The organism is Streptomyces sp. NPDC045287 (genome assembly GCF_056432325.1).
In genome coordinates, this window is the sequence record NZ_JBWKJG010000004.1 from 286,286 (window position 1) to 341,844 (window position 55,559).

Consider the following 55,559-nt stretch of genomic DNA (forward strand, 5'->3'; position numbering starts at 1 on the left):
GGCGGACGTGTACCCGGTGGTCGTCTGGGAGCGGGGGGAGTCCCTGGAGTACGTGACGGCCTACTACGAGGCGCTGGTCCCGTTCTTCGGCGCCGCCGCCCGCGACGGGGACGCCGTGCTCATGTGGCTGGACTGAGCCGCTCCTCGCAGCTCGCCGGGACCGTGTCGCCCGCGTCCGCCTCGACGGCGTCCGCGCCCGTACCGCAGGAGGCGACGCGGTCGCCGGGCGCGCCGTCGCTGAGGGTGATCCGGTCGCCGCCGCCGTGCGTGGTGACGTCGTCGGCGCCGGCCCCGGGGTCGACGGCCGCGTCGAACGGCGCCGCGACGTACACCCGGTCGTCCAGGTCCCGCGTCTGGACGACGACCCGGGCGACCCCGGCGGCCGGGCCGCAGGTGACGAGGACGTCGCTGCGCCGGAGGCACCCGGGCCCCGCCGCGACCCCGGCCTCGTCCTGGATCGCCAGCTCGCCGAGGAGGACGCCGACGGTCACGTCGTTCTCGACCCCGGGGTTCGCGTCGTAGACGACGATGCCGCCGAGGCGGGCGGCCGTGCCGCCCTTGGCCGCGGCGGCGGCCGGTGCGGCCAGGGCGAGGGGCACGGCCAGGCCGAGGCCCAGCGCGCCGACCACCGCGGACGCGGCCACGCGGCGCGACGGGCCGCCACCGGTTGTGGGGTTTCGCATGATCAGGTTCTCCCTTCGTACGCCCCCCTCGCCACCGAAACAGAGAGTCACCCGAGTCGCACCATTTGTTACACCGTGGCGTCGCCCCACCCGTTCGTGTGTAATGGCCCCATGCGCAATGCAGATATTACAGCGGCGTGGGTCCGGGGCTGGGCCGTCTCCCGCGGCACCCCGCCGCCCGCCGAGGAGCCGTGGGGCTACCGCATCGACGTGGGCCTGGGCCGCCACGTCTTCCGGCACGTCGTGCCCGAGCCCGACGAGCCGACCGTCCGCAAGCTCTGCGAGACCGTGACGCAGCCGTACGCCTGGCTGAAGGTCCTCGCCGAGCCCGAGGACGTCGAGGGCTGGATCACCCCCGGCTGGACCGTCCCCGACGACCCGGGCTTCATGATGTACACCGACCTGCGCCCCGCCCCCGCCCCGGCGCTGCCCGCCGGGTACGCCCTGCACACCGAGGTCCACGAGGGCGTCCACCTCCTGCGCGTCCTCGCCGGGGACGGCTCGCTCGCCGCGCGCGGCCAGGTGGCCCCCACGGGCCGCACGGCCGTGTTCGACCAGATCGAGACGTACGAGGCCCACCGGCGGCGCGGCCTCGGCGGCACCGTCATGCGCCTCCTCCACAACGCCGCCGCCGAGGCCGGGGCCACCACCGGCGTCCTGGGCGCCACCGTCCAGGGACGCGCCCTCTACACGTCGCTGGGGTGGCGGTACCAGGGCCCGCTCACCGGGGTCGTGCGCGACGGCGGAACGGACGGTGCCGACTGACCGTCAGGCCCCGAACGGCGCCGCCCCGCACCCGCCTTGCATAAGGTGGGGCGCATGCCCGTGACGCTCGACCGACGTGAAGGCCCGTACGGTGAAGTCGTGCTGCGGCGGCGCGACGACCACTTCGAGATCATCGCCAACGGCACCTTCCTCATGGACACCTCCGACGGCCGCTCCGAGCGGCTCCTCGTCGACGCCGCCCTGCGCGCCCTCGGGGACACCCGGCCCGCCCGCCCCTCCGTCCTCATCGGCGGGCTCGGCGTCGGCTTCTCGCTCGCCCACGCCGCGGCCGACCCCGCGTGGGGCCGCATCGCCGTCGTCGAACGCGAGCGGGCCATCATCGACTGGCACCGCGAGGGCCCCCTCGCCGCCCTCTCCGGCCCCGCCCTCGCCGACCCGCGCACCGCCCTGGTCCACGCCGACCTCGTCGCGTACGTCCACGACCCGGACGTCACCGACACGTACGACGCGCTCTGCCTCGACATCGACAACGGACCGGACTGGACGGTGACGGAAGGCAACGACAGCCTGTACTCGCCGTCCGGCCTGGCGGCCTGCGCGCGCCGCCTCAACCCCGGTGGCGTACTGGCCGTTTGGTCGGCCCGACCGTCCGCCGATTTCGAAGAGACCTTGCGGAATGCCGGATTCAGCGGGGTACGGTCGGAAGAGGTCCCCGTTGCCCGGGGCGTACCGGACGTGGTCCACCTCGGGGTTCGCCCCGCGTAGCCGCGACCCGGTTCCTGCCTTTATGTTGTTGGCGGAAACGCACGGAACTACAGCTCGCGCAGGACGCGACAGGGGCGGGGCATGGAGCACGCACACACCAGCCACACCGGCAACGCGGTCACGCCGGGTACCCAGCGCCGGGTCCTGGTCGTCGAGGACGACACGACCATCGTGGAGGCCGTCTCCGCGCGCCTGCGGGCCGAGGGGTTCCTCGTGCAGACCGCGTCGGACGGGCCCGCGGCGGTCGACGCCGCGGAGGCGTGGCAGCCGGACCTGATGGTCCTGGACGTCATGCTGCCGGGCTTCGACGGGCTGGAGGTCTGCCGCCGCGTCCAGGCGCAGCGGCCGGTGCCGGTCCTGATGCTCACCGCGCGGGACGACGAGACGGACATGCTCGTCGGGCTCGGCGTCGGCGCCGACGACTACATGACCAAGCCGTTCTCGATGCGGGAGCTGGTGGCCCGGGTCCACGTGCTGCTGCGGCGCGTCGAGCGGGCCGCTCTGGCGGCGGTCACGCCCCGCAGCGGCATCCTGCGCCTCGGCGAACTGGAGATCGACCACGCGCAGCGCCGCGTCCGCGTCCGGAACGACGACGTGCACCTGACGCCGACCGAGTTCGACCTGCTCGTCTGCCTGGCCAACACGCCGCGCGCGGTGCTCTCCCGCGAACAGTTGCTCGCCGAGGTGTGGGACTGGGCCGACGCCTCGGGCACGCGGACCGTGGACAGCCACATCAAGGCGCTGCGCCGGAAGATCGGCGCCGAGCGGATCCGTACCGTGCACGGTGTGGGGTACGCCCTGGAGACCCCGGCGCCGTGAGCCGCGGGCGCTCCGGGACCCGCGACGGCACCCGCGGGGCGGGCCACGGCGGCGCCGAGGCGGCGGGCGGCGGGCGGCCCGACCGCCCGTGCCCGGCGGCGGGCCGCGGGCGCCGGGCCGCGGGGGACGGCGCGGGCCGCCGGAGACGCGGCCTGCGCGGAAGGCTCCGCTCCGTCACCATCTCGATCAAGACGAAGCTCGGCACCCTCGTCGTCGTCTCCGTCTTCATCACCACCGGACTGCTCCTGGTCGCCCTGCGGACGGAGACCGAACTCCGGTTCATCACGGTCTTCTCCGTGATCGCGACCCTGCTGCTCACCCAGTTCGTCGCGCACGGCCTCACCGCCCCGCTCGACGAGATGAACAAGGTCGCGAAGGGCATCTCGCACGGCGACTACACCCGCCGCGTCCGCGGCGCCGACCGCCGCGACGAGCTCGGCGACCTCGCCTCCACGATCAACCGCATGGCGGACGACCTGGAGGCCGTCGACCGGAACCGCAAGGAGCTGGTCGCCAACGTCTCCCACGAGCTGCGCACCCCGATCGCGGCGCTCCGGGCCGTCCTGGAGAACGTCGTGGACGGCGTCTCGGCCGCCGACCCGGAGACGATGCGCACGGCGCTGGCCCAGACCGAGCGGCTGGGCCGCCTGGTGGAGACGCTGCTCGACCTGTCGCGGCTGGACAACGGCGTCGTACCGCTGCGGTCGCGCCGCTTCGAGGTGTGGCCGTACCTGTCGGGCGTCCTGAAGGAGGCCGGCCTGGCCGCCTCCCGGCGCCCCGTCGGCTCCGGGTCGGGCCCCCACACGCGTACGGACGTGCACCTGCACCTGGACGTGTCGCCGCCCGAACTGACCGCGCACGCGGACGTGGAGCGGCTCCACCAGGTGGTGGCGAACCTCGTCGACAACGCCGTGAAGCACTCGCCGCCGCACGGCCGCGTCACGGTACGGGCCCGGCGCGGCCCGTTCCCGGAGTCGCTGGTCCTGGAGGTCGTGGACGAGGGCCCCGGCATCCCCGAGTCGGAGCGGCACAAGGTCTTCGAGCGGTTCAACCGGGGCCGCGTCCCCGCGCCGCACGGACCGGGCAGCGACGGCGGCACGGGGCTGGGCCTGGCCATCGCCCGCTGGGCCGTGGACCTCCACGGCGGCCGGATAGGCGTGGCCGAATCCGCGCGGGGCTGCCGCATCCTCGTCACCCTTCCGGGGATTCCGCAGCAGCGCGGTTGACATAGGGTTCGAACCGGAACCGCCCGGGGTCCGTGTATGTGTACGGCGTACCCGTCCGGACGTGGGGCGGAGCCGCTCAGGGGTGCGGAGTGCGGAAGCCGCAGCTCAGCCCACGGCTACCCGTTCACCGCCGAACCACGCTTGTTTCCCGTCGTTTCTCGCCGTGAAACCCACCGTTCGATGTGATGTACGCGACGATGGCACGCCCGGCCTGCACCTTCCGCTCGTAGAGGCGTAGCCTTTATTTCCGCTGTCCATCACCTTGTGAAGCGGAAGAGGGCGGTTGCCGCCGTGTCGTCTCAGTCCCCCAGTAACTCGAGCATCTCGTCCGACCAAGACGGCCGGGGCCAGAGCCCCGCGGCCGCCTTCGGCGCCAATGAGTGGCTCGTCGACGAGATCTACCAGCAGTACCTCCAGGACCCCAACTCGGTCGACCGCGCCTGGTGGGACTTCTTCGCCGACTACAAGCCGGGTGCCTCCGGCTCGGCGGACAAGCCCGCAGGCGAGGCTCCCGCGGCCTCGGGGGCCGCGGGCACCGTGACGCAGCCGGCCCCGGCCGCGGAGGCGCCCACCGCACAGGCCCCCGCCCCGGCCCAGGCCGCGCCCGCCCAGCAGGCCGCCGCGCCCGCCGCCCCGGCGAAGGCCCAGCCCGCCGCCCCCGCGCAGCCCGCCGCCGCTCCCGCGCAGGCCCCCGCCGCCCCGGCGAAGGCGGCCCCCGCCGCCAAGCCGGCCGCCGCGAAGCCCGCCGCCAAGTCCGCCCCGGCGGCCGAGGCCCCGGCCGGTCCGGAGTTCGTGACGCTGCGCGGCCCGGCCGGCGCCGTCGCGAAGAACATGGACGCCTCGCTGGAGATGCCGACCGCCACCTCGGTCCGCGCCGTCCCGGTGAAGCTGCTGTTCGACAACCGCATCGTCATCAACAACCACCTGAAGCGGGCCCGCGGCGGGAAGATCTCCTTCACGCACATCATCGGCTACGCGATGGTGCAGGCCATCAAGGCGATGCCCTCCATGAACTGGTCGTACCAGATCAAGGACGGCAAGCCGACCCTGGTGAAGCCGGAGCACGTCAACCTCGGCCTCGCCATCGACCTGGTGAAGCCGAACGGCGACCGCCAGCTCGTCGTCGCCGCCATCAAGAAGGCCGAGACGCTGGGCTTCTTCGAGTTCTGGCAGGCGTACGAGGACATCGTCCGCCGCGCCCGCGCGAACAAGCTCACGATGGACGACTTCACCGGCGTCACGGTCTCCCTGACCAACCCGGGCGGCCTCGGCACGGTCCACTCCGTGCCGCGCCTCATGCCCGGCCAGTCGGTGATCATGGGTGTCGGCTCGATGGACTACCCGGCCGAGTTCCAGGGCACGTCGCAGGACACCCTGAACAAGCTGGGCATCTCCAAGGTGATGACCCTCACCTCGACGTACGACCACCGCGTCATCCAGGGCGCCGCGTCCGGCGAGTTCCTGCGGATCGTCGCGAACCTCCTCCTCGGCGAGGACGGCTTCTACGACGACGTCTTCAAGTCGCTGCGCATCCCCTACGAGCCGGTCCGCTGGCTCAAGGACATCGACGCGTCGCACGACGACGACGTCACCAAGGCCGCGCGCGTCTTCGAGCTGATCCACTCCTACCGGGTCCGCGGCCACGTCATGGCCGACACCGACCCGCTGGAGTACCGCCAGCGCAAGCACCCCGACCTGGACATCACCGAGCACGGCCTCACCCTGTGGGACCTGGAGCGCGAGTTCGCGGTCGGCGGCTTCGGCGGCAAGTCGATGATGAAGCTGCGCGACATCCTCGGCGTCCTGCGCGACTCGTACTGCCGCACCACCGGCATCGAGTTCATGCACATCCAGGACCCGAAGCAGCGCAAGTGGATCCAGGACCGCGTCGAGCGCGCGCACTCCAAGCCGGAGCGCGAGGAGCAGCTGCGCATCCTGCGCCGGCTGAACGCGGCGGAGGCGTTCGAGACCTTCCTGCAGACGAAGTACGTCGGTCAGAAGCGGTTCAGCCTGGAGGGCGGCGAGTCCGTCATCCCGCTGCTCGACGCGGTGATCGACTCGGCCGCCGAGTCCCGCCTCGACGAGGTCGTCATCGGCATGGCCCACCGCGGCCGCCTGAACGTCCTGGCGAACATCGTCGGCAAGTCGTACGCGCAGATCTTCCGCGAGTTCGAGGGCAACCTCGACCCGAAGTCGATGCACGGCTCCGGCGACGTCAAGTACCACCTGGGCGCCGAGGGGACCTTCACCGGCCTCGACGGCGAGCAGATCAAGGTCAGCCTGGTCGCGAACCCGTCCCACCTGGAGGCCGTCGACCCGGTCCTGGAGGGTGTCGTCCGCGCCAAGCAGGACATCATCGGCAAGGCCGGCACGGACTTCACCGTCCTGCCCGTCGCCCTGCACGGCGACGCGGCCTTCGCCGGCCAGGGCGTCGTCGCCGAGACGCTGAACATGTCGCAGCTGCGCGGCTACCGCACGGGCGGCACGGTCCACATCGTCATCAACAACCAGGTCGGCTTCACCGCCGCCCCGGAGTCCTCGCGCTCCTCGATGTACGCCACGGACGTGGCCCGCATGATCGAGGCGCCGATCTTCCACGTGAACGGCGACGACCCGGAGGCGTGCGTCCGCGTGGCGCGGCTCGCCTTCGAGTTCCGCCAGACGTTCAACAAGGACGTCGTGATCGACCTCATCTGCTACCGCCGCCGCGGTCACAACGAGGGCGACAACCCGCAGTTCACCAACCCGGCGATGGTCTCGCTGATCGACAAGAAGCGCTCGGTGCGCAAGCTGTACACCGAGTCGCTGATCGGCCGCGGCGACATCACCCTGGAGGAGGCGGAGCAGGCGCTCCAGGACTTCCAGGGCCAGCTGGAGAAGGTCTTCACCGAGGTCCGCGAGGCCACGGCGCAGCCCAGCCCGGTGCCCGGCGTCGACCCGCAGGCGGGCTTCCCGGCGGAGGACGTGAACACGGCCGTCCCGCAGGAGGTCATCAAGCGGATCGCCGAGTCGCAGGTCAACATCCCCGACCACATCACGGTGCACCCGCGTCTGATGCCGCAGCTCCAGCGCCGCGCGGCGTCCATCGAGGACGGCACGATCGACTGGGGCATGGGCGAGACCCTCGCCATCGGCTCGCTGCTGATGGAGGGCGTCCCGGTCCGGCTCGCCGGCCAGGACTCCCGCCGCGGCACGTTCGGCCAGCGCCACGCGGTGCTGGTGGACCAGGAGACCAACGAGGACTACACCCCGCTGCTCTACCTGTCCGAGGACCAGGCCCGGTACAACATCTACGACTCGCTGCTCAGCGAGTACGCGGCGATGGGCTTCGAGTACGGCTACTCGCTGGCCCGCCCGGACGCGCTGGTCATGTGGGAGGCCCAGTTCGGCGACTTCGTCAACGGCGCGCAGACCGTCGTCGACGAGTTCATCTCCTCCGCCGAGCAGAAGTGGGGCCAGACCTCCGGCGTCACGCTGCTGCTGCCCCACGGCTACGAGGGCCAGGGCCCGGACCACTCGTCCGCCCGCCCGGAGCGCTTCCTCCAGCTGTGCGCGCAGAACAACATGACGGTCGCCATGCCGACGCTCCCGTCGAACTACTTCCACCTCCTGCGGTGGCAGGTGCACAACCCGCACCACAAGCCGCTGGTCGTCTTCACGCCGAAGTCGATGCTGCGCCTGAAGGCCGCCGCGTCGAAGGTGGAGGAGTTCACGACCGGCGCGTTCCGCCCGGTCATCGGCGACGCGTCGGCGGAGCCGTCCGCCGTCCGCAAGGTCGTCTTCTGCTCCGGCAAGGTCTACTACGACCTGGAGGCCGAGCGGCAGAAGCGCGGGGTCACGGACACGGCGATCATCCGCCTGGAGCGGCTGTACCCGCTGCCGGGCGCCCAGCTCCAGGCCGAGATCGCCAAGTACCCGAACGCCGAGAAGTACATCTGGGCGCAGGAGGAGCCGGCGAACCAGGGCGCGTGGCCGTTCATCGCGCTGAACCTGATCGACCACCTGGACCTGGCGGTCGGCGCGGACATCCCGCAGGGCGAGCGCCTGCGCCGCATCTCGCGGCCGCACAGCTCGTCCCCGGCGGTCGGTTCGGCCAAGCGCCACCAGGCCGAGCAGGCGCAGCTGGTCAACGAGGTCTTCGAGGCCTGACCGGCGACCGTACGCGCGAGTGGGAGGGCCCGGCACCCGAGGGGGTGCCGGGCCCTCCGGCGCGCCGGCCGCCCTACCCTGGGAGGGACCACCCGGGGAGCGCCCCGGCAGGATTCAGGAGACGTGTCTTGTACTTCACCGATCGCGGCATCGAGGAGCTGGAGAAGCGGCGTGGCGAGGAGGAGGTCACCTTCGAGTGGCTCGCCGAGCAGCTGCGGACGTTCGTGGACCTGAACCCGGACTTCGAGGTGCCGGTCGAGCGGCTGGCGACGTGGCTGGCGCGGCTGGACGACGAGGACGACGAGTAGCCGCTACGGCGCGGGGCACCGCTCCCGGGCGTGCGTCCGGCCGCAGGCGAGGCCCAGCGCGCCCTGGAGGGCGAGCAGCGCCCCGGTGGCCGCCCAGCCGGGACTGGGGGTGCGCCGGGCGAGGGCCCAGGCGAGGAGCGGCAGGCCGACGGCGAGCTGGACGCCGGCGACGGCACGCGGCACGCGGGCCAGGGGGCCGAGCCCGCCCTGGTCGGCGGCGCTCAGTTCGGCGCGCACGGCGTCGCGCCAGCCGTGGCCCTCGATGTCGCGCGCGCCGGGGCGGGCCCGGGCGGCGGCGCGCAGGCGCGGGGTGGTTTCGCCGGGCTGCACGCCGGGCGGCGGCTCCAGTCCGAGGCGGGCGAGCACGGCGACGAGGCCGAGGAGGCGGGCGCGGGCGTCGGCGTCCGGGTCGGGGCGGGTGAGGGCCTGGAGGTCCTGCACGTCGAGGACCGGGTCGAGGCCGAGGCGCTCGGCGAAAGTGATCATGGCCTCGTCCTCGCCGACGGGGGTGCCGTCCGCGAGCCAGGTGTAGTCGACGGGCCTGCGGAACCCGTACGCGAGGGTGTGGCCGGCCCGTTCGCCGTCCCACCACAGGGCGACGACCGGCCAGGGCGCGCCGACGGCGAGGGCGGTGGCCCAGCCGGTGGCGATCCGTTCGACCGGTTCGGAGCCGTCGAGCCAGGGGCGGCCCTCGGGGACGAGGATGCTCCAGCCCGCGCCCGCCGGGGCCAGGACCACGTGCTCGCGCAGCAGGCGGGCCGGGGCGGCGACCGCGTCGGGTGCGGCCCGGCAGAGCAGCAGCGCGCCGCTCGATGTCGCGTCCATGAGCCATACGCTAGGGCAATTTGTCCGTTGATGACGGTCTTGACTTGTCTCGTCCGCGATATATCGTGCAGGGAAACGCAGACGCGATATGCCGTGTCCTGGCGGGGCGGGAGCGCCGGGCCGGGAAGCCGAGGAGGGCAGCACCATGCCGGAGTGGTCCGTCACCGGGTCGGCGGGGCGCGCCCCCGACGCCCCCGCGACCGCGCTCGGCGGGCGCGGGGCGGACGGCCCGCGCCCGGCCGCCGGCCGGCACGGCGGGGCGCCGGCCGCCGCGTACCGGGACGGCCGGGCCGGCGCTCCCCTCGCCGCCCCGGCCGGGGCGGGTGCCGTGGGTGTCCCCGGGGCCGGCGCGGCCGGGGACGGCTCCTGCGGAAGGGCGCGGTGACATGCCCCCCGTGTTCGCCCACGGCCGTCTGCGGCTGTACCTGCTGAAGCTGCTCGACGAGGCCCCCCGCCACGGCTACGAGGTGATCCGGCTCCTGGAGGAGCGCTTCCAGGGCCGGTACGCGCCCTCCGCGGGCACCGTCTACCCGAGGCTCGCCAAGCTGGAGGCCGAGGGGCTGGTCCGGCACACGACGGAGGGCGGTCGCAAGGTCTACGCGATCACCGACGCCGGCCGTGCGGAGCTGGCGGCGCGCAGGGGCGAGCTGGCCGACCTGGAGCAGGAGATCCGCGAGTCGGTGTCCGAGCTGGCCGCCGAGGCCCTCGACGAAGCGCGGGGCGCGGCGGGCCGGCCGGGCGGCGGGCCGGACTGGGAGGCGTGGCGCGCCGCGAAGGAGGAGTTGCGGCGGGCCGGGCAGGAGTGGCGCGAGCAGGCCCGGCGGGCCAAGGACGAGGCGCGCCGCGCCCGCGAGGAGGCGCGGAAGGCGCGCCGCCAGGCCGAGGAGGCCCGGGACCTGGCCGGCCAGGAGGTGCGGAAGGTCGTCCGGCAGGTTCAGGAGCACCTGGCGCAGGGCGACTGGCCCCCCGGGGTGCGGGAGGGGCTGGCGGACCTGACGGGCCGCCTGGGCAGCCTCTTCGGCGGCCCTGGGGGCGGCTCCTGCCCCCCGTACGCACAGACCGGCCCCGGACCCGCCCCGGACCGGGGCGCGGAGACCGGGACCTCCGGCGATCCGGCCCGGGACCTGGAGCGGCTGCTCGACCGCTTCCGCGACGAGGTCCGGGACGCCGCCCGCGACCACGGCGTCACGTCCGAGCAGGTGTCGGAGGCCCGCCGCCACCTGGCGGCGGCGGCGTCCCGCATCACTTCCCTGCTCCGCCCGGACGGGGACCGGCGGGGCGGTTGAGGCCCGTGCCTCAGCGCCGGGTGACGTGGAGGGTGACCGTCGCGCCCGGGACCGCCCGTACCTCCACCCGCGCCGCCCGCCCGCTCGCCGGCACCCGCGCCGGGCGGGGCCGGGCGCGGCCCTCGGCCTCGACGCGCCAGCCGCGCGGGGAGGGCGGGAGGGACAGCTCCGTGGTGCCGGGACGGGCGGTGTACGTGACGCGGTACGCGTCCGGGGCGTGGGCCTCCCCGCGCACCGCTCCCGCCACCGCCGTGGCGTACGGCGCGGCCGTCAGGCCCTTGTGGGGGCGGAACCGGCCCTCCGCGTCCAGGGCGCAGTACCCGCCGCCGTAGCACCACACGTAGCCCGCCCAGCCGGAGGCGTAGCGGTTCAGCGAGGCGAGCGCGTCGCGGTAGAAGCGCCCCGTGTTCGGCAGGGAGTTGTCCAGCGGGCCCCACTCCCCCACGACGACCGGCACCCGGTGCGTCCGGGCGTACTCCACGACCGCCGCCTCGTACGCCTCGATCCAGCCGGCCGCCGGATCGTAGTCGGCGCCCGCCTCCATCGCCGTGTTGTAGAAGTGCGGGGCGTACACGACCTTCGGGTCGTCGATCCGGCCGAGCCCGGTCGGCACGCCCTCGCCGACGATCGGCGTCGGTTCGACGAACAGCCAGCCGTCCCGGTCCGCGGAGCGCACGGCCGCCGCGAGCCGCCGGTACATCGGCGTCAGCTGCTCGGCCTCGATGCGGCGGGCCGCCGCGGCGAGGTCCTCGCCGTCGCGCCGCTCCCCCATCGGCTCGTTGATCAGGTCGTACCCGAGGACCGCCGGGTGGTCCCCGAACCGGTCGGCGAGGACCCGCCACATCGCGGCCTGTGCCGCGCGCAGGTCCTCGTCCTCGTAGAGGTGGGTGAACGCCCGCTGCACGGCCGGTTCGAAGTACTCGGCGAACCAGTCGTCGGGGTGCGGCGTGAACGGCAGCCCGTCGGTGCGGGTCGCCCACTCCGGTACGCCGCGGTGGCCGAAGGCCGGGCCGAAGACGTCCTGGTGGGCGTCGATGACGACGTGGACGCGGTACGCGCGGGCCCAGTCCAGGACGCGCTCGATCTTCCGCAGGTACGCCTCGCTGTACCGGCCGCGGACCGGCTCCAGGTCGTCCCAGAAGACCAGGAGGCGGGCGAAGTCGAAGCCGTGCGCGGCGAGGTCGCGGAAGTGGCGCTCGGTGATGGCGGACAGGGCGGCGTCGCCGCGGTGGGCCTTGTCCTCGACGTTCCAGCCGCGCAGGGTGAGGACGCGGCCGCGGTCGTCGGTGAGGGCGGGGACGCCGGACGCGGCGGGCGCTCCGGGGGGTGCGGGGGCCGCCCCGGCCGCGGGGCAGGCCCCGGCGAGCAGGACGGCGAGGGCGACGGCGCTGACGGTGGTACGCATGGTGAACCTCCGGCATGGCGTGACGTGACGCTCGTACGCGACGCGATGCCGGAGATCCCACCAGCAGACCTGACGGGCCCTCAAGGGCGCGTCAGGACAAGGGCGTCAGGAAGCCGGCGTCAGCACGACCTTCCCGAACAGGTCGCCGGACTCCATCTTGGCGAAGCCCTCCCGCGCCCGGTCCAGCGGCAGCACCTCGTCGATCACCGGCCGGACCCCGGTCGCGGCGCAGAAGGACAGCAGGTCCTCCAGCTCCTCCTTGGAGCCCATCGTCGAGCCGACGACCTTCAGCTCCAGGAAGAAGATCCGGGTCAGCTCGGCGTGCGAGGGCCGGTCGCCGCTCGTCGCGCCGGAGATGACCAGGGTGCCGCCCGGCTTCAGGGACTTGACCGAGTGGGACCAGGTGGCGGCGCCGACCGTCTCGATGACGGCGTCCACCCGCTGCGGCAGCCGCGCGCCCGGCTCGAACGCGTCGACGGCGCCCAGATCGACGGCGCGCTTGCGCTTGGCCTCGTCGCGGCTGGTGGCGAAGACCCGCAGCCCGGCGGCCTTCCCCAGCACGATCGCGGCGGTCGCGACGCCGCCGCCCGCGCCCTGGACGAGCACGGAGTCGCCGGGGCGGACCCCGGCGTTGGTGAACAGCATCCGGTACGCGGTGAGCCAGGCGGTGGGGAGGCAGGCGGCCTCCTCGAAGCTCAGCTCCCGGGGCTTGGGCAGCACGTTCCACACGGGCACGGCGACCCGCTCGGCGAACGTGCCCTGGTAGCGCTCGGTCAGGATGGAGCGGGGCTCACGGGGGCCGACCCCGTGTCCGGTCTGGCCGATGACGGAGTGGATGACGACCTCGTTGCCGTCCTCGTCGACGCCGGCGGCGTCGCAGCCGAGGATCATCGGCAGCTTGTCCTCGGGCAGGCCGACCCCGCGCAGGGACCACAGGTCGTGGTGGTTGAGGGAGGCGGCCTTGACGGTGACGGTGGTCCAGCCCGGCCGTGCCTCGGGCTCAGGGCGGTCGCCCAGCTCAAGGCCGTTGAGGGGCTGATCGCGGTCGATACGTGCGGCATAGGCAGCGAACATGGCCCTGAGACTAGGGGCGCACGGTACGCGACGGAACCACGCCCCCGTGTGACACGCGTCCCTCCACCCGCTTCCGCCCCGGCACCGGCCCGTCCGGCGGATCCCGCGCCGGGGGCGCGGGGCGCGGGAGCCCAAGGCGCGGAGGGCCCGGAGTACGGGGGCCCAAGGCGCGGGGGCTCGGGGCCCGGGGCGCGGGGCTCGGGGCCCGGGGGCTGAGGAGCCCGAAGCGCGGGTGGCTCAGGGCACGAGGAACCCGAGACACAGAGCCCCCAGGCGCAGAGAGCCCAAGACACAGGGGCCGCAGGCACAGGGAGCCCAAGACACAGGGCCCGGGGGAACCCGCCCCGGCACGCCGAAGGGCCGTGCGGCCCACCCCCGCACGGGGTGGCCGCACGGCCCTCCGGGTGGATCAGCGGCGGGCGACGCCCTCCGCGCGGGCGGCCGCCGCGACGGCCGCGGTGACCGCCGGGGCGACGCGCTCGTCGAACGGCGACGGGATCACGTAGTCGGCGGCGAGCTCGTCGCCGACGACGTCCGCCAGCGCGTTGGCCGCCGCGATCTTCATGCCCTCCGTGATGCGGGAGGCCCGCACCTGGAGCGCGCCCGCGAAGATCCCGGGGAAGGCCAGCACGTTGTTGATCTGGTTCGGGAAGTCCGACCGGCCGGTGGCCACGACCGCCGCGTACTTGTGCGCGACGTCGGGGTGGACCTCCGGGTTCGGGTTGGCCATGGCGAACACGAACGAGTTCGGCGCCATCGACGCGACCGCGGGCTCCGGCACCGTACCGCCGGAGACGCCGATGAAGACGTCCGCGCCGGCGAGGGCCGACTCCAGCGAGCCGGACAGGCCCGCCTTGTTGGTGAGCTCGGCGATCTCCCGCTTGACCGGCGTCAGGTCGTCCCGGTCCCGGCTGACGACGCCCTTGCGGTCGGTGACCGCGACATCGCCGAGGCCGGCCTCCAGCAGGAACTTCGCGATCGCCACACCGGCCGCACCCGCGCCGGAGATCACGGCGCGCAGGTCGCCGAGACCGCGCCCGGTGAGCTTGGCCGCGTTGCGCAGGGCCGCGAGGGTGACGACGGCCGTGCCGTGCTGGTCGTCGTGGAAGACCGGGATGTCGAGGCGCTCCTGGAGCTTCCGCTCGATCTCGAAGCACCGGGGCGCCGAGATGTCCTCCAGGTTCACCCCGCCGAAGGAGGGGGCGAGCCGGACGACGGTCTCGACGATCTCGTCGGCGTCGGTCGTGGCGAGCGCGACGGGCACCGCGTCCACGCCGCCGAACTGCTTGAACAGGATGGCCTTGCCCTCCATCACGGGGAGCGAGGCCTCGGGCCCGATGTCGCCGAGGCCCAGGACGGCCGTACCGTCCGTGACGACGGCGACGACCTGGGACTTCCAGGTGTAGTCGTGGACGAGTTCGGGACGCTCGGCGATGGCGCTGCACACCTTCGCCACGCCGGGCGTGTACGCGAGGGACAGGTCGTCCTTGTCGCGGATCGGGACGGTGGCCTGCACGGCCATCTTTCCGCCCCGGTGGAGGGCGAATGCCGGATCGAAGGGTTCGTCCGAAGCGCTCTGCGCACCGCCTGCGGTGTCGCTGTCGCTACGAGGGTTGACGATCTCCGCTGCCATGTGGGTTTACCCCTTAATTCTTCATGTTCGAGGGTTGCCACTCCTGGTTGAGGAGGGGTGGGCGGGCACCGCGTCCGTGCCTCGCGTCAGGCGGTTGGCCCGCCCCCGCGGGGACTGGTACGGACGCGCGGGCGCGCCGCACAACGCGCCCTGAGCCCCGGATGAGGGGTGTAAGGATCCTTCTTACCTGACGGAGGCCCCGCCGGACGAGTCCGATTCCCGCGGGCCGGCCACCGGGCCCCCGCGGCGCCCCGGCCGGAACGGTCGGGCCGCCCCGCCGGGCGGTCCGCCGCGCCGGACCGCCGGGGCGGCACATCCGGCCATTCGCCCCGGAGTGCTCCGCGCCTCGGTGACATGACTCATAGGCGAATGTCTGGACACGTCCTCTCCGGCTCCGGATTGCAACCGCAATCCCGTCCGGATACCGAGATCGGCAGGAGATTTTCCGGCGCGGTACCGAGAGGTCCGCAGAAGGTCCGGCCGCGATGGGCCGGGGCGTTGAGGTTCAGGGGTCACCCGTTATCCGATTTTGACATGCGGAGCCCCTTGTGGGGGGTGGTCCGAATGGCAAGATGCCGTAATCACACGAGGTCGCGACACTCGAAGGCGCGTGCCCGACCCCTTGGCATTCCCTTCACCCGCCGGAGGAACCCGACCATGACCGCAAGCACCACCCGCCGCTCGACCGCCGCGAAGACCTGGACGCCGCGGTCGTCCCGGACCGCCGCGGTCGCTGCGACCGCGGTCGCCGGCGCCCTGCTGCTCACCGCGTGCGGCGACCAGACGCAGAACGGCGCCTCCGACAAGGAGACCAAGGGCGCGGCGGTCACCTCCGCCCCGCTCGCCGACAGGCTGCCGCAGGCCATCCGGGACAAGGGCTCCATCAAGGTCGGTTCGGACATCGCGTACGCACCCGTCGAGTTCAAGGACAAGGACGGCAAGACGGTCGGCATCGACCCCGACCTCGCCGAGGCGATGAGCAAGCAGCTCGGCGTGACGTTCGAGTTCGAGGGCGCCACCTTCGACACCCTGGTCACCGGTCTGCGCGCCAAGCGGTACGACATCGCGATGTCCGCCATGACGGACACGAAGGAGCGCCAGGAGGGCATCGACCCGGAGACGGGGAAGAAGGTCGGCGAGGGCGTCGACTTCGTCGACTACTTCAACGCCGGCGTCTCCATCTACACCAGGAAGGGCGACGACAAGGGCATCAAGACCTGGTCGGACCTCTGCGGCAAGAAGATCGTCGTCCAGCGCGGCACGGTCTCGGAGGACCTGGCCAAGGCCGAGTCGAAGAAGTGCGCGGACGGCAAGAAGCCCGCGATCACGATCGAGTCCTTCGACAACGACCAGCTGGCCCAGACCCGCCTGCGCGCGGGCGGCGCGGACGCCGGTTCCTCGGACTTCCCGGTCGCCGCGTACACCGTGAAGACCTCCGGCGGCGGCAAGGACTTCCAGATGGTCGGCGAGCAGGTCGAGGCCGCCCCGTACGGCATCGCGGTCGCCAAGGGCAACACGCAGCTGCGCGACGCGATCAAGGCCGCCATGGACGCGATCATCGCCAACGGCGAGTACAAGAAGATCCTCGACAAGTGGGGCGTCTCCCAGGGCGCCGTGACCGAGGCCAAGATCAACGGCGGTTCCTGACCCCCGGCCGGGCACCAGCAGGCCACTGAGAGGCACCACCACTGTGACAACTGACATCGAGAAGAAGGGCCCGGAGGACACCGTCCCGCCCTCCGGCCCCGAGGCGATCAAGGCGATTCCGGTCCGCCACTACGGCCGGTACGTCAGCGCCGCCGTCGCCATCGCGGCCCTCGCCGCGATCGTGTACGCGTTCGCTCAAGGCAAGATCAACTGGGGCGCCATCCCCGACTACTTCTTCGACGACCGGATCATCGAGGGCGTCGGCCAGACGCTGCTCCTGACGGTCCTGTCGATGACCATCGGCATCGTCGGCGGCATCCTCCTCGCCGTCATGCGGCTGTCGAAGAACCCGGTGACGTCGTCGATCGCCTGGTTCTACATCTGGTTCTTCCGGGGCACCCCGGTCCTGGTCCAGCTCTTCGTCTGGTTCAACCTGGGCCTGGTCTTCACCTACATCGACCTCGGGCCGGTCTACAAGGACGAGTGGTCCGACTTCATGACGCCGTTCCTGACGGCGCTCCTGGGCCTGGGCCTGAACGAGGCCGCGTACATGGCCGAGATCTGCCGCGCGGGCCTCCTCGCGGTCGACGAGGGCCAGACCGAGGCCGCCCACGCGCTGGGCATGAGCCACAGCAAGACGCTGCGCCGCATCGTGGTCCCGCAGGCGATGCGCGTCATCGTGCCCCCGACGGGCAACGAGGTCATCAACATGCTGAAGACGACCTCGCTGGTGGCGGCGGTGCAGTACGCCGAACTGTTCAAGCACGCGCAGGACATCGGGCAGTCGTCCGGCGCCCCGGTGGAGATGTTCTTCCTGGCCGCCACCTGGTACCTGATCATGACCTCGATCCTCAGCGTCGGGCAGTACTACCTGGAGCGGTACTACGCGCGCGGCAGCTCGCGCTCGCTTCCGGCCACCCCCTGGCAGAAGGTGAAGACGCACCTGCTGTCGTTCTCCAGCCGGCAGGGAGGCACGGCATGACCGCGACCGCCATGGTGAAGGCCGAGGGCGTCCACAAGTCCTACGGCGCCGCGCACATCCTCAAGGGCATCGACCTGGAGGTCGCGCCGGGCGAGGTGTTCTGCCTCATCGGCCCGTCCGGCTCCGGCAAGTCGACGTTCCTGCGCTGCATCAACCACCTGGAGAAGATCAACGCCGGCCGGCTGTACGTCGACGGCGAGCTGGTCGGCTACCGCCAGAAGGGCGACAAGCTGTACGAGCTCAAGGACAGCGAGGTCGCGCTGAAGCGGCGGGACATCGGCATGGTGTTCCAGCGCTTCAACCTGTTCCCGCACATGACGGCCCTGGAGAACGTCATGGAGGCGCCGGTCCAGGTCAAGCGGGAGACCAAGGCCGTGGCCCGGGAGCGGGCGCTGAAGCTGCTGGACCGGGTCGGCCTCGCGGACCGCGCCGACCACTACCCGTCGCAGCTCTCCGGCGGCCAGCAGCAGCGGGTGGCGATCGCCCGCGCGCTGGCCATGGAGCCGAAGCTGATGCTGTTCGACGAGCCGACGTCGGCGCTCGACCCGGAGCTCGTGGGCGACGTGCTGGACGTCATGCGGGACCTGGCCGAGTCGGGCATGACGATGGTCGTCGTCACGCACGAGATGGGCTTCGCGCGCGAGGTCGGCGACTCGCTGGTCTTCATGGACGGCGGCGTGGTGGTCGAGTCGGGCCGCCCGCGGGACGTCCTGACCAACCCGCAGCACGACCGGACGAAGGCGTTCCTGTCGAAGGTCCTCTGACCGGCTCGGCGAGCCGCGCGGCGAGGGGGCGGTACGGGCACCGGCGCCCGTACCGCCCCTTCTCCACGCGGCCCCTTCTTCCGCGCACGGCGCGGCCGTGCGGCGCCGGCCGTGGCGGGTGGGCCTGGGGCTGAACCGGCCGAACCTGGCCGGAGGCGGCCGGGCCGAACCGGGGGCTGCGAGCCGGGGGCTGCGAGCCAGAGGCGGCCGAACCGGGAGTGGCCGGGCCGGGGGTGGCCGGGCCGGGAGTGGGCCGGCGGAGCCGGGTGCTGGACCGGCCGGGTCGAGCCGGAGGCACCCCCCGGCCCGGAAGCGCCCCCCGGCCCGAAGGCGCCTCCCGGCCCGGGGGCGGACTGGACACAATCCATCCAGTAACACCCGAATTCCACATTCGTCTCTTACCCTTGAACCGTCGAACCCAAGACCGCTCCGGTAAGGATTTCTCGTGGAACTGGCCTATTACTCGGATTACGCCGTGCGTCTGGTGAACACCGAGGAGCCGGCGCGCAACAAGGACTCCCTCACCTCCGTCGAGGCGGTGCGGGACCTGTTCATCGAGATGTCCCAGATGTCCCGCCGGGTGACGGACGGCGACGTGACCCGGTTCCGCGCGGTGCGGGCGCGGCTGCGGGCGGTCTTCACGGCGGCCGACGAGGGCGACCCGGCGCGGGCGGTGGACCTGCTGAACTCGCTGCTGCTGGAGTTCCCGGTCAGCCCCCAGATCTCCGGCCACGACCTGCTCGACGACGAGGGCCACCCCCGCTGGCACATGCACCTGGCGGAACACCCGTCGAACGCGACCGCCGGGTACGCCGCCGTCGCCGCCATGGGCCTGGCGTTCCACCTCACGGAGTTCGGCGCGGACCGGCTGGGCCTGTGCCAGGCGGCCCCGTGCCGCAACGCGTACCTGGACACCTCCACCAACCGCTCCCGCCGCTACTGCTCCGACCGCTGCGCCACCCGCGCCAACGTGGCCGCCTACCGGGCCCGCAAGCGCTTGGAGACCGAGCGGTCCGCGAGCACCGGCCGCACGGCCGAGAGCAGCCAGGCCAGCACGACGCCGACGGACCGCTGACGCCCGGGCCGGACGCCCCGGTACCGCGCCCGGACCCGGCCCAGCACCAGCTCGGAGGGGACCGTCCCGAAGGCCCTGCTGTCCACCGCCTCGGCGGCCCGGTTGTCCCCCAGCACCCACCAGCCGCCGTCGCGCCGCTCCACCAGCCGCTTGATGATCAGCAGGTCCTGCTGGAGCGGATGGCGCAGCACGACCACCGCGCCGGGGCGCAACGGCGCCCCGTAGTGCACCAGCAGCCGGTCCCCGTGGTGCAGCGTGGGCACCATGGAGGGCCCCGTCACCTCCGCGATCCCGAAGGGCAGCAAGGGCCCGCGCCCTCGTTCCGTCATCAGCGTCCACCACCTGCCGGGGTTCCCACGTGCGGTTCCTCCACCGGTCCCATGATCACCCCGGACTTTTGTCCTAAGCCTCAGGGGGCGCTCGCGAAAACCGGTCCCTCACCGAGTAATGTCCCACCTGAGAAGACGATCACGAGGAAGGACAGCTGCATGCTTTCCCGCCTGTTTGCCCCGAAGGTCAAGGTCAGCGCCCACTGCGACCTGCCTTGCGGTGTCTACGACCCTGCTCAGGCCCGCATCGAGGCCGAGTCGGTCAAGGCCGTCCAGGAGAAGATGGCCGCGAACGACGACCCGCACTTCCAGGCCCGCGCCACGGTGATCAAGGAGCAGCGCGCCGAGCTGGCGAAGCACCACGTCTCCGTGCTGTGGAGCGACTACTTCAAGGCCCCGCACTTCGAGAAGTACCCGGAGCTGCACCAGCTGGTCAACGACACCCTGAAGGCCCTGTCGGCCGCCAAGGCGTCGACGGACCCGAAGACCGGCGAGAAGGCCCTGGAGCTCATCGCCGAGATCGACCGCATCTTCTGGGAGACCAAGAAGGCGTGATCCCCGCCCCGCGGCCCCGCAGGGGAGCCGCGGGCCGGAACGCATGAACGGGGCCCGGCCGCACCGAGCGGCCGGGCCCTTCCGCGTTCCCGAGACCCTTGTTCCCGAGAACCTTCGGGAGAGCGACGGGAGACGGGGCCGGGAAGACCGCGCGGACCCCTCCCGCCGGCCCCGTCGGCGCCTCATCGGCGGCGGACGAGGACGCCTCCCGGGCAAGTGATCTCGTACGCCCCGTACTGACCGATGTGGTCGGTGACGAGGGCACGGGCCCGGTCGACGGTCGCGTCGAAGGGCACCTCGTGCTGGTCCGCCCACGCCCGGTAGGACGCCATGTGGGCGATGACCGGTTCAGGATCGCGGACGGTGACGGTGCCGGGCGGTTCGATCGTCTCCACCCGGTCGGATTCCTCGCCGAGGACGGCCGGGACCTCCTCCAGGGAGAAGCGGGCGCTGAGCGAAATGCGGGCCGGTCCGCGTTCGGTGCCCGGGACGTCGCCGGTGGCCCGTTGCCACAGATCGTCGAGTTCGACCTCGTCGCGGTCGCTGTTGGTGGAGACGATCACCAGTCCGTCACGGGTCAGGACACGGGACGGCTCTCTGTCCGCCTGGGGAATGTCCGGGACGTGGTAGGGAGCATGTGCAGCGCCAAGGCGGCGTCGACGCTCCCGGTGGGTGGTCAGCGGCAGGCGGGTGGCGTCCGCCACGGCGACCGGGCCGGGGACACCGGCGAGGATGCCGGAGACGATGTCCGGGCCGAGCAGGGTCAGGTGGGGACGGTCCGTCGCGGAGCCGCTGGGTGAACGTGCCGTTGCCGCAGCCGACGTCGACCACGCGCCCGCGTACGCCGCTCAGTTGCTCGCCGATGATGCCGGGCAGGTCGTAACGGGGCGTCTGCCACCGGTAGAGCAGCTGCCGGGCCGCCAGGTCCCCATCGCTGCTGTACGCGCTGCCCGCCAGGCGGGTCCGGTCGGTGACGGCGGCGTCGTGGGCGGCGGACAGTTCGGTCACGTCGGCAGCTTGGGAGGGTGGGCGGCGGGTGAGGCCGCGGGGACGACCGCGTGCTGTAGTCGTTCACGCAGGTGCGCCGCCTGCGCAACTCGACCATGCTGTGGCCCGTTCAATTCCCGGCCCAGAACAGTGAGCCGGCGTGCGGGCGGGGCCTTTCGCCTCCTGAGACCGCATGTTCCACATTCTGAGATGCCGACGGTGGCCGTTCGTCCCGGTGCGGCCGTGTGGGCGGAGCGTCGGGAAACGATCGGCAGGGACGGCCGGGGGCGTCCGGCCGTTTGTCGCCGAATCCGCCGACTGCTTGGTCATCTGTCGCCCGTGGCCGAGGATCCTTCCTGTCCGGGCGTGCGGGGAGACGGCGCTGCCGAACCAGAGGAGACGGGTGTGGGAATGAGTGCGGGGAAGCGGTCCGCGGAGGAGATCCTGATCGTCGGGGCCGGTGTGGTGGGGGCCTCGGTCGCGTACCACCTCACGCGGCTGGGGCACGACCGGGTGACCGTGCTCGACGCCCGTGACCGTGCCGTGCTGCCCGGGTCGACCGGCCTGGCGCCCGGTTTCGTGGGACAGCTCAGCGCCAGCCCGGAGTTGACGGCGCTGGCCCGGCAGAGCGTCGCCCTCTACCGCGCGCTCTCGGAGGCCGTGCCCGCACCGGTCTTCCGGCAGGTCGGCTGCCTGGAGGTCGCCACCACCCCCGCCCGCCTGGAGCAGGCCCACCGGGATGCCGAGCAGGGCGGGCGGGTCGGGCTGGAGGCGCGTGTGGTCGACGCCGCCGAGGCCGTCGCCCTGGCGCCCGCGCTGGTCGACGCCGACCGCGCCCTGGGCGGGCTGTACCTGCCGTCCGACGGCGCGGCCGACCCGGTCGCGCTCACCCTCGCCCTCGTCGAGGCCGCGGAGGAGGGCGGGGCGCGTTTCCGCTTCGGCACGCCGGTGCGGGCGCTGGAGTCCGAGGGCGGCCGGGTGGTGGGCGTGCGCGCGGGCGCGGACGGCACGCTGCTGCGCGCCGGCCGGGTCGTGCTGGCCACCGGGATCTGGGGGCCCGTGCTGGCGGCGGAGGTCGGGGTGCGGCTGCCCATGGTGGACGTCCAGCACCCCTACCTGTTCACCGCCGAGTTGCCCGGGCTCGACGACACCCCCATCGACGCGCCGATCGTCCGCTACCCCGACCACACCGTCTACGCCCGCCGCCACGGCCGCCGCTACGGACTGGGGAGTTACGCCCACGCCCCGCTCCCGCTGACTCCGTCGGCCTCGCTCGCCTCCGCGGAACTCCCCTTCAGCGAAAGCGTCTTCGGTCCCGCCCTCGCCGAGGCGACCGAGCTCGTGCCGGTCTTCCGCACGGCGCCGAGGGGGCGACGCCTCAACGGCGTGTTCGCCCTGACCCCCGACGAGCTCCCGCTGGTCGGACCCGCCGGGGTGGCCGGCCTGTGGTGCGCGGAGGCGTCCTGGGTCACGCACGCGGGCGGTGTCGGCCGCCAGCTGGCGAACATGCTCCTGGACACCGGCGACCTGCTCGTCGACCCCGAGCGGCTGGCCCCCGACCGTTTCGCCTCGTGGAGCGACGAGAAGATCCGCGAGACGGCCCTGGGCCACTACCGGGGCATCTACGACGCGCACTGACGCGGTTCCGTCGGCGCGGTTCTGTCGGCGCGGACCCGTCGGTGCGGGCCGGGGGTCCGCGCCGCGCTCCGACGGCCGTCCGGGGGCGGGGGCCATCCGGGGGCGACGGCCATCCGGGGCCGGGGGCCATCCGGGGGCGGGCCACATCGCCCGTCGCGCCGTGCGGCAAGGCCGCGCTCCGACGGCCGCCCGGAGAGCGGGGCCTCGGCGGTCGGGGTCGGGATCGGGGTCGGCCCTGACTTTCGTCGGGGGGTGCAGCCGCTGTTCGGCAGGGGTTCCGGGGCGGGTCGGCCTCTAGCTTCGGCGGCATGGACAAGGGACTTCGGCGTGGCACGCGGGCGGCTCGGTTGGCAGGGGGTGGGGGTGCCCTCGGGATCGGCGGGGGCGTCGTCGTGTGGCTCGCGCCCGGGGGGCTGGGGGATCCCGGTGCGACGGCCGTGACCACCGGGGCCTCCGCGGACGCGTACCGGGCGCTGAGCGGGGCCGCGGTGGACGGGCCCGGGTGGCTGGGCGGGCTGTTGGAGGTGGCCACCGAGGGGACGCTCGTGGTGCTCGGGGTGCTGCTCCTCGCCGTGTGGTGGGCGGGGTTGCGCGCTGGGGACGCGCGCCGGGTCGCCGGGACGGTGCTGGCCGGGGTGGGGACCGTCGTGGCGTACGGGGTGAGCGAGGCCGTCAAGCTGATCGTCGACGAGGAGCGGCCCTGCCGGGCGCTCGGGGCGGTCGCGCGGGTGGTGGCGGAGTGCCCCGAGCCGGGCGACTGGTCGTTCCCCAGCAACCACGCGACCCTCGCCGCCGCTCTGGCCGTCGGCCTGGCCCTCGTACGGCCCGGGCTGGCCCTGCTGACGCTGCCGCTCGCGGTGGCCGCCGCGCTGCTGCGGGTGCTGGTGGGCGTGCACTACCCGCACGACGTGGCCGCGGGCGCCGTACTCGGCGGGGCCTTCGCGGTGGCCGCCGCGCTGGTCGGGGGCCCGCCCGCGCGGCGGCTCACCGCGCGGACCCTGGCGACGCGCGCCGGGTCACGGGCGGTCCGGCGGCGGGACGATGCCCGCCTCGTGGGCGACGACGGCGGCCGCGGCCCGGTTGTCGACGCCCAGGCGGGACAGGATCGAGCTGACGTGGGCCTTCACGGTGCCCTCCACGACGTGGAGCCGGCGGGCGATCTGGGCGTTGGACAGGCCCGTGCCGAGCAGGGACAGGACGTCCCGCTCGCGTGGGGTGAGCGCCGCGACCCGTTCGCGGGCGGTGTCGCGCCGGGCGGCCCGGTCGCCGGCGCCGGTGGCGGCGAGGTGCGCGACCACGCGCGCGGCGACCTTCGGTGACAGGTAGGCGGCGCCGTCCGCCACCGCGCGGACGCCCGCGATCAGCTCCTCGGGCTCGCCCGACTTGATCAGGAAGCCGGCGGCGCCGTTGCCGAGGGCCTGGAGGATGTAGTCGTCCTCCCCGAAGGTCGTCAGGACGACCACCCCCGTGGCGGGTGCCGCGCGGCGGATCTCGGCCGCCGCGCGGATGCCGTCCAGGCCGGGCATGCGGATGTCGAGGACGGCGACGTCGGGCCGGTGGCGGAGGGTCAGCTCGACGGCGTCGTGGCCGTCGCCCGCCTCCGCGACGACCTCGATGCCGGGGTCGGTGGCGAGGACGGCGCGGACGCCCGCGCGGACCATCGGCTCGTCGTCGGCGATCAGTGTCCGGATCATCGCGCGCCGCCGTTCACGGAGTGACCACGTCGCGGGACCACAGGGCGCCGCCGCGGAAGCAGAGGCGGTACGCGTCGCCCGACCGGTCGTCGAAGTGGTCGGCCGTGATGGCGTAGTACTCGCATGCGATGCCCTCTCCCTCCGGTTCCGGTACCGCCGGCCGGCTGACCAGTTGACGTTCCGGCAGCAGCCGCGCCACCTCCGTCCGATCCTGCCCGATCCGCAGTCGGGCGTAGGCGCCGGGTTCGAGGACGGCCTGGGTCGCCGTGGCCGCCTCCCAGCCGACGAGGGCGGCGGTGAGGACCGCGCCGGTCGCCACCGGGACCACCGCGAGGGCCGCGAGCGCCCGCCCGGCGCGGCGGCGGGCGCGGCGGTGCTCCTGCGGGAGCGGGACGCGATCGGACGCCGTGCGGTCCGGCGCCACGCGGTCGGACGCCGCGTGGCCGGCGGGCTCCGACGGGCGTACGGGGGCGGTGTGCGGGAGGACGGCGGTGACCGCGAAGCCGCCGCCCTCCGGACCGTACCGGAGAGTGCCGCCCGCGAGCCGTACGCGCTCGTCCAGGCCGATGAGGCCCCGCCCCCCGCCGGAGGGGGCGCCGGGCCGGGGGCGGGGCGCCGGACCGTTCTCCACCCGCACCTCCGTCCGGCCGTCGCCGTGGACCAGGCGGACCACGGCGGTGGCGCCCGGGGCGTGCTTGGCGACGTTGGTGAGCGCCTCCTGGACGACGCGGTGGGCCGCCCGCGCCACGGCCGGCGGCAGGCCCTCCCCCGCCGGTGCCGCGCCCTCGACGCCCAGCTCCACCGCGAGCCCCGAGGCGGTCGCCGAGGCGACCAGCCGGGCCAGCCCCGCGTCCGGGGAGCTGCCCGGCGTCGACTCCGGCGGCGCGTCCTCCTCCCGCAACAGGCCGACGACCTCCCCGAGCCGCTCCACGGCGGCGCCCGCCCGGGCGCGGATGTCCCGTGCTGTGGCGCGGTGCTCGCCGGCGAGGCCGGGGGCGAGTTGGAGCGCCCCGGCGGACAGGGCGATCAGGCTCAGGTCGTGGCCGAGCAGGTCGTGCATGTCCTGGGCGATGCGGGCCCGTTCGCGCAGCCGGGCCTGCTCGGCGACGAGCCGCTGCTCGCGCTCCAGGTGCGCGGCGCGCTCCCAGCCGGCCCGGACCAGCTCCCGGTACTGCCACCAGAACCGGCCCGCGCACCACGGCAGCATGGCGCCGGCCACCACCACGCCCACGAAGACGGTGGCGTGCACGAACCAGGACGGCACCGCCAGGACCGCCAGCACGCCCGCCGCGAGGACGCCACCCAGCGCGAGGGCGCTCGGCCACGCCCTGCCCGGTCGGCAGCCGGCCAGGAAGGCGGCCGCCGCGGTCGGCAGCGCCCACCAGTCGCTTCGTACGCTCAGCCCCGCCCCGACGGTCGCCGCCACCAGCAGCGCGCCCGTCGTCCAGGCCGCGGCGCCCCTTCCCGCTGTGCTCTCCATGGGGCGACCGTACGCAGGGCGCGGGCCGTCAGGACACTGCCGAAAGTCCACCTTCCGGCAGCCGGTGGCGGCTCGCGCCGTACCCCAGCCGACACCGGGCGGGGCCGGGCGAGGCCCGTACGGGATCGGGCAGGCCGGGCGGGACCAGTGCGAGGCCGGTACGGGACCGGGCGGCGCCGGTACAGGACCGGGCAGGGCCCGTACGGGATCGGGCAGGCCGGGTGGGGCCGGTGCAAGGCCGGTACGGGACCGGCCGGCGCCGGTACGGGACCGAGCGGGGCCCGTACGGGATCGGGCAGGCCGGGCGGGGCCGGTGCGAGGCCGGGCGGCGCCGGTGTTGGTCGAAGGCGTCGCGCGGCGGCCCCGACCAGGGCGTGCCCGCCGGACCACCGGTACGCCGGGCCACCCGGCCACCAGACCGTCGGTACGCCGGGCCACCCGACCGCCGGGCCACCCGACCGCCGGACCGTCGGTACGCCGGGCCACCGAGCCGCCGCTCGCGCCGCTCCCCCGCCCGTCCCCGCGGGTCGGGGCGTCTGTGCGAACCGTCCGGCGGGCGGCCCGCGAGTGGACGCCCGCGGTGCGCCTCGCGGGCGCGCTTCGCGGAGGTTCCCCGGCGACCCGGTCATACGGGCGCCCCTCCCCTCCCGTCGTACGGCCGGACGGGGAACACCCCCGCGGGAAGGGGACACCGATGGTGAGACGATCCGCCGGGCTGGCGGCCGTGGGCCTGGCGCTCGGCGCGGCCCTCTCCCCCCTCGCGACGGCGGGCAGCGCGCACGCCGCCGCGCAGGGCGTGAACACCACCGTGCAGGCCGGCAGCAACATCCGGGCGGCGGCCACCACGAACAGCAGACACCTCGGCACCACGCGGTCCGTGAGCACGGCGGCGATCCAGTGCCACACCCGCGGCCAGTACGTGAAGGTCGGCGCCTACGGCACCGAAGTCTGGTACTTCGGCAACGTCTTCGACGACACCCCCGGTTCCCCGCACGGGTACATCGGCGTGTGGGTCTGGGGCGGCAACGTCAACGTCGGCGCGGATCCCCACCCCGACGTGCCCCGCTGCTGAACCCCGAAACGAACCGAACCCAACCGGAACGAACCGAGGAGCACCTCCATGACGACCAAGCGAAGCAGGTCGACCGCGGCCGCCGGGCTCGTGCTCGGCGCGGCCCTCTCCCTGCTCGGCGCCGCCGGGACCGCCGAGGCCGCGCCCACCGGCACCACCGGTTACGCGACGACCGTGCAGGCGCACAGCAACCTGCGCGAACAGCCCAACACCAGCAGCCGCATCTGGGGCACCACGACGAAGGTGACCGAGGCCGGCGTCGAGTGCTACACCCTCGGCCAGTACGTGAAGGTCGGCACCTACGGCACCAGCGTCTGGTACTACGGCACCGTCATCGACTACGACATCGGCCACATCTACTCCAACGTGTGGATGTGGGGCGGCAACGTGAACGTGGGCGCCGACCCGGCCCCCGGCATCCCCCGCTGCTGACCTACCCGCGCCCCCCACCGCCACCGCCCCGCCGGCCCCCACACACCCCGCACCACCCCGCCGGCCCCCACGCACCGGATCCTGCGGTCACGCGCCGGATCCTGCGGCCACGCGCCGCACGGCCGGAGACGAGGAGCCCGCCCGGGCGACGCCTCCGGGCCGTCGGCGGGGCCGCCGGGCACACGGCGGTCCAGTGAGCGGTGGAGCGGGGCGGCGGGGCGTGACGGCCGGACGGGCGGTCAGACGGCGCGGAGGAGGGGGCTGCCGTGGCGCAGCAGCCACTGGCGGTAGGCGGAGGTGCGCAGGGCGACCTCGCGGTAGGCGGCGGCCAGTTCGGTGTGGGCGGCCTCGTACAGGGGCGCCGCGGGCGCGCCGGCCTCCGCGGGCCGGTGGCAGAGCAGGAGCCGTACGGCCAGCGGGTCGTCGCGCAGCGGGCGGATCGCCATGTCGTCGCGCGGGCCCGAGGTGGGCTGGCAGGGGGCGACGGCCTCGCCGGCGACGACGAGGGACGCGGCCGTGTGGTAGTCGGCGTGGAGCACCGGCGGATCGATCCCGGCGGCGCCGAGGACCCGCCGCAGCCCGTCCCACTCGCCGTCGACGGTCGGGTCGACCATCCACCGGTCCTCCGCCAGGTCGGCCAGGTCGACGACGGGCAGGACGGCGGCCGGGTGGTCGCGGGCCATGGAGACGAACTGCGGCTCCCGGTCGACCAGGACCCGCCGTTCCAGTCCCTCGGGGACGCGCAGCGGGCAGCCCTCCACCTCGTGGACGAACGCCACGTCGAGCTGCCCGGCGGCGACCGCGCGCAGCAGGGCGTTGGCGGACACGTCCATGTGCAGGGTGATGTCCGTGCCGGGCAGCCGCTGCCGCAACCGGCGCAGCCAGCCGGCGAGGGCGCGGCTGGCGGTGGAGCCGACCCTCAACCGGGCGCCGTCCGTGCGGGCCGCGGCGGCGCGGGTCTCGCTGACGAGGAGCGTGAGCTGGGCGACGAGGGGACGGGCGCGGCTGAGGACGTCCCGGCCGAGCGGGGTGGGCCGGCAGCCGGTGCGTCCCCGGGTGAACAGCTCGGCGCCGAGGGCGGTCTCGATGCGCCGCAGCTGGGTCGTGAGCGAGGGCTGGCTCGTCCCGAGGACCCGGGCGGCCTTGTGCAGGCTGCCCGCGTCGGCGATGGCGCACAGCGCCCGCAGATGCCTCACCTCCAGCTCCATGCCCCGAGCGTAGGGCGGGTGCCTCGCACCACACCAGACGCCGTGAACGCGTGAATTCCCTTCAGATCGAAGGGCGTTGCCGGAGGTGATGCGCTGGTGCTATCGCCGGCTGCCATCATCCGTACGGCCTCGGGGCTCCCCGACACTCTGTCCCAACCGAACGCGTCCACCCCACCGTTCAGGACGAGTAGGAGCCCCCCATGAAGTACCCCAGAGCCGTACTGGCCGCCGCACTGGGCGTCGCCGCCGCCCTCGCGGCCGTGCCCGCGACCACCGCCACCGCCGCCCCGGCGCCCCTCACGCCGGCGACCGCCACCGCCGGGTACGCGGCGTACGCCGGTTCGGCGGAGGAGGCCCGGGCCAACAGGGCCTTCTTCGAGGCGGTCATGGAGTCGGTGGCGAAGAAGCGCGCCGCCGTCCCCGACACCCAGGCCGTCACGGTCGTGTACTCGACGGCCAACGCCCCCTCCTTCCGCACCCAGATAGCCCGCTCGACGCAGATCTGGAACAGCTCGGTCGCCAACGTGAAGCTCCAGGAGGGCAGCACCCCGGACTTCCGGTACTACGAGGGGAACGACTCGCGCGGCTCGTACGCCAGCACCGACGGGCACGGCCGCGGCTACATCTTCCTCGACTACCGGCAGAACCAGATCTACAACTCCACCCGGGTCACCGCCCACGAGACCGGGCACGTCCTGGGCCTGCCGGACAACTACTCGGGCCCGTGCAGCGAGCTGATGTCCGGTGGCGGGCCCGGCCCGTCCTGCACCAACGCGACGCCGAACGCACAGGAGCGCGCCCGCGTCGACTCCCTGTGGCGGTACGGCCTGGCGGGACTCGCCCCGGCCTCCTGACGGCCTCCCGCCCCGCGCGCACGGCGGCGCCCCGGGACGTCCCCCGGGGCGCCGCCACCGCGAACCGCCCTCACGAGCCGGGCCACAGCCGCCACCGCGAACCGCCCCGGGGAGCCGGGCCACAGGCCACCGCCCGAACCACCGCCACGCCCCGGGGCCACGGGTCGGGGCCCCGGCGCGGGGAGCAGGGCGCGGGGAGCCAGGAGACGGCGGCGCGGAGAGCGGTGGCGCCGTCGCCGCCCCGCCGTCCCTACGCCGCCTGGATCAGGTCGCGGGCGAACCGCGCGCCGGGCGGCAACTGGCGCAGGATCCGGCCGAGGGCCCGGTCGAAGTCGCCGCCCGTGACCCCCGACTCGTACGCCGTTCCCCCGTAGTGCAGGGTGAGTTGCAGGTCCACCCGCTCCGGCGACCCGTCGGACAGCGCTTCGCCGATCGTCAGCAGGCAGCAGAGCGTCGCCTGCTGGGACGTGCCGTCGGCGACCACCGGCAGCGGCAGGTCCCATTCGAGCACGCAGCCCGCCAGCGGCAGCCCGCCGCTCTCCTCGGCCGCCCGCAGGTCGGCGAAGCCGCCGCCCGCGTAGTGCACGCCCCTGACGCGGGTGCTGACGCCCCGCCCGTCCGACGTGATGAGGACGGCTTCCGCCCCGCGGCGGTCCCGGTACCAGCCGGTCCAGACTTCGGTCGACTCCGATGACTCCGATGACTCCGATGACATGGCGCGGACTGTAGCGGTACGCCCGCCTCCGGCGTGACGCCGGACACCCCCGGAGCCTGACTTCAGCCGATCTCGGCGCTGTTGCCCGTCTCGTTCCCCAGCCGGCCCCCGTCCTTCTGCGGCGCCCTGCCGAAGCGGTCGCACCGCGAGTTGTGGCACGGCCGGGGCTCCCAGGCGGGGACCCACGCGCCGAGCACCTTGCGTCGATGTATGGCCTTGCCGACAGGCTGTCCGCAGGAGGGGCACACCGGCTCGGCGGTCGGGTCCTCCCGCGGGCGGCGGACGGTTCGGCGTCCTTCGCTGCCCATGCCTCCAGGGTATTGCGGTTCAGCGGTTTCGGCCGTACCAGCGGATGACGACGCCGTTGCCGAAGGTCCGGGCGTCCCGCAGGGCGAAGTCGGTGACGGCGAAGGCGGCGCCGCCGAACATCGGCATCCCCGAGCCGTAGACCTGCGGGTATGACTTGATCACGAGTTCGTCGACCTCGTCGATCAGCTCCCCGGCGACGGTGGCGCCGCCGCACAGCCAGATGCCGAGCGGGCCCTCCTCCGCCTTCAGGGCTCGAACGCGGGCGACCAGGTCGTCGGAGACGATCTCCACGTTCGGGTGCGGGGAGGTCTTGAGGGTGCGGGAGGCGACGATCTCCCGGAGGTGGCCGTACGGGCTGGCCAGGCCGGCGTCCAGGCCGAGCCGGTAGCTGCCGCGGCCCTGGATGACCGTGTCGAAGTGCTTGTTCGGGGCGTCGGCGATGCCGAACATGCGGCGTCCCTCGGTGTTGAGGGTCTCCGGGTACTCGGCGGCGAGGTAGCCGACGTACTCCTCGTCCAGGAACTGGAACATGGAGGAGGCGTCACCCTTCGGGTCGCCGATGAAACCGTCGAGCGAGCAGGCGACGAAATACGTCAGAGTGCGCAAACCATGTCCTTCGGATCCGGGAAGTGGCGGGGCCGACCGCGAGCGATCGCAACCACTACGGCTATAGTGCTACGTCCGTAGTGGTTGCAGCAAGGACGATTTTCGGACACCTGTCGCACGGACGGGACGGAAGAGGGAGGAAGGCCCGTGGCCGGCAATCCGGAACGCAGGCGCGCGCTGCTCGACGCCGCCATCGACGTACTGGCCCACGAGGGCGCCCGGGGACTGACGTTCCGGGCGGTGGACGCGCGGGCGGGCGTCCCCGCCGGTACGGCGTCCAACTACTTCTCCAGCCGGGACGACCTGCTCACCCAGGCGGGCTCCCGCATCCACGTCCGCATGACCCCGCCGCCCGAGCAGGTCGACACGGCGATGCGCCCGGAGCCCCGCCGCGAACTGGTCGCCGAGCTGATGAAGTGGCTGGTCCGGCGGATGGCGGAGGAGCGCACCGGCTACCTGGCGCTGCTGGAGCTACGACTGGAGGCCACCCGCCGCCCGGCGCTCCAGGCCGAACTGAACAGGGCCGTGCGCGAGGAGCTCGACCGCAACATCCGCTTCCACCTGGACGCGGGGCTGCCCGGCGACGCCGGCACCGTCCTCGCCCTGTACCTCGCCATGAACGGCCTGCTGCTGGAACACCTCACCCTGCCGGGCGTGCTCCCCGCGGCGGAGCTGGACCGGACGGTCGACGCCCTCGTCGAACGCATCGTGCCCGAGACCCGTACGGACCCGGACCGTTAGCCCGTAGGGACCCGAACCACGGACCCGTACGGATCCGGATCATTACCGTACAGCCCCGGACCGCCGCCTTACGAGCCCGGACCGCCGACCCGTACGAAACCCGGACCATGAGCCGCACGGACCCTGACCGCCGGCCCGTACGGGCCGGGAGCGCGGGCCGTCAGCCCGTACGGGCCGGGGTCAGTGGCTCCGCCGCGTCACGAACTCAGCCAGCGCCAGCAGCTCCCCCGCTGCATCGAGGTCCGGCACCGCGCACGACAGCTCGTGCACCGCCCGCGCCATCCGGTCCGCGGCCTCCGCCTGCGCCCAGTCCCGGCCGCCGGCCCGCTCGACGATCCCGGCGGCGCGTGCCACGTCCTCCTCGTCCAGGGCCGGCCGCCCGTACAGCTCGGCCAGCTCCGCGCCCTCGGCCGTCCCGGACGTGAGCGCGGCGACGACGGGCAGCGACTTCTTGCGGGCGGCCAGGTCCGCCCCGGCCGGCTTGCCGGTGCGCCGCGGGTCGCCCCAGATGCCGATGAGGTCGTCGATCAACTGGAACGCCAGCCCGGCCTGCCGGCCGAACGCGTCCATCGCGGCGACCTCGGCCTCCCCCGCGCCCGCGTACAGCGCGCCCAGGGCGCAGGCGCAGCCGAGCAGCGCGCCCGTCTTGGCCTCGGCCATGGCGAGGCACTCGTCGAGGGTCACGTCGCCGGGACGGCGCTCCTCGAAGGCGCAGTCGGCCTGCTGTCCCGCGCACAGCTCGACCACGCACGCGCCGAGCCGGGCCGCGGCCGGCGCCGACGCCGGGTGCCGCTCCGCGGCGAGGGCGGTCAGGGCGAGGGCCTGCAGGGCGTCGCCGGTGACGAGCGCGTCGGGCACGCCGAAGACCGCCCACGCGGTGGGCCGGTCCCGGCGGGTGCGGTCCTCGTCGACGATGTCGTCGTGGAGGAGGGTGAAGTTGTGCACCAGCTCCACGGCGGCGGCGGCCCGCACGGCGGTGTCCGGGTCGCCGCCCAGGGCGCGGGCCGAGGCGAGGACGAGGGCGGGGCGGACCGCCTTCCCGGCCCGGCCGGCGGCTTGTGTGCCGTCGGCGTGCTCCCACCCGAAGTGGTACATGGCCACGCGCCGCAGCGGGGCGGGCAGGGCGGCGAGGTCGGCGCGCAGCCGGGGGGCGACGACGGCGTGCGCGCGGTCGAGGAGCGCCGCCGCGTCCCGGTCGCCGTCCTCGTACCACGTGCCGGTCCTGTCCGTGCCGGTCAGCGTCACCCTCTCCTCCTCCGCTCGTGCGCGTACGTCCCGGGGCGGGGGCACGGGCGGGGCGCGCCGGTGCAGGGCGCGCCCCGCCCGTACCCGGTCCTCACCTCCAGCGGCCGATCTCGACGTTCTCCAGGATCCCCAGGGCGTCCGGCACCAGGATCGCCGCGGAGTAGTAGGCCGTGACCAGGTACGAGATGATGGCCTGCTCGTCGATCCCCATGAAGCGCACCGACATGCTCGGCTCGATCTCGTCGGGGATCCCGGTCTGGTGGAGGCCGACGACGCCCTGCTCGGACTCCCCGGTGCGCATGCAGAGGATGGACGTGGTGCGGGCCTCGCTGATCGGGATCTTGTTGCAGGGGAAGATCGGCACGCCGCGCCAGGTGGGGATGCGGTGCCCGCCGACGTCGATGCTCTCGGGGACCAGGCCGCGCCTGTTGCACTCGCGGCCGAAGGCGGCGATGGCCTTCGGGTGGGCGAGGAACATCTTGCTGCCCCGGCGGCGGGACAGCAGCTCGTCCATGTCGTCCGGGGTGGGCGCGCCGTCGTGGGGCTGGAGCCGCTGGCCGTAGTCGCAGTTGGCGAGGAGGCCGAACTCGTGGTTGTTGACCAGCTCGTGCTCCTGGCGCTCGCGCAGCGCCTCGACCGTGAGCCGCAGCTGCTGCTCGGTCTGGTTCATCGGCTGGTTGTAGAGGTCCGCCACGCGCGTGTGGACCTTCAGCACGGTCTGGGCGACGCTCAGCTCGTACTCGCGCGGGGACGGGTCGTAGTCGACGTAGGTGTGCGGGATGACCGGCTCGCCCTGGTGCCCGGCGGAGAGGTCGATCGCCTTCTCGCCGTACTTGTTGGTCCGCTGCCGCGGGATCGCGGCCATGCCGGCCAGGTGCTCGGCGAGGGTCCCGGCGCGCTCGGCGAGGTTGAGGACGTCGGCGCGGGTCAGCTCCAGCGTCACGCAGGCGGTGGCGGCGCGGTGGGTGTACTCCCAGGTGGCCCCGCCGTCGAGGAGGGACGCGTCGCCGAAGTACCCGCCGTCCGCGAGGACGTCGACGACGGCCTCGTCGCCGTACGGGCCGGCGCCGACCTTCTCGACCTTGCCGTGCGCCAGCAGGAAGACCCGGTCCGCGGGGGCCCCGGCCTCGGCGATCACGTCACCGGGCGCGAACGCGCGCTGGGAGCACCGCCGGGCCAGCTCGGCGAGCGCCGCCTCGTCGCCGTATCCGCGCAGGGCGGGCAGTTCGCCCAGTTCGGCGGGGATCACCTCGACCCGCTCGCCGGTCTGCACGAACGTGACGCGGCCGTCGCCCACGGCGTACGTGAACCGCCGGTTCACCCGGTACGTGCCGCCCTGGACCTGCACCCACGGCAGCATCCGCAGGAGCCACCGGGAGGTGATCTCCTGCATCTGGGGCGCCGACTTGGTGGTGGTCGCCAGGTTCCGCGCGGCGGCGGTGCCGAGGCTCTGCTGCGGGGGGTCCTGCTCCACCCGGGCGCCGTCGCCGACCGAACCAACCGAACCAACCGACATGAGAGGTCCCCCTCGATGATCTGAATCCGTCCTGCCGGCGAAGCCTTTCAGTACACACTGTGAGGATGCCATTACACGAATGGGTGGGATTGGAGAGTGGAGAAGAGGGCAGAGAGACGTGGTTTTCGATTTCCGCAGCGCTTCCATCCGGCGAAAAGTCGATCATGGGTGCGAATCGGTTCGCACGCCGCGCGAAGCCGCACAATGGGCGGGTGACCTCCCTCGACCCCGCCGCCGCCCTGGAGCCGCGGCTGCCCTCGCCGCTGCGGCCGGCCGACGACGACCGGTTCGCCCGGCGCGGCCTGCGGCTGCTGCTGAAGCGGGACGACCTGGTCCACCCGGACCTGGTGGGCAACAAGTGGCGGAAGCTGGCGCCGAACCTGGCCGCGGCGGCCGGGCGGCCGGTGCTGACCTTCGGCGGGGCGTACTCGAACCACCTGCGGGCGACCGCGGCGGCGGGGCGGCTGCTGGGCTTCCCGACCATCGGAGTGGTCCGCGGCGACGAGCTGGCCGGGCGGCCGCTGAACCCGTCGCTGGAGCGGTGCGCGGCGGACGGGATGCGCCTGGTGTTCGTCGACCGGGCGACGTACCGCGCGAAGGGCGACCCGGAGGTGGTGGCGCGGCTGCTGCGGGACGCGCCGCGGGGCACGGTGGTCGTCCCGGAGGGCGGCAGCAACGCGGCGGCGGTGCGCGGCTGCGCGGAGCTGGGCCGGGAGCTGCGGGGCCGGGCGGACGTGGTGGCGGTGGCGTGCGGCACGGGCGGGACGCTGGCCGGGCTGGCGGCGGGCCTGGCGCCGGGGCAGCGGGCGCTGGGCGTACCGGTCCTGAAGGGCGGCTTCCTGGGCGGGGAGGTGCGGGCGCTGCAGACCGCGGCGTTCGGCGGGCCGGTCGGCGAGTGGAGCCTGGACGACCGGTTCCACTTCGGCGGGTACGGGCGGACGGGCCCCGCGCTGGAGGCGTTCGCGGAGGACTTCGCGGCGCGCCACGGGCTCGCGGTGGAGCGGCTCTATGTCGCCAAGATGCTGTACGCGCTGGTCGCGCTGGCGGAGGAGGGCGCCTTCGCACCTGGTACGACGGTCGCCGCGGTGGTGACCGGACGGCCGGATCCGGACAGGGGGTGGCGGACCTGAGACGCGGACGGTTCGATCGCGCGGCGCATGGGTACGTCAACCCTCCGCCAATTCTTCAGGATTGGATGCCGCAGGCCCCTAGCCACTGTATGTACCCATATGCTTACCATGAGTGACGGGTGTCGGTCCGGGACCCCGGCGACACGGCGGCACGGATCGCGATAGCGTCACGGCGACTACGCATTCCTGCGTACCGCACGGTTCCGGGGGGGTCTCGCTCCTCCCGGTCCCCGAACGAGTTTGTGCCACCTTGGAGGTGAGGGTGTCCCAGATCGCAGGCGAGCCCGGGACCCAGGACTTCGTGGAAGTCCGGCTGCCCGCTGCGGGTGCCTACCTGTCCGTGCTGCGTACGGCCACGGCCGGCTTGGCAGCGCGCTTGGACTTCACCCTCGACGAGATCGAGGACCTGCGCATCGCGGTCGACGAGGCGTGCGCGATCCTGCTCCAGCAGGCCGTGGCCGGCTCGGTCCTCAGCTGCGTGTTCCGGCTGATCGACGATTCGCTGGAGGTCACGGTGTCGGCGCCCACGACCGACGGCCGCGCCCCCGAGCGGGACACGTTCGCCTGGACGGTGCTGTCCGCCCTGGCGGGCAAGGTGGACTCGTCGGTCGCGGACGACCGTACGGTCTCGATCAGCCTGTACAAACAGCGCGGCGCGGGTCCCGGGCCGGCGTGAGGGACGGGGGCGGTCCGGTGCGGAACGAGGAGCGCGGCCCGCGGGCCGTGGACGCGGCGGAGGGCATCGCGGGCATCCCGGAGCAGCAGGCGCGGCCGCACCCGGTGGACGGCCTGGCGGAGGCGCCGGAGCGGGCGCGGGCGGAACGGGCGGCACGGATGGGCGAGAGCGAGCACGAGCAGCGGAACAGGGGCCAGCAGCACGATCCACAGGACCGGAGCGGCGCACGGGCGATGTTCGTCGAGCTGCGCGGCCTGCCGGACGGCTCGCCGGAGCGGGCCGAGCTGCGCAACCAGCTGGTGCGGATGCACCTGCCGCTCGTCGAGCACCTCGCGCGCCGGTTCCGGAACCGGGGCGAGCCGCTGGACGACCTGACGCAGGTCGCGACGATCGGCCTGATCAAGTCCGTGGACCGGTTCGACCCGGAGCGGGGCGTCGAGTTCTCGACGTACGCGACGCCGACGGTCGTGGGCGAGATCAAGCGGCACTTCCGCGACAAGGGCTGGGCCGTCCGGGTGCCGCGGCGTCTCCAGGAGCTGCGGCTGTCGCTCACGACGGCGACGGCGGAGCTGTCCCAGCGGCACGGACGGTCGCCGACCGTGCACGAGCTGGCGGAGAAGCTGGGGATCTCCGAGGAGGAGGTCCTGGAGGGCCTGGAGTCCGCGAACGCGTACTCGACGCTGTCGCTGGACGTGCCCGACACGGACGACGAGTCGCCCGCGGTCGCGGACACGCTGGGCGCCGAGGACGAGGCGCTGGAGGGCGTCGAGTACCGGGAGTCGCTCAAGCCGCTGCTGGAGGGCCTGCCGCCGCGGGAGAAGCGGATCCTGCTGCTGCGGTTCTTCGGGAACATGACGCAGTCGCAGATCGCGCAGGAGGTGGGCATCTCCCAGATGCACGTCTCCCGGTTGCTGGCCCGCACGCTGGCCCAGCTCCGGGAGAAGCTCCTGGTGGAGGAGTGACGCCACCGGCGGGCGGGCCGGGGCGGGCCCGGCGGCCCGTCAGGGGGTGTGCCGGGTGATGCCCAGGGCCCGGGTGGTGGCGGGGTGGACCAGGAGCACCAGCGCGGCCACCGCGGCCACCGCCAGCGCGATCCCCGCCGGGATCGCCGCGCCCGCGCTCGTCAGGAGCGTGTACGCCACCGGCAGCGCCAGGATCTGCGTGATGATCGCCGGTCCCCGGCTCCAGCTGCGGCACAGCAGCAGGCCCCGAGCCGCCAGCAGCGGAATGAGGCCGAGCGCGATGAGCGTCGCAGCGCCGGTGAGGGCCTGGGTGACGTCGTCGGGGGTGCCGGTCAGGGTGTTCACGAGGACGTAGACGCCTCCGGCGAAGAGGGCGAGCGCCTCCAGTCCGGCCACCGCCGCGGCGGCCGTCACGCGGGGAGGACGCGTCGTGGGGGCGGGGTTCTGTTCGGTGCTGCTCACCCCAGCAGGGTAGCCGCCCGCTCCCGGCCCCCCTGGGCGCGGTACCGCGCGGTAGGTAACCTGGCGGGCATGCGCGCACTTCTCGTGGTCAACCCGGCAGCCACCACCACGAGTGCCCGCACCCGTGACGTGCTGATCCACGCGCTCGCCAGCGAGATGAAGCTGGACGCCGTGACGACGGAGTACCGGGGCCACGCCCGGGACCTCGCCCGGCGGGCCGCCGACACGGAGGACGTCGACCTGGTCGTCGCGCTCGGCGGGGACGGCACGGTCAACGAGGTCGTCAACGGCCTGCTGCACCGCGGCCCCGACCCGGACCGGCTGCCGCGGCTGGCGGTGGTGCCCGGCGGGTCCACGAACGTGTTCGCCCGCGCGCTCGGCCTGCCGAACGACGCCGTCGAGGCGACCGGCGCGATCCTCGACGCCCTGCGCGAGCAGCGGAGCCGGACGGTCGGTCTCGGCCTCGCGGCCGGTACGCTCGGCACGGAGGACGAGGCGGTGCCGGCCCGCTGGTTCACGTTCTGCGCGGGCCTCGGCTTCGACGCGGGCGTGATCGGCCGCGTCGAGCAGCAGCGGGAGCGGGGCAAGCGGTCGACGCACGCCCTGTACCTGCGGCAGGTCGTCCGCCAGCTGCTGGTGGACCCGCACCGGCGGCACGGCACGATCACGCTGGAGCGGCCGGGCCACGGTCCGGTCGAGGACCTGGTGCTGTCGATAGTCTGCAACACGGCCCCCTGGACGTACCTGGGGAACAAGCCCGTGTACGCGTCGCCGGAGGCGTCCTTCGACAAGGCCCTCGACGTGCTGGGGCTGAACCGGCTCTCGGGGCCCGCCGTCGCCCGGTACGGGACGCAGTTGCTGACGTCCAGTCCGGAGCGCGGGCCGCGCGGCAAGCACGCGGTCTCGCTCCACGACCTGACGGACTTCGCCTTGCATTCGAAGGTCCCGCTGCCGTTCCAGATGGACGGAGACCACCTGGGCCTCCGCACGAGCGTGACGTTCACAGGCGTTCGCCGTGCACTGGGTGTGATTGTGTGAGTAGAAGGGCCCTTGGCCCTTTATCTCGAACGTATGGGCTGGGGTCCACCCCATGGAAGTACGGCTGTGACCTAGCCGACACCGAGGAATCAAAAAAAACTTTCCGGAAGGGGTTGTATCCGCCGCCGAGGTTTGCGAGTCTCTACGTGGCGATCGGGACGGCCCGCAGCACCGGCCTCCAGTGAGAGCCAGAACCCCTCCTCAAACCAGGTCCACACCAGTTCATCTGGCCGTCGACCCTTCCCTTGCGGAGGGATTCGTGAAAGCGTTCACATTCACAAGCAACTTGCATGCAACACCAAGGAGAGGTAGCAGCCATGGACTGGCGTCACAACGCCGTTTGTCGTGAGGAAGACCCCGAGCTGTTCTTCCCCATCGGCAACACCGGTCCTGCGCTGCTGCAGATCGAGGAAGCCAAGGCCGTCTGCCGTCGCTGCCCCGTGATGGAGCAGTGCCTGCAGTGGGCGCTCGAGTCCGGCCAGGACTCCGGCGTCTGGGGTGGCCTCAGCGAGGACGAGCGCCGCGCGATGAAGCGCCGCGCCGCCCGTAACCGGGCGCGGAACGCCAGCGCCTGAGCACCGCCACCGCGCCTCCCGAGTAGCAGCGCGCAGCAGTAACCCACAGCGTTCGAGCCCCGGACCGTACGAATCGGTCCGGGGCTCGCTGGCGTTCGCGCCCCGGGCGCGCCGGGGACGCGACCGGGGCGGCGGCTACTTCTGCGCGCGGACCGGCACGTCCAGCACCACGCGCGTCCCCCGGTCGGGCGCCGGGCGCATGTCGAACGTGCCGCCCAACTCCCCCTCCACCAGCGTCCGTACGATCTGGAGCCCCAGGTTGCCGGCGCGCTGCGGGTCGAAGCCCTCCGGCAGGCCGCGGCCGTCGTCCTGAACGGTGATCAGCAGCCGCGGGTCGCGCCCCTCGCCGCGGACCGCCGTGACCTCCACCGTCCCCTGCTCGGCCGGGGCGAAGGCGTGCTCCAGGGCGTTCTGCAGGACCTCGGTGAGCACCATCGACAGGGGCGTGGCGACCTCGGCGTCGAGGATGCCGAAGCGCCCGTTGCGCCGGCAGGTCACCTTGCCCGGGGAGATCTCCGCCACCATCGAGATCACCCGGTCCGCGATGTCGTCGAACTCGACGCGCTCGTCCAGGTTCTGCGACAGGGTCTCGTGGACGATGGCGATCGAGCCGACCCGGCGCACCGCCTCGTTCAGCGCCTCCCGGCCCCGGTCGGAGTCCATCCGGCGGGCCTGGAGGCGCAGCAGCGCGGCGACCGTCTGGAGGTTGTTCTTCACCCGGTGGTGGATCTCCCGGATGGTGGCGTCCTTGGTGATCAGCTCGCGTTCGCGGCGGCGCAGTTCCGTCACGTCGCGGAGCAGGACGAGCGAACCGATCCGGGTGCCCTTCGGCTTGAGGGGGATGGCGCGGAGCTGGATGACGCCGCTGTTGCCCTCGATCTCCGTCTCGCGCGGGGCGTAGCCGCTGGCCAGTTTGACGAGCGCCTCGTCGACCGGGCCGCGGGAGGGCGCCAGCTCGGCGGTGATCTGGCCGAGGTGCTGGCCGACCAGGTCGGCGGCGAGGCCGAGGCGGTGGTACGCGGAGAGCGCGTTCGGCGAGGCGTACTGGACGACGCCGTCCGCGTCGAGCCGGATCAGCCCGTCGCCGGCGCGCGGCGAGGCGTCCATGTCGACCTGCTGCTCGGGGAAGGGGAAGGTCCCCGCGGCGATCATCTGGGCGAGGTCGGAGGCGGACTGGAGGTAGGTGAGCTCCAGCCGGGAGGGCGTGCGCACCGTGAGCAGGTTGGTGTTGCGGGCGATCACGCCGAGGACGCGGCCCTCGCGCCGTACGGGGATCGACTCGACCCGTACGGGGACCTCCTCGCGCCACTCCGGGTCGCCCTCGCGCACGATGCGGCCCTCGTCGAGGGCGGCGTCGAGCAGCGGGCGGCGACCGCGGGGGACGAGGTGGCCCACCATGTCGTCCTGGTAGGAGGTGGGCCCGGTGTTGGGGCGCATCTGCGCGACGGAGACGTACCGGGTGCCGTCGCGGGTGGGGACCCACAGCACGAGGTCGGCGAAGGAGAGGTCGGAGAGCAGCTGCCACTCCGAGACCAGCAGGTGGAGCCACTCGAGGTCGGAGTCGCCGAGGGCGGTGTGCTGGCGGACGAGGTCGTTCATGGACGGCACATCCGCGAGCGTACCTGTGCGGTTGAACCTGGTGCTTTGCCGGTCCGTGGTGGAGGATGTACCGGCAACCGCCTCCCGTCAGCGGATGGACAGGAAGAATTGGTCTAGTCCACAATGGGTGGTAAGGCTTCCGTCCTCCCCGCACAGGAGGGCGGACCGGGGCTCCGGCGCTCTCTGCCCTGACTGCGTCGAGGCCTCACCCACGGCCGCGGGACCGCACACCCCCGGCCGTTGCAACTCCGGGCTGCGGTGCCGGACGGGTTGAGGGTCCCGTCGCGGCGCCGCGGCCCGCGGGTGCCTCCGAGGCCCGCGCGCGGCCCTCAGCGGGTCTCCGTCACCTTCGCCAGGGCCCTCGGCGCGTCCGGGTCCTGCCCGCGGGCGATCGTCACCTCGTACGCGAGGAGCTGGAGCGGCAGGATCTCCAGGATCGGCTGGAGCTCCTCCGGAACGCCGTCCACCGGCAGGACGAACCCGGCCGACGCCGCCTCCACCTGGGCCTGCGGCCCCACGACGAACAGGTCCGCGCCCCGGCCGCGCAGCCGGTCCAGGACCGGCTGGAGCGCCTCCCCGCCGCGCCCGTCGGTCACCACGGCGATGACGGGCGAGACGTTGTCGACCATGGCGAGCGGGCCGTGCAGCAGGTCGGCGCCGGAGTAGGAGAGCGCCGGGATGTAGCTGGTCTCCATCAGCTTCAGGGCGGCTTCCTTGGCCGTCGGGTAGCCGTAGCCGCGGGAGGTGATCACCATCCGCTCGGCGAACCGGTAGCGGGCGGCCAGGGCGCGCACCTCGTCCTGGCGGGCCAGGATCCGCTCCGCCAGGTCGGGCAGGGCCCGCGCCGCCGAGCCGTCGCCACCGCCCAGGCCCTCCACGAAGAGGTAGAGGGCGAGCAGCGACGCCGTGTACGTCTTCGTGGCGGGGAGCGCCTTCTCGGGGCCGGCGAGGATGTCGATGTGGTACTCGGACACGGCCGCGAGCGGGGAGTCCGGGTTGTTCGTCACCGCCAGCGTGATCGCCCCCGCCTCCCGGGCCGCCTGCGTGGAGGCCACCAGGTCGGGCGAGCCGCCGGACTGGCTGACGGTGATCACCAGGACGTCGGCCAGCCTGGGCCGCGCCCCGTACGCCGTGGTCGTCGACATGGAGGTGAGGCCGCAGGGCAGGCCGAGGCGGACCTCCAGGAGGTACTTGGCGTACAGCGCGGCGTTGTCGGAGGTGCCGCGCGCGGTCAGCAGGACGAAGCGCGGCTCGCGCGCGGCGACGGCCTGCGCGACCGCGCGGATGCCGGGGGCGCCCCGCTCCAGGATGCGGCGCAGCACGGCGGGCTGCTCCGCCATCTCCCCCGCCATGATCCGTCCGGGCTCGTCGCTCATGGGTCCCAGTCGACCAGGGATCCCGGCGGTCCGCCAGCGGTGCCCGCCCGTCCGGCGGGCACCCGGCCGGCGGGCCCCGCCGGCGGGCCGCGAGCCGGGCCGCGCGCGGGGCGCGGAGGCGTGGGGTGGCGGGCACCGTTCTGCTAGATTGGTCTATACCACCTTCCGTGTGACTCCCTTTCCCCTCCTCCCAGATCGGCAGGCCCAGCGTGGAAGTTGTCATCGTCCAGGACGCCAAGGCAGGCGGCGAGCTCATCGCGGAGGCGATCGCGGCCCTCCTGCGCCGCAAGCCCGACGCTCTGCTCGGCGTGGCCACCGGCTCGACGCCGCTGCCCATCTACGACGCCCTGACCGCCAAGGTCCGCTCGGGCGCGGTGGACGTCTCGCGCGCCCGGATCGCCCAGCTCGACGAGTACGTCGGGCTGCCCGCCGGGCACCCCGAGTCGTACCGCTCCACGGTGCTGCGCCAGGTCGTGGAGCCGCTGGGCCTGGGCCCGGAGTCGTTCCTGGGCCCGGACGGCACCGCCGACGACGTGCAGGCGGCGTGCGAGGCGTACGACCGGGCGCTCGCCGAGGCGGGCGGCGTGGACCTCCAGATACTCGGCATCGGCACGGACGGGCACATCGGCTTCAACGAGCCCTGCTCGTCGCTCGCCTCCCGCACCCGCATCAAGACGCTCACCGAGCAGACCCGGATCGACAACGCCCGGTTCTTCGACGGCGACATCGACCAGGTGCCGCACCACGTCATCACCCAGGGCATCGGCACCATCCTGGAGGCCCGCCACCTGGTCCTCCTCGCCACCGGCGAGGGGAAGGCCGAGGCGGTCGCGCAGACCGTCGAGGGCCCGGTCGCCGCGCTCGTCCCGGCGTCCGCGCTCCAGCTGCACCCGCACGCGACGGTCGTCGTCGACGAGGCCGCCGCCTCCCGGCTGAAGCTCGCCGACTACTTCCGCCACACCTACGCCAACAAGCCCTCCTGGCAGGGCCTGTAGAGCGGCGCCGAGCCCCGCGGAGCACGCGGAAGGGGCCGGGCACCCTCCTCGGGTGCCCGGCCCCTTCGCCGTGTGCGCTACGCGCCGGCGACGACTTCCGCCGCCGCGATCCCGCAGACCCGCGCCGCGCCGTGCGTCGCGATGTGCAGGGCCCCGCGCGGCGGAGCCTGGTTCAGGCCCATCTCCACCACGACCGTGTCGGGGCGGGCGGCGAGCAGCCCGTCCAGCGCCTCCCTCATCCAGGCGTGGCGGTGCGCGTCGCGCACGACGGCCACGATCCGGCGCTCCCCCGCCGCCCGCAGCACGTCCTCGGCGACCGCGTCCGGGCCGTACGCCCCCGTCCGGGTCCCCGGCAGCAGCCGTTCCAGCTCGGCGCCGACGCCCCACGGGGTCTCGTCGCCCACGGCGATGTTGGCGACCGGCGCGAAGGACGCCACGTACGGCGCCGACCGCGGCGGCGCGTACGGCGCCGACCGCGGCGGCGCGTACGGCGCCTGACCCGGTGTCACGCGCAGCGCGCGGCGCGCCGCCACCAGACCGATGCCGGTGCCGGGCGCGGTCCCCTCCTGCACCGCCGCGCCCGGCTCCGATCCGGCCCCCCTGGCCCGGTGCGCCTGGGTCCAGGACGCGAGGGCGCGTACCCGCGCCGCCGCGTCGGCCAGCCGCTCCTCGGACAGTTCACCGGTCCGTACCGCCTCCACCAGCGCGTCGCGCAGGCTCAGTACGGTCTCCTCGTCCGCCAGGCCGCCGCCGACGCAGATGGCGTCGGCGCCCGCCGCGATCGCGAGGACGGAGCCGCGCTCAATGCCGTACACCGACGCGATGGCCTGCATCTCCATGCCGTCGGTGACGATCAGCCCCTCGTAGCCCAGCTCCTGGCGCAGCAGTCCGGTGAGGATCCGCGGGCTCAGGGTGGCGGGGCGGTCGGGGTCGAGCGCGGGCAGCAGGATATGCGCGCTCATCACCGATTTGGAACCCGCGGCGATGGCCGCGCGGAAAGGCGCCAGCTCACGGGCGTGCAGTGTGTCCAGGTCCACATCGATGCGGGGCGTCGCGAGGTGTGAGTCCACATTCGTGTCGCCGTGTCCGGGGAAGTGCTTGGTGCAGGCGGCGACGCCGGCGGACTGCATGCCCTCGATGTACGCCACGGTGTGCCGGGAGACGAGCCGCGGGTCGGCGCCGAAGGACCGCACGCCGATGACCGGGTTGTTCGGGTCCGAGTTGACGTCGGCGGACGGCGCCCAGTTGAAGTCCACGCCGCAGGCGGCCAGGCGGCGGCCCAGTTCGTGGGCGACGGCACGGGTCAGGTCGGTGTCGTCGACGACGCCGAGCGCGAAGTTCCCGGGGAAGGAGGAGCCGGTGCGGACCTCCAGGCGCGTGACGTCGCCGCCCTCCTCGTCGATGGCGACGAGGATGTCGTCGCGCTCGGCGCGCAGCCGCGCGGTGAGGGCGGCCAGCTGCTCGGGGGTGGCGATGTTGCGGCCGAACAGGCCGACCGAGGAGAGCCCCTCGCCGATCCGGCGCAGCAGCCACTCCGGCGGGGTGGTGCCCACGAAGCCGGGCTGGAGGACGGTGAGGGCGTCGCGGGTGAGCGTGTCGGAGGTGCCGCGTACGAGTGTGGTCATGGGACCGGTCATCCCTTCACTGCGCCGGCCGTGAGACCCGCGGCCATCTTGCGCTGGACGAGGAGGAAGAGGATCACGATCGGGACGGCCATCATGGTGGAGCCCGCCATCATCGGGGCGTACTCGGTGCCGTTCTTCGTGATGAAGTTGCCGAGCCAGACGGTGGCCGTCTGGTTCTGCTGGCTCATCAGCATCAGCGCGTACAGGTACTCGTTCCAGGCCTGGATGAAGCCGTAGACGGACGTCGCGACCATGCCCGGGGCGAGCAGCGGGAAGACGACGCGGACGAAGGCGCCGGTGCGGGTGCAGCCGTCGACCATGGCCGCCTCCTCCAGCTCCTTGGGGATGTTCACGATGAAGCCGCGCAGGGTCCAGACCGTGAACGGGAGGATGAAGGTCAGGTACGTGATGATCAGACCGGTGATCTTGTCGTACTGACCCAGGTCGTTGAGGAGCAGGAAGACCGGGATGATCATGGCGACGAGCGGGACCATCTGGACGGCGAGGATGCCGACGATGACGACCTTGCGTCCGCGGAAGGCGAACCGCGAGATGGCGAGCGCCGCGAGCATGCCGACCCCGATGCCGATGACCACGACGACCAGGGAGACGACGAGGCTGCGACCGACCGGGCCCCAGAAGTCGGCGATCTGCAGGGCGCGTTCGAAGTTCTCCAGCGTGAAGGTGGAGGGGAAGAAGTGCGGGTTCGGGTCGATCGCGTCCTTGGCCGGCTTGAAGGCCGTGTTCACCATCCAGTAGACGGGGAAGCCGAGGATGGCGAAGACGAGGAGGCCCAGCAGGTTCCAGCCGAGCTTCCCGGCGCGCGGGCGGCCGGGGGCGGTCCGGGGGACCTTGGCGGCCGGGGCCGTCGGGGCGGCCGGGGTCGCGGGGTCGGCCGTGGCGACCGTGGCGTTGGCGCTCACTCCACCTCTCCGATCTTGAGCATCTGACGCATGTAGACGGCGACCGCGCCGAGCAGGAGGAAGACCGTGACGAGGGCGATGGCCGAGCCGGTGCCGTAGTCGTTGACGACGAACGCCTTGTCGAACGAGTAGGTGGTGAGCACCTGGAACTCGGGCTCGGGGTGACCGTTGCGCATCACGTAGACCTGCGGGAAGACGCCCATGTCCCAGATGACGGAGAGGGTCGTCAGCATGACGATGATGGGCTTGAGGATCGGCAGGGTGACGTAGCGGAAGACGCCCCAGGAGCCGGCGCCGTCGAGGCGGGCGGCCTCCTCCAGTTCCTTGGGGACCTGGGTGAGGCCCGCGCTGAGCGTGATCACGACGAAGGGCACGGCGCCCCACACGACCAGCAGCATGATCACGGCGAGGCCCTGGGGGCCGCTGGCGAACCAGTTGTGGCCGATCATCTCGACGCCGGGCAGCTTGTCGATGAGCCAGTTGAGCACGCCGTAGTCCGCGTCGAACAGCCACTTGAAGATGGCGGTGGCGACGATGATGGGCATGCCCCAGCTGGCCACCAGGACGATGCTGACGAGCGCCTTCACCCAGGGCGAGACCCGCTGGAGCAGCAGCGCGATCAGCATGCCGAGGACCATGGTCAGGATGACGGCGCCGCCGGCGAAGATCACCGTGCGCACGACGACGGCCCAGAACTCGCCGTCACCGAGGATCTTGGCGAAGTTCTCCAGGCCGGCGCTCTCGGCCTCCTGGAAGCCCCACAGCTGGGGCTGGCCGAACTTCTGGAAGGAGAGGGTGACCAGGCGCACCAGCGGGTAGCCGAGCACCAGCACCAGAATGGTGAGGCAGGGCGCGAGGAGCAGCCACGGCACTCCCGCCCCGGGGCCCGTACCGCCCCTGGTCCGCTTGTCGTCCGGCTTCCCGGCGGTAGGTCCGGCACCCGGGCCGGGCGGTGGCGCGTGGCGCACCGCCGGCGCCTTCGCGGTGGTTGTCTCAGCGGCACTCATCCCGTGCTCCTCAGCGATCCCTCTCGTGCGTACGGGCGGCGGGGCCCCGCCGTGCGGCGGGGCCCCGCCCTCAGGTCACTTGGTGTTGATGACCTTGTCGATCGCGGCGTCCGCGTCCTTCGCGGCGGCCTCGACCGACTTCTTGCCGTTGGCGATCTCGACGAGCATCGTCTTGAGGATCTGGCCCTTCTCGACCTGGCCCCAGCCGGGCGCGGTCGGGACGAACCAGCTGTACTCGGCGGCGGTGGCCGGGACGGCGGTCGCCGGGTCGTCCTTCAGCGGGGCGAGGTCCGCCTTGTTGTTGGGCAGGTTGCCCTTGGCGGCGAGGCCCTTCTGGCCCTCGGCGCCGGTGAAGACGGCGATCCACTCCGCCGCGACGTCCTGGGACTTGGACTTGACCGGGATGGCCAGGTCGGAGCCGCCGAGGAAGACGGGGAGGTTCTTGCCGGACGGGCCGGGCATGACGAAGTCCTGGAGCTTGTCCTTCAACCCCCCGACCTTGTCGTTCTTCGGGTCGGCGGCGGTGGCGCCCTCCCAGCCGGCACCGAAGATGGTGGCGGCGTTGCCCTGGCCGAAGACGACGGGACGGTCGGACTCGTCCTTCGTCTTGTCGCCGTGCATGTACTTGTCGAGGACGTTCTTGTACGCGGTGAGGCCCTTGACCGACTCCGGCGAGGAGAGGTTCGCCTTCCAGGTGTCGCCGTCCTGCTTGGCGATGGAGCCGCCGGCCTCGTAGACGAAGGACATCGCGGCGTACCAGTCGGGCGCGGGCTGGTACCAGGCGCTGAACTTGTCGCCCTTCTTGGCCTGGATCTTGTCCAGGGCCGCGGTCAGCTCCGCCCAGGTCTTCGGGGCGTCCTTGACGCCGGCCTCGGCGGCGATGTCCTTGCGCCAGGTGCCCACGCGGCCACCGGCGTAGTAGGGGACGCCGTAGGTCTTGCCGTTGTAGGTGACGGAGGCCTTGAGGGCGTCCAGCCACTTGTCCGAGTTGTCGAACTTCTTCGGGTCGACCTCGGCGAAGGCGCCCTTCGCCATGTAGCCGATCATCTCGGTGTTGCCCATCTCGACCACGTCGGGGGCCTTGTCCGTGGCCAGGACCGCGTCGAGCTTGGTGTTCTTGTCGGGCCAGCCGTAGTACTCGTGCTTGATCTTGATGCCGGGGTACTTCTTGACGATCGCGTCGTCGGCGGCCTTGACCAGCTCGGGCCAGTTGTTCTGCGCGTCGACGGTCAGCCAGACGGTAAGCTCCTTGGCCCCGCCCGCCTTGTCGTTCCCGCCGCTGTCGGAACCGCCGCACGCGGTGAGGCCGACCATCATGCCCGCGACACCGATCGCCGCGATGAGCTTGCGCTTCACGCCACCCTCCTCAGGGATGCCTGCAACCCCGCCCACCGCGAAGACATTACGTACGACGAACGACGAGTACTGCTCGTGGGGCTGGGACCTGGTCTTTAATGGTTTAGACCAGTAACCCGGAGCTTGGCCTAGACCTTTGGGGGTGTCAAGGGTGTATAAGAGGGGCTGTTGCGTCCGTTATCGGACCGACACCTGAGGAGGGGCGAAGACCCGTGACCGGTCCGTGCCACCATGTGAGCCGCGACAGACGGAGGAGCCGGTGACGGCAGCAGTACAGGAGTCGGAAAGGCAGGCCATGGCCACGGACAGTGGCGGTACGGAGACCGCGGTCGGGCTCCCGTCCGAGAACGGGACGGCGACCCGCACGGCTCGCGTACCGAAGTACTACCGGCTCAAGCGCCACTTGCTGGAGATGACCGAGACGATGCCCCCCGGCACACCCGTGCCGCCGGAGCGCACCCTCGCCGCCGAGTTCGACACCTCCCGCACCACCGTACGCCAGGCCCTCCAGGAACTGGTGGTCGAGGGCCGCCTGGAGCGGATCCAGGGCAAGGGCACGTTCGTGGCGAAGCCCAAGGTCTCCCAGGCGCTCCAACTCACCTCGTACACCGAGGACATGCGCGCCCAGGGCCTGGAGCCCACCTCCCAGCTGTTGGACATCGGGTACGTCACCGCCGACGACACCCTCGCGGGGCTGCTCGACATAGAGGCCGGCGGGCGCGTCCTGCGCATCGAGCGGCTCCGCCTCGCCAGCGGGGAGCCGATGGCCATCGAGACGACGCACCTGTCGGCCAAGCGCTTCCCGGCGCTGCGCCGCTCCCTGGCGAAGTACACGTCCCTCTACACGGCGCTCTCCGAGGTGTACGACGTGCGGCTGGCCGAGGCCGAGGAGACCATCGAGACCTCCCTGGCCACCCCGCGCGAGGCGGGGCTGCTCGGTACGGACGTGGGCCTGCCGATGCTGATGCTGTCCCGCCACTCCGTCGACGAGAACGGCGCCCCCGTGGAGTGGGTCCGTTCGGTGTACCGGGGCGACCGCTACAAGTTCGTGGCGCGCCTCAAGCGGCCCACCTCCGAGTAGCGGCCCGGCCCCCCCGGGGCCGGAGGACCGCGCGGACGTACGGCGGCCGGGCCCGGCACCCCGGCGCGGTCGCCCCGTCCTCCGGGACCCCGTCCTCCGGAACCCCGGCGGCCGGGCGGGCGGCACGCCGGGCCGACACCCCCTCACCGCGCACGCCCGCCTCCCGTCTCCCGCCGCCCGCGCCGCGTCCGCCGCCCTCCCCGGCCCTCGCCGGACCCGCCGGGTCACCGCAGTCACACCGTTATCGAGTGACGGGTTCCCTGCGGCCTGGCCGTCCCCTAGATTCACCGCATATTCGGCTGATCATGAGGGGACCGTTCGCCATGTCCGAGGTGACACAAGAGAAACAACCGGTGGTCACTCCCGTCCGGGTGGTGATCGCGCTCTGTCTGATCGCTCCGTTCGTCGCGATGCTCTGGGTGGGTTCCTACTCCCGGACGGAGCCCACGCTCATCGGCATCCCGTTCTTCTACTGGTACCAGATGCTGTGGGTCGTGCTGTCGACCGCGCTGACGATGGTCGCGTACCAGTTGTGGCACCGCGAGCAGCGCGCCCGCGCCTCCCGGAACGGGGGTGGGGAGCGATGAAGGACGGTGTCAACGGCGTCGCGCTCGCCGTCTTCGTCTTCTTCTTCCTGCTCGTCACGGTCCTCGGATTCATGGCCGCCCGCTGGCGCAGGGCGGAGAACGAGAACAGCCTGGACGAGTGGGGCCTGGGCGGTCGCTCGTTCGGCACGTGGGTCACCTGGTTCCTGCTCGGCGGCGACCTGTACACGGCGTACACCTTCGTCGCCGTCCCGGCCGCGATCTACGCGGCGGGCGCGGCCGGCTTCTTCGCCGTGCCGTACACGATCCTCGTCTACCCGCTGATCTTCACCTTCCTGCCCCGCCTGTGGTCGGTGTCGCACAAGCACGGGTACGTCACCACCTCCGACTTCGTGCGCGGGCGCTTCGGCTCCAAGGGCCTGTCGCTGGCGGTCGCCCTCACCGGCATCCTCGCCACGATGCCGTACATCGCGCTCCAGCTCGTCGGCATCCAGGCCGTGCTGGACGTCATGGGCCTCGGCGGCGGCGAGTCGACGCACTGGTTCATCAAGGACCTGCCGCTGCTCCTCGCCTTCGGCGTGCTCGCGGCGTACACGTACTCCTCCGGGCTGCGCGCCCCCGCGCTGATCGCGTTCGTCAAGGACACGCTGATCTACCTGGTCATCGCGGTCGCCATCATCTACATCCCCATCAAGCTGGGCGGGTTCGACGCGATCTTCGGCGCCGCCGGCGACGCCTTCGCGCAGGTCAACCCGGCGACCGACAAGCCGCGCGGCGCGCTCGTGCCGGGCGAGGGGGCCCAGTGGACGTACGCCACGCTGGCGCTCGGCTCGGCGCTGGCGCTGTTCATGTACCCGCACTCGATCACGGCCACCCTGTCGTCCGGCAGCCGTGACGTGATCCGCCGCAACACGACGATCCTGCCGCTGTACTCGCTGATGCTCGGCCTGCTCGCGCTCCTCGGGTTCATGGCGATCGCCGCCGGCATCAAGGTGCAGAACGGCCAGCTGGCCATCCCCCAGTTGTTCGAGGACATGTTCCCGGACTGGTTCACGGGCGTGGCCTTCGCCGCGATCGGCATCGGCGCGCTCGTCCCGGCCGCCATCATGTCCATCGCCGCGGCGAACCTCTTCACCCGCAACATCTACAAGGACTTCCTGAAGCCGGACGCCACCCCGGAGCAGGAGACCAAGGTGTCCAAGCTGGTGTCGCTGCTGGTGAAGGTGGGCGCCCTCGCCTTCGTCCTGACGATGGACAAGACGGTCGCCATCAACTTCCAGCTCCTGGGCGGCATCTGGATCCTCCAGACCTTCCCCGCGCTGGTCATCGGCCTGTTCACCCGCTGGTTCCACCGCTGGGCGCTGCTGGGCGGCTGGGCGGTCGGCATGGTGTACGGCACGTGGACCGCGTACAACGTGGCGAGCCCCACGCAGAAGCACTTCGGCGGCTCGTCGGCGGAGATCCCCGGCATCGGCGAGATCGGCTACATCGGCCTCACCGCGTTCGTGCTGAACCTGCTGGTCACGGTCGTCCTCACGTTCGTGCTGCGGGCGGTGAAGGCCCCGGAGGGCGTCGACGAGACGACGGCGTCCGACTACACCGCCGACTCCGGCGACCCCGGGGTCAGCCCCGAACTGCCCAAGGTGGGAACCGGCCACTGACCCCCCGGCCCGCCGCGCCCGGAGGCCCCGCCCTCCCCACCCGCGCGGCCCGGCGGCCCCCAAGGGCCCCGCACCGCCCCGCCGGGGTGGTGCGGGGCCCCTCACGTTCCGCGGGGCGGGGTGGGCGAGGATGGGCGCATGAGACGCCGCCCCGCTCCCCCTCCGGCCGCCCTGGCCCTGCTGCTCCTCCTCGCCGCCTGCGGCACGCGGACGGCCGGTGCGGACGTGCCCGACCGGGCCGGACTGGAGGCCCGCGCCGCCGCCCTGCAGACCCGGCCCGAGCACGTGTACGTGACGGAGGCGGACGGCTTCGACCTGGCCGAGCAGTCCGTGGGCGTCCTCGGCGACGACGGCTTCTCCGCCACGTACGTCTCCCCGGGCGGCGGCGCGATCACCCTCGCCGTCGAGCGCGGCGGGGTCGACGCGGCGAGCTGCGCGGAGCTCCCCGCGGTTTCGGCCACCGGCCCCGCCGGCACCCCCTGCGAGAAGGACGGCGCGGGCTGGTACCGCGCCTCGGACGGCGCCCACGCGTACGTGCGCGCCGAGAACGGGCTGCGCGTCCGGGTCAGCGCCGACCGCTCCGTCGACCGCGACACGTTGCGCGGCGCCGCCGAGCGGGCGCACCGCGCCTCCGACGAGGAGCTGGACGCGGTCCTGCCCGAGCTCCGGCCCGGCGCCGGGGAGCCCGTCGAACGCGGCGACCTGCCGCCCGTGGGCGACGGGGCGCCCCGAAACGACGTGGGCGCGAGCGGCTGATCCCGCCACACTGGGTCCCATGGACGCCACTTGGACCCCACCCGCCGCACCGAGCACCACCGACTTCGCCATCCGCCCCGTACGCCCCGCCGAGCACCGCGCCCTGGGCGAGATCAGCGCCCGCGCCTACCTCGACGGCGGGCTGCTCCAGTACGGGGCCGACGACCCCTACCTCGACCTGCTGCGCGACGTGCCGCGCCGGGCCGCCGAGGCCGAGGTGCTCGTCGCCGTCGACCCGGACGGCACGCTCCTGGGCGGCGTGACGTTCGTCCCGTCCGGCGGCAGCCCGTGGGCGGACATCGCGGGACCGGACGAGGCCGAGTTCCGGGTGCTCGCCGTGTCCGGCGCGGCGCGCGGACGGGGCGTGGGCGAGGCGCTCGTACGGGCGTGCGCCGACCGGGCACGCGCGGTCGACGGCTGCGCGCGGCTCGTCCTGTCGGTCGTCCCGCAGGCCCGCGGCGCCCGGCGGCTGTACGACCGGATGGGCTTCGCCAGGGCCCCGCAGCGGGACTGGGAGCCCCTGCCCGGTCTGCCCCTCCTCGCGTACGAGCTGACACTCTGACACAACATGTGGGGGGTGCCGTATCCCGCGCCCCCCACATGTATGCTCGTGCTCGCTGTCGTAGCAGGGGAATCCGGTGCGAGTCCGGAACTGTCCCGCAACGGTGTACCGGTGTGCCCTTCGCGTACCCCACAAGTCCGACGACCTGCCGACAGCGCACCCGGACCGTCCGGCCCGGGTGCCCAGACGTCCGGGCCTCGCGGAGTGGGCCGGCGGACGCGGTCACGCACGCCCCCGTGCCCAGGGGCGGGGTGCGCCCGCTTCCCGCCTCCCCGCCGTGCGGCCCCGAGCCGAGCGAGGGAGAGCCCCCACGTGACCATCGCGCCAGCGGATCCGGCCTCAGCCACCGAAGCCGACGCTCCCGGGACCGCGTTGCTGCGGACCCTGACCGACCTCACCGCGGACCTTCCCGACACCGACCCCGGCCGGGTCGCCGCCGCCGCCCTGCGCGGCCGGCACGCCGGGTCGGACGAGGCCGAACTCCGGGAGCTCGCCACCGAGGCGGCGGCCGGCCTGATCGCCGAGGACCCGGCGTACTCCAGGCTCGCCGCCCGGCTGCTGGCCCGCGCGATCACCGACGAGGCCGCCGGCCAGGGAGCGGTGGCGTTCTCCGCGTCGGTCGCCGTCGGCCACCGCGAAGGGCTCATCGCCGACCGGACCGCCGACTTCGTCGCCCGCCACGCCGACCGGCTCGACGCGGTGATCGACCCGGCGGCCGACGACCGCTTCGGCTACTTCGGGCTGCGCACCCTGTACTCCCGCTACCTGCTGCGCCACCCGATCACCCGCAAGGTCGTCGAGACCCCGCAGCAGTTCCTGCTCCGCGTCGCCTGCGGACTGGCGGAGGACGGCACCGCGCGCGCCCTCGGCGAGGTCGAGGCGCTGTACGGGCTGATGAGCCGGCTCGACTACCTGCCCTCCTCCCCCACCCTGTTCAACTCGGGCACCCGCCACCCCCAGATGTCCTCCTGCTACCTGCTGGACTCCCCCCAGGACGAGCTGGACTCCATCTACGACCGCTACCACCAGGTGGCGCGGCTGTCGAAGCACGCGGGCGGCATCGGCCTGTCGTACTCCCGCATCCGCGCCCGCGGTTCGCTGATCCGCGGCACCAACGGCCACTCCAACGGCATCGTCCCGTTCCTGAAGACGCTCGACGCGTCGGTCGCCGCCGTCAACCAGGGCGGTCGCCGCAAGGGCGCCGCCGCGGTCTACCTGGAGACCTGGCACGCCGACATCGAGGAGTTCCTGGAGCTCCGCGACAACACCGGCGAGGACGCCCGCCGCACCCACAACCTGAACCTGGCGCACTGGATCCCGGACGAGTTCATGCGCCGCGTCAACGCCGACGCCCCGTGGTCGCTGTTCTCCCCGTCGGACGTGCCCGAGCTGGTCGACCTGTGGGGCGAGGAGTTCGACGCCGCGTACCGGGCCGCCGAGGCGAAGGGCCTGGCCCGCAAGACGATGCCGGCCCGCGACCTGTACGGCCGGATGATGCGGACCCTCGCGCAGACCGGCAACGGCTGGATGACGTTCAAGGACGCCGCGAACCGCACCGCCAACCAGACCGCCGAGCCGGGCCACACGGTCCACTCCTCGAACCTGTGCACCGAGATCCTGGAGGTCACGGACGACGGGGAGACCGCGGTCTGCAACCTGGGCTCGGTGAACCTGGGCGCGTTCGTCGCCGGCGACGGCATCGACTGGGAGCGGCTGGACGAGACGGTCCGCACCGCGGTGACGTTCCTCGACCGGGTCGTCGACATCAACTTCTACCCGACCGAGCAGGCCGGCCGGTCCAACGCCCGCTGGCGCCCGGTGGGCCTGGGCGCGATGGGCCTCCAGGACGTCTTCTTCAAGCTGCGGTTGCCGTTCGACTCGCCCGAGGCGCGCGCCCTGTCCACGCGGATCGCCGAGCGGATCATGCTCGCCGCGTACGAGGCGTCCGCCGACCTGGCCGAGCGCAGCGGCCCGCTGCCCGCCTGGGACAAGACCCGCACGGCGCGCGGCGTGCTGCACCCCGACCACTACGACGTGGAGCTGACCTGGCCGGAGCGGTGGGCGGCGCTGCGCGAGCGCGTCGCCTCCGTCGGCCTGCGCAACTCGCTGCTCCTCGCGATCGCGCCGACCGCGACGATCGCGTCCATCGCGGGGGTCTACGAGTGCATCGAGCCGCAGGTCTCCAACCTGTTCAAGCGCGAGACGCTGTCCGGCGAGTTCCTCCAGGTCAACTCGTACCTGGTGGACGACCTGAAGAAGCTCGGCGTGTGGGACGCGCAGACCCGCGAGGCGCTGCGCGAGTCGAACGGCTCGGTGCAGGGCTTCACCTGGGTGCCGGCCGAGGTGCGCGAGCTGTACCGGACGGCGTGGGAGATCCCGCAGCGCGGCCTGATCGACATGGCCGCCGCCCGGACGCCGTTCCTGGACCAGTCGCAGTCGCTGAACCTGTTCCTGGAGACGCCGACCATCGGCAAGCTGTCGT

The 55,559-nt window shown here is 73.2% G+C and carries 53 protein-coding genes, 1 pseudogene and 1 riboswitch (2 of these 55 running past the window's edge); of the genes and pseudogenes, 32 read left to right on the plus strand and 22 right to left on the minus strand.

Annotation, left to right across the window (positions count from 1 at the left end):
* Window positions 1–136: the final stretch of a YfbM family protein gene (locus AC07D6_RS09555; RefSeq protein ID WP_315875708.1), read on the plus strand. 368 nt of this gene lie to the left of the window's left edge; the window shows 136 of its 504 coding nt (coding positions 369–504); the start codon falls outside the window, past its left edge; it ends in the stop codon at window positions 134–136.
* Here AC07D6_RS09555 and AC07D6_RS09560 read toward each other — a convergent pair.
* Window positions 120–683 (minus strand): hypothetical protein, encoded by a 564-nt coding sequence (locus tag AC07D6_RS09560; RefSeq protein ID WP_479043155.1) that lies wholly within the window; start codon window positions 681–683, stop codon window positions 120–122. The genes AC07D6_RS09555 and AC07D6_RS09560 overlap by 17 nt on opposite strands.
* A gap of 111 nt (window positions 684–794) precedes the next feature.
* Here AC07D6_RS09560 and AC07D6_RS09565 point away from each other — a divergent pair, with 111 nt between their 5' ends.
* The 6 genes from AC07D6_RS09565 to AC07D6_RS09590 all read left to right on the plus strand — a co-directional run bounded on the left by AC07D6_RS09565 (window position 795) and on the right by AC07D6_RS09590 (window position 8,676).
* Window positions 795–1,448, plus strand: coding sequence for a GNAT family N-acetyltransferase (locus AC07D6_RS09565; RefSeq protein ID WP_315875710.1), 654 nt, complete (start codon window positions 795–797; stop codon window positions 1,446–1,448).
* A gap of 54 nt (window positions 1,449–1,502) precedes the next feature.
* Entirely contained in the window at window positions 1,503–2,174 is a 672-nt protein-coding gene (locus tag AC07D6_RS09570) for a spermidine synthase family protein (RefSeq protein ID WP_479043156.1), read from the plus strand.
* A gap of 81 nt (window positions 2,175–2,255) precedes the next feature.
* Window positions 2,256–2,993: a response regulator transcription factor gene (locus AC07D6_RS09575; protein ID WP_315875712.1), complete on the plus strand. Its 738-nt coding sequence runs from the start codon at window positions 2,256–2,258 to the stop codon at window positions 2,991–2,993.
* A 152-nt stretch (window positions 2,994–3,145) separates the two neighbouring features.
* Window positions 3,146–4,219: a HAMP domain-containing sensor histidine kinase gene (locus AC07D6_RS09580; RefSeq protein WP_315875876.1), complete on the plus strand. Its 1,074-nt coding sequence runs from the start codon at window positions 3,146–3,148 to the stop codon at window positions 4,217–4,219.
* Between the two features lie 291 nt (window positions 4,220–4,510).
* A complete protein-coding gene (locus AC07D6_RS09585; protein ID WP_479043157.1) occupies window positions 4,511–8,368 on the plus strand; it encodes a multifunctional oxoglutarate decarboxylase/oxoglutarate dehydrogenase thiamine pyrophosphate-binding subunit/dihydrolipoyllysine-residue succinyltransferase subunit in 3,858 nt (1,285 codons plus the stop codon).
* Between the two features lie 128 nt (window positions 8,369–8,496).
* Window positions 8,497–8,676, plus strand: coding sequence for a DUF6104 family protein (locus AC07D6_RS09590; protein ID WP_003992906.1), 180 nt, complete (start codon window positions 8,497–8,499; stop codon window positions 8,674–8,676).
* 3 nt (window positions 8,677–8,679) lie between these two features.
* Here AC07D6_RS09590 and AC07D6_RS09595 read toward each other — a convergent pair whose 3' ends face one another.
* Window positions 8,680–9,501, minus strand: coding sequence for a hypothetical protein (locus AC07D6_RS09595; RefSeq protein ID WP_479043159.1), 822 nt, complete (start codon window positions 9,499–9,501; stop codon window positions 8,680–8,682).
* A 145-nt stretch (window positions 9,502–9,646) separates the two neighbouring features.
* Between AC07D6_RS09595 and AC07D6_RS09600 the strand changes: the two genes are divergently transcribed.
* Both AC07D6_RS09600 and AC07D6_RS09605 read left to right on the plus strand, forming a co-directional pair.
* A complete protein-coding gene (locus AC07D6_RS09600) occupies window positions 9,647–9,886 on the plus strand; it encodes a hypothetical protein (RefSeq protein WP_479043160.1) in 240 nt (79 codons plus the stop codon).
* A 1-nt stretch (window position 9,887) separates the two neighbouring features.
* Complete coding sequence (locus tag AC07D6_RS09605) at window positions 9,888–10,787, plus strand: PadR family transcriptional regulator (protein WP_479043161.1); 900 nt, start codon at window positions 9,888–9,890, stop codon at window positions 10,785–10,787.
* A gap of 10 nt (window positions 10,788–10,797) precedes the next feature.
* On the opposite strand, the gene AC07D6_RS09610 is transcribed toward AC07D6_RS09605, so the two are convergent.
* From AC07D6_RS09610 to AC07D6_RS09620, 3 genes are all read right to left on the minus strand, one after another.
* Complete coding sequence (locus AC07D6_RS09610; protein WP_479043163.1) at window positions 10,798–12,192, minus strand: glycoside hydrolase family 5 protein; 1,395 nt, start codon at window positions 12,190–12,192, stop codon at window positions 10,798–10,800.
* Window positions 12,193–12,297: 105 nt separating this feature from the next.
* On the minus strand, window positions 12,298–13,266 hold the full coding sequence (locus AC07D6_RS09615; RefSeq protein ID WP_479043164.1) for a zinc-binding dehydrogenase: 969 nt from the start codon (window positions 13,264–13,266) through the stop codon (window positions 12,298–12,300).
* Window positions 13,267–13,675: 409 nt separating this feature from the next.
* On the minus strand, window positions 13,676–14,899 hold the full coding sequence (locus tag AC07D6_RS09620) for an NAD(P)-dependent malic enzyme (protein ID WP_315875720.1): 1,224 nt from the start codon (window positions 14,897–14,899) through the stop codon (window positions 13,676–13,678).
* A 657-nt stretch (window positions 14,900–15,556) separates the two neighbouring features.
* On the opposite strand from AC07D6_RS09620, the gene AC07D6_RS09625 reads away from it, so the two are divergent.
* The 4 genes from AC07D6_RS09625 to AC07D6_RS09640 all read left to right on the plus strand — a co-directional run bounded on the left by AC07D6_RS09625 (window position 15,557) and on the right by AC07D6_RS09640 (window position 19,367).
* The gene (locus AC07D6_RS09625) at window positions 15,557–16,546 is read left to right on the plus strand and encodes an ABC transporter substrate-binding protein (RefSeq protein ID WP_315875721.1); all 990 of its coding nucleotides are present in this window, start codon (window positions 15,557–15,559) and stop codon (window positions 16,544–16,546) included.
* A 43-nt stretch (window positions 16,547–16,589) separates the two neighbouring features.
* Window positions 16,590–17,528, plus strand: a complete 939-nt coding sequence (locus AC07D6_RS09630) for an amino acid ABC transporter permease (RefSeq protein WP_315875722.1) — start codon at window positions 16,590–16,592, stop codon at window positions 17,526–17,528.
* Window positions 17,525–18,292 (plus strand): amino acid ABC transporter ATP-binding protein, encoded by a 768-nt coding sequence (locus AC07D6_RS09635; RefSeq protein WP_315875723.1) that lies wholly within the window; start codon window positions 17,525–17,527, stop codon window positions 18,290–18,292. The genes AC07D6_RS09630 and AC07D6_RS09635 overlap by 4 nt, the downstream gene beginning before the upstream one ends.
* A gap of 445 nt (window positions 18,293–18,737) precedes the next feature.
* Window positions 18,738–19,367, plus strand: a complete 630-nt coding sequence (locus AC07D6_RS09640) for a CGNR zinc finger domain-containing protein (RefSeq protein WP_315875724.1) — start codon at window positions 18,738–18,740, stop codon at window positions 19,365–19,367.
* Here AC07D6_RS09640 and sodX read toward each other — a convergent pair.
* Window positions 19,271–19,696, minus strand: a complete 426-nt coding sequence (gene sodX, locus AC07D6_RS09645) for a nickel-type superoxide dismutase maturation protease (protein ID WP_479043166.1) — start codon at window positions 19,694–19,696, stop codon at window positions 19,271–19,273. The genes AC07D6_RS09640 and sodX overlap by 97 nt on opposite strands.
* A 159-nt stretch (window positions 19,697–19,855) precedes the next feature.
* On the opposite strand from sodX, the gene sodN reads away from it, so the two are divergent.
* Window positions 19,856–20,251 (plus strand): superoxide dismutase, Ni, encoded by a 396-nt coding sequence (gene sodN / locus AC07D6_RS09650; RefSeq protein WP_023586605.1) that lies wholly within the window; start codon window positions 19,856–19,858, stop codon window positions 20,249–20,251.
* A gap of 182 nt (window positions 20,252–20,433) precedes the next feature.
* Here the strand turns inward: sodN and AC07D6_RS09655 are convergent, their stop codons facing one another.
* Window positions 20,434–20,814, minus strand: coding sequence for a hypothetical protein (locus AC07D6_RS09655; protein ID WP_479043168.1), 381 nt, complete (start codon window positions 20,812–20,814; stop codon window positions 20,434–20,436).
* An 835-nt stretch (window positions 20,815–21,649) separates the two neighbouring features.
* On the opposite strand from AC07D6_RS09655, the gene AC07D6_RS09660 reads away from it, so the two are divergent.
* Window positions 21,650–22,876 (plus strand): NAD(P)/FAD-dependent oxidoreductase, encoded by a 1,227-nt coding sequence (locus tag AC07D6_RS09660; protein WP_479043169.1) that lies wholly within the window; start codon window positions 21,650–21,652, stop codon window positions 22,874–22,876.
* A gap of 308 nt (window positions 22,877–23,184) precedes the next feature.
* Window positions 23,185–23,820: pseudogene (locus AC07D6_RS09665) on the plus strand (phosphatase PAP2 family protein); the annotation flags it as partial.
* A 72-nt stretch (window positions 23,821–23,892) separates the two neighbouring features.
* On the opposite strand, the gene AC07D6_RS09670 reads toward AC07D6_RS09665, so the two are convergent.
* On the minus strand, window positions 23,893–24,570 hold the full coding sequence (locus tag AC07D6_RS09670) for a response regulator (protein WP_479043170.1): 678 nt from the start codon (window positions 24,568–24,570) through the stop codon (window positions 23,893–23,895).
* 13 nt (window positions 24,571–24,583) lie between these two features.
* Window positions 24,584–26,050, minus strand: coding sequence for a sensor histidine kinase (locus tag AC07D6_RS09675; protein ID WP_479043172.1), 1,467 nt, complete (start codon window positions 26,048–26,050; stop codon window positions 24,584–24,586).
* 694 nt (window positions 26,051–26,744) lie between these two features.
* On the opposite strand from AC07D6_RS09675, the gene AC07D6_RS09680 reads away from it, so the two are divergent.
* Both AC07D6_RS09680 and AC07D6_RS09685 read left to right on the plus strand, forming a co-directional pair.
* Window positions 26,745–27,122, plus strand: coding sequence for a hypothetical protein (locus tag AC07D6_RS09680; RefSeq protein ID WP_479043173.1), 378 nt, complete (start codon window positions 26,745–26,747; stop codon window positions 27,120–27,122).
* A gap of 48 nt (window positions 27,123–27,170) precedes the next feature.
* Window positions 27,171–27,554: a hypothetical protein gene (locus AC07D6_RS09685; protein WP_315875731.1), complete on the plus strand. Its 384-nt coding sequence runs from the start codon at window positions 27,171–27,173 to the stop codon at window positions 27,552–27,554.
* Window positions 27,555–27,793: 239 nt separating this feature from the next.
* On the opposite strand, the gene AC07D6_RS09690 is transcribed toward AC07D6_RS09685, so the two are convergent.
* The gene (locus AC07D6_RS09690) at window positions 27,794–28,762 is read right to left on the minus strand and encodes a LysR family transcriptional regulator (protein WP_315875732.1); all 969 of its coding nucleotides are present in this window, start codon (window positions 28,760–28,762) and stop codon (window positions 27,794–27,796) included.
* A gap of 200 nt (window positions 28,763–28,962) precedes the next feature.
* On the opposite strand from AC07D6_RS09690, the gene snpA reads away from it, so the two are divergent.
* The gene (gene snpA / locus AC07D6_RS09695; protein WP_479043175.1) at window positions 28,963–29,616 is read left to right on the plus strand and encodes a snapalysin; all 654 of its coding nucleotides are present in this window, start codon (window positions 28,963–28,965) and stop codon (window positions 29,614–29,616) included.
* A gap of 250 nt (window positions 29,617–29,866) precedes the next feature.
* Here the strand turns inward: snpA and AC07D6_RS09700 are convergent, their stop codons facing one another.
* From AC07D6_RS09700 to AC07D6_RS09710, 3 genes are all read right to left on the minus strand, one after another.
* Window positions 29,867–30,331, minus strand: a complete 465-nt coding sequence (locus AC07D6_RS09700; RefSeq protein WP_479043176.1) for a DUF6304 family protein — start codon at window positions 30,329–30,331, stop codon at window positions 29,867–29,869.
* A 62-nt stretch (window positions 30,332–30,393) separates the two neighbouring features.
* Entirely contained in the window at window positions 30,394–30,639 is a 246-nt protein-coding gene (locus AC07D6_RS09705) for a hypothetical protein (protein ID WP_479043178.1), read from the minus strand.
* A 19-nt stretch (window positions 30,640–30,658) separates the two neighbouring features.
* Window positions 30,659–31,246, minus strand: a complete 588-nt coding sequence (locus AC07D6_RS09710; protein WP_479043179.1) for a dihydrofolate reductase family protein — start codon at window positions 31,244–31,246, stop codon at window positions 30,659–30,661.
* Between the two features lie 147 nt (window positions 31,247–31,393).
* Here AC07D6_RS09710 and AC07D6_RS09715 point away from each other — a divergent pair, with 147 nt between their 5' ends.
* Window positions 31,394–31,987 (plus strand): TetR/AcrR family transcriptional regulator, encoded by a 594-nt coding sequence (locus AC07D6_RS09715; protein WP_315875737.1) that lies wholly within the window; start codon window positions 31,394–31,396, stop codon window positions 31,985–31,987.
* Between the two features lie 180 nt (window positions 31,988–32,167).
* On the opposite strand, the gene AC07D6_RS09720 is transcribed toward AC07D6_RS09715, so the two are convergent.
* Together AC07D6_RS09720 and AC07D6_RS09725 are read right to left on the minus strand one after the other, a co-directional pair.
* On the minus strand, window positions 32,168–33,232 hold the full coding sequence (locus AC07D6_RS09720) for a family 2 encapsulin nanocompartment cargo protein polyprenyl transferase (protein WP_391652641.1): 1,065 nt from the start codon (window positions 33,230–33,232) through the stop codon (window positions 32,168–32,170).
* Window positions 33,233–33,323: 91 nt separating this feature from the next.
* A complete protein-coding gene (locus AC07D6_RS09725) occupies window positions 33,324–34,748 on the minus strand; it encodes a family 2B encapsulin nanocompartment shell protein (RefSeq protein ID WP_315875738.1) in 1,425 nt (474 codons plus the stop codon).
* Window positions 34,749–34,960: 212 nt separating this feature from the next.
* Between AC07D6_RS09725 and AC07D6_RS09730 the strand changes: the two genes are divergently transcribed.
* The 3 genes from AC07D6_RS09730 (at window position 34,961) to AC07D6_RS09740 (ending at window position 37,516) form a co-directional block, all read left to right on the plus strand.
* Entirely contained in the window at window positions 34,961–35,878 is a 918-nt protein-coding gene (locus tag AC07D6_RS09730; protein WP_479043181.1) for a 1-aminocyclopropane-1-carboxylate deaminase/D-cysteine desulfhydrase, read from the plus strand.
* Window positions 35,879–36,140: 262 nt separating this feature from the next.
* Complete coding sequence (locus tag AC07D6_RS09735; protein ID WP_028963827.1) at window positions 36,141–36,554, plus strand: ATP-binding protein; 414 nt, start codon at window positions 36,141–36,143, stop codon at window positions 36,552–36,554.
* A 17-nt stretch (window positions 36,555–36,571) separates the two neighbouring features.
* Window positions 36,572–37,516 carry an RNA polymerase sigma factor SigF gene (locus AC07D6_RS09740; protein WP_315875742.1) on the plus strand — a complete coding sequence of 315 codons (945 nt, stop codon included), beginning with the start codon at window positions 36,572–36,574 and terminating at the stop codon, window positions 37,514–37,516.
* Between the two features lie 39 nt (window positions 37,517–37,555).
* Here the strand turns inward: AC07D6_RS09740 and AC07D6_RS09745 are convergent, their stop codons facing one another.
* Window positions 37,556–37,978: a hypothetical protein gene (locus AC07D6_RS09745; RefSeq protein WP_315875743.1), complete on the minus strand. Its 423-nt coding sequence runs from the start codon at window positions 37,976–37,978 to the stop codon at window positions 37,556–37,558.
* A 69-nt stretch (window positions 37,979–38,047) separates the two neighbouring features.
* On the opposite strand from AC07D6_RS09745, the gene AC07D6_RS09750 reads away from it, so the two are divergent.
* A complete protein-coding gene (locus AC07D6_RS09750; RefSeq protein ID WP_479043184.1) occupies window positions 38,048–39,016 on the plus strand; it encodes a diacylglycerol/lipid kinase family protein in 969 nt (322 codons plus the stop codon).
* Window positions 39,017–39,333: 317 nt separating this feature from the next.
* Complete coding sequence (locus AC07D6_RS09755) at window positions 39,334–39,591, plus strand: WhiB family transcriptional regulator (protein WP_003953983.1); 258 nt, start codon at window positions 39,334–39,336, stop codon at window positions 39,589–39,591.
* Between the two features lie 135 nt (window positions 39,592–39,726).
* Here the strand turns inward: AC07D6_RS09755 and AC07D6_RS09760 are convergent, their stop codons facing one another.
* Together AC07D6_RS09760 and AC07D6_RS09765 are read right to left on the minus strand one after the other, a co-directional pair.
* Window positions 39,727–41,190 carry a sensor histidine kinase gene (locus AC07D6_RS09760; protein ID WP_315875878.1) on the minus strand — a complete coding sequence of 488 codons (1,464 nt, stop codon included), beginning with the start codon at window positions 41,188–41,190 and terminating at the stop codon, window positions 39,727–39,729.
* A 329-nt stretch (window positions 41,191–41,519) separates the two neighbouring features.
* Window positions 41,520–42,566 (minus strand): SIS domain-containing protein, encoded by a 1,047-nt coding sequence (locus AC07D6_RS09765; protein WP_315875750.1) that lies wholly within the window; start codon window positions 42,564–42,566, stop codon window positions 41,520–41,522.
* Window positions 42,567–42,775: 209 nt separating this feature from the next.
* Between AC07D6_RS09765 and nagB the strand changes: the two genes are divergently transcribed.
* Complete coding sequence (nagB, locus tag AC07D6_RS09770) at window positions 42,776–43,561, plus strand: glucosamine-6-phosphate deaminase (RefSeq protein ID WP_315875751.1); 786 nt, start codon at window positions 42,776–42,778, stop codon at window positions 43,559–43,561.
* Between the two features lie 77 nt (window positions 43,562–43,638).
* Here the strand turns inward: nagB and AC07D6_RS09775 are convergent, their stop codons facing one another.
* The 4 genes from AC07D6_RS09775 to AC07D6_RS09790 form a co-directional block, all read right to left on the minus strand.
* Window positions 43,639–45,186, minus strand: coding sequence for a glycoside hydrolase family 3 protein (locus AC07D6_RS09775; RefSeq protein WP_479043186.1), 1,548 nt, complete (start codon window positions 45,184–45,186; stop codon window positions 43,639–43,641).
* 8 nt (window positions 45,187–45,194) lie between these two features.
* A complete protein-coding gene (locus AC07D6_RS09780) occupies window positions 45,195–45,986 on the minus strand; it encodes a carbohydrate ABC transporter permease (RefSeq protein ID WP_315875879.1) in 792 nt (263 codons plus the stop codon).
* A gap of 119 nt (window positions 45,987–46,105) precedes the next feature.
* On the minus strand, window positions 46,106–47,116 hold the full coding sequence (locus tag AC07D6_RS09785; RefSeq protein ID WP_315875753.1) for a carbohydrate ABC transporter permease: 1,011 nt from the start codon (window positions 47,114–47,116) through the stop codon (window positions 46,106–46,108).
* 75 nt (window positions 47,117–47,191) lie between these two features.
* On the minus strand, window positions 47,192–48,472 hold the full coding sequence (locus AC07D6_RS09790) for an extracellular solute-binding protein (RefSeq protein WP_315875754.1): 1,281 nt from the start codon (window positions 48,470–48,472) through the stop codon (window positions 47,192–47,194).
* Window positions 48,473–48,767: 295 nt separating this feature from the next.
* Here AC07D6_RS09790 and AC07D6_RS09795 point away from each other — a divergent pair, with 295 nt between their 5' ends.
* The 6 genes from AC07D6_RS09795 to AC07D6_RS09820 all read left to right on the plus strand — a co-directional run.
* Complete coding sequence (locus AC07D6_RS09795) at window positions 48,768–49,553, plus strand: GntR family transcriptional regulator (RefSeq protein WP_315875755.1); 786 nt, start codon at window positions 48,768–48,770, stop codon at window positions 49,551–49,553.
* A 323-nt stretch (window positions 49,554–49,876) separates the two neighbouring features.
* A complete protein-coding gene (locus tag AC07D6_RS09800) occupies window positions 49,877–50,140 on the plus strand; it encodes a DUF3311 domain-containing protein (RefSeq protein ID WP_315875880.1) in 264 nt (87 codons plus the stop codon).
* Window positions 50,137–51,759 carry a monocarboxylate uptake permease MctP gene (mctP, locus tag AC07D6_RS09805; RefSeq protein WP_315875756.1) on the plus strand — a complete coding sequence of 541 codons (1,623 nt, stop codon included), beginning with the start codon at window positions 50,137–50,139 and terminating at the stop codon, window positions 51,757–51,759. Before AC07D6_RS09800 ends, mctP begins: the two co-directional genes overlap by 4 nt.
* Before the next feature lie 138 nt (window positions 51,760–51,897).
* Complete coding sequence (locus AC07D6_RS09810) at window positions 51,898–52,515, plus strand: hypothetical protein (protein WP_315875757.1); 618 nt, start codon at window positions 51,898–51,900, stop codon at window positions 52,513–52,515.
* Window positions 52,516–52,534: 19 nt separating this feature from the next.
* Window positions 52,535–53,077 (plus strand): GNAT family N-acetyltransferase, encoded by a 543-nt coding sequence (locus AC07D6_RS09815; protein ID WP_479043187.1) that lies wholly within the window; start codon window positions 52,535–52,537, stop codon window positions 53,075–53,077.
* Between the two features lie 32 nt (window positions 53,078–53,109).
* A riboswitch (cobalamin riboswitch) is annotated at window positions 53,110–53,244 on the plus strand.
* Window positions 53,245–53,389: 145 nt separating this feature from the next.
* Window positions 53,390–55,559: the 5' portion of a ribonucleoside-diphosphate reductase subunit alpha gene (locus AC07D6_RS09820; protein WP_315875759.1), read on the plus strand. 179 nt of this gene lie beyond the right edge of the window; 2,170 of the gene's 2,349 nt are visible here — the first part of the coding sequence; it begins with the start codon at window positions 53,390–53,392; its stop codon lies beyond the right edge, outside the window.

Excerpts from the sequence above, each read along its gene's own strand:
- AC07D6_RS09800 (WP_315875880.1), top strand. The coding sequence starts at position 49,877 with ATGTCCGAGGTGACACAAGAGAAACAACCGGTGGTCACTCCCGTCCGG.
- mctP (WP_315875756.1), top strand. The coding sequence starts at position 50,137 with ATGAAGGACGGTGTCAACGGCGTCGCGCTCGCCGTCTTCGTCTTCTTC.
- AC07D6_RS09750 (WP_479043184.1), top strand. The coding sequence starts at position 38,048 with ATGCGCGCACTTCTCGTGGTCAACCCGGCAGCCACCACCACGAGTGCC.
- AC07D6_RS09610 (WP_479043163.1), bottom strand. The coding sequence starts at position 12,192 with ATGCGTACCACCGTCAGCGCCGTCGCCCTCGCCGTCCTGCTCGCCGGG.
- AC07D6_RS09690 (WP_315875732.1), bottom strand. The coding sequence starts at position 28,762 with ATGGAGCTGGAGGTGAGGCATCTGCGGGCGCTGTGCGCCATCGCCGAC.
- AC07D6_RS09685 (WP_315875731.1), top strand. The coding sequence starts at position 27,171 with ATGACGACCAAGCGAAGCAGGTCGACCGCGGCCGCCGGGCTCGTGCTC.
- AC07D6_RS09675 (WP_479043172.1), bottom strand. The coding sequence starts at position 26,050 with ATGGAGAGCACAGCGGGAAGGGGCGCCGCGGCCTGGACGACGGGCGCG.
- AC07D6_RS09810 (WP_315875757.1), top strand. The coding sequence starts at position 51,898 with ATGAGACGCCGCCCCGCTCCCCCTCCGGCCGCCCTGGCCCTGCTGCTC.
- AC07D6_RS09570 (WP_479043156.1), top strand. The coding sequence starts at position 1,503 with ATGCCCGTGACGCTCGACCGACGTGAAGGCCCGTACGGTGAAGTCGTG.
- AC07D6_RS09705 (WP_479043178.1), bottom strand. The coding sequence starts at position 30,639 with ATGGGCAGCGAAGGACGCCGAACCGTCCGCCGCCCGCGGGAGGACCCG.
- AC07D6_RS09620 (WP_315875720.1), bottom strand. The coding sequence starts at position 14,899 with ATGGCAGCGGAGATCGTCAACCCTCGTAGCGACAGCGACACCGCAGGC.
- AC07D6_RS09775 (WP_479043186.1), bottom strand. The coding sequence starts at position 45,186 with ATGACCACACTCGTACGCGGCACCTCCGACACGCTCACCCGCGACGCC.
- AC07D6_RS09565 (WP_315875710.1), top strand. The coding sequence starts at position 795 with ATGCGCAATGCAGATATTACAGCGGCGTGGGTCCGGGGCTGGGCCGTC.
- AC07D6_RS09635 (WP_315875723.1), top strand. The coding sequence starts at position 17,525 with ATGACCGCGACCGCCATGGTGAAGGCCGAGGGCGTCCACAAGTCCTAC.
- AC07D6_RS09605 (WP_479043161.1), top strand. The coding sequence starts at position 9,888 with ATGCCCCCCGTGTTCGCCCACGGCCGTCTGCGGCTGTACCTGCTGAAG.
- AC07D6_RS09615 (WP_479043164.1), bottom strand. The coding sequence starts at position 13,266 with ATGTTCGCTGCCTATGCCGCACGTATCGACCGCGATCAGCCCCTCAAC.
- AC07D6_RS09725 (WP_315875738.1), bottom strand. The coding sequence starts at position 34,748 with ATGTCGGTTGGTTCGGTTGGTTCGGTCGGCGACGGCGCCCGGGTGGAG.
- AC07D6_RS09765 (WP_315875750.1), bottom strand. The coding sequence starts at position 42,566 with ATGAGCGACGAGCCCGGACGGATCATGGCGGGGGAGATGGCGGAGCAG.
- AC07D6_RS09815 (WP_479043187.1), top strand. The coding sequence starts at position 52,535 with ATGGACGCCACTTGGACCCCACCCGCCGCACCGAGCACCACCGACTTC.
- AC07D6_RS09670 (WP_479043170.1), bottom strand. The coding sequence starts at position 24,570 with ATGATCCGGACACTGATCGCCGACGACGAGCCGATGGTCCGCGCGGGC.
- sodN (WP_023586605.1), top strand. The coding sequence starts at position 19,856 with ATGCTTTCCCGCCTGTTTGCCCCGAAGGTCAAGGTCAGCGCCCACTGC.
- AC07D6_RS09560 (WP_479043155.1), bottom strand. The coding sequence starts at position 683 with ATGCGAAACCCCACAACCGGTGGCGGCCCGTCGCGCCGCGTGGCCGCG.
- AC07D6_RS09785 (WP_315875753.1), bottom strand. The coding sequence starts at position 47,116 with ATGAGTGCCGCTGAGACAACCACCGCGAAGGCGCCGGCGGTGCGCCAC.
- AC07D6_RS09755 (WP_003953983.1), top strand. The coding sequence starts at position 39,334 with ATGGACTGGCGTCACAACGCCGTTTGTCGTGAGGAAGACCCCGAGCTG.
- AC07D6_RS09760 (WP_315875878.1), bottom strand. The coding sequence starts at position 41,190 with ATGAACGACCTCGTCCGCCAGCACACCGCCCTCGGCGACTCCGACCTC.
- AC07D6_RS09575 (WP_315875712.1), top strand. The coding sequence starts at position 2,256 with ATGGAGCACGCACACACCAGCCACACCGGCAACGCGGTCACGCCGGGT.
- AC07D6_RS09680 (WP_479043173.1), top strand. The coding sequence starts at position 26,745 with ATGGTGAGACGATCCGCCGGGCTGGCGGCCGTGGGCCTGGCGCTCGGC.
- sodX (WP_479043166.1), bottom strand. The coding sequence starts at position 19,696 with ATGACGGAACGAGGGCGCGGGCCCTTGCTGCCCTTCGGGATCGCGGAG.
- snpA (WP_479043175.1), top strand. The coding sequence starts at position 28,963 with ATGAAGTACCCCAGAGCCGTACTGGCCGCCGCACTGGGCGTCGCCGCC.
- AC07D6_RS09595 (WP_479043159.1), bottom strand. The coding sequence starts at position 9,501 with ATGGACGCGACATCGAGCGGCGCGCTGCTGCTCTGCCGGGCCGCACCC.
- AC07D6_RS09700 (WP_479043176.1), bottom strand. The coding sequence starts at position 30,331 with ATGTCATCGGAGTCATCGGAGTCATCGGAGTCGACCGAAGTCTGGACC.
- AC07D6_RS09600 (WP_479043160.1), top strand. The coding sequence starts at position 9,647 with ATGCCGGAGTGGTCCGTCACCGGGTCGGCGGGGCGCGCCCCCGACGCC.
- AC07D6_RS09660 (WP_479043169.1), top strand. The coding sequence starts at position 21,650 with ATGAGTGCGGGGAAGCGGTCCGCGGAGGAGATCCTGATCGTCGGGGCC.
- AC07D6_RS09625 (WP_315875721.1), top strand. The coding sequence starts at position 15,557 with ATGACCGCAAGCACCACCCGCCGCTCGACCGCCGCGAAGACCTGGACG.
- AC07D6_RS09795 (WP_315875755.1), top strand. The coding sequence starts at position 48,768 with ATGGCCACGGACAGTGGCGGTACGGAGACCGCGGTCGGGCTCCCGTCC.